The sequence below is a fragment of the Stenotrophomonas sp. STEN008 genome (assembly GCF_056760435.1).
This window is the reverse complement of record NZ_JBRRET010000004.1, coordinates 1-56,256: the sequence shown is the minus strand read 5'-3', so window position 1 is coordinate 56,256 and position 56,256 is coordinate 1. Positions and strand designations below refer to the sequence as shown.

Here is a 56,256-nt window from a genome sequence, read left to right as displayed (position 1 = left end):
GCTGTATGGCGGCCTGAAGGCGGTCGCGCTGACCGACATCGTGCAGGTCTCGCTGCTGGTTCTGGGTGGCCTGCTGGTCACCTTCATCACGCTGGGCCAGATCGGCAACGGCAGCGTCACCGAGGGCTTCATGCAGCTGTGGCAGCAGCATCCCGAACGCTTTGAAATGATCCTCAGCAAGGACAACCCGTTCTACAAGGATCTGCCCGGGCTGTCGGTGCTGCTGGGCGGCATGTGGATCGCCAATCTCAGCTACTGGGGTTTCAACCAGTACATCATCCAGCGCGCACTGGCCGCCAAGGATCTGCGTGAGGCCCAGAAGGGCGTGGTATTCGCTGCGTTCCTGAAGCTGCTCATTCCGGCCATCGTGGTGCTGCCCGGCATCGCCGCGGTCATGCTCGCTCCTGGCCTGGAACGGCCGGACGCCGCCTACCCGACGATGCTGGCGCTGCTTCCCAGCGGCATCCTGGGTCTGGTGTTCGCCGCGCTGGTGGCCGCCATCGTTGCGTCGCTGGCATCGAAGATCAATTCCGTCGCCACCATCTTCACGCTCGACTTCTATGCCAAGCGCGCGCCTGATGCCTCGGAAGCCAGACTGGTGCGTGTCGGCCGGTTCGCGGCGTCCGTCTCGATCATCGTGGCGGTGCTGACCGCCCGCCCGCTGCTGGGCGGGTTTGACCAGGGCTTCCAGTACATCCAGGAGTTCACCGGGTTCTTCACCCCCGGCATCGTGGTGATCTTCCTGCTGGGCCTGTTCTGGAAGCGTGCGAACGAAGCCGGTGCGCTGGCTGCGGCGGTCGGCTCCTTCGTACTGTCGCTGGCCCTGAAGCTGCTGTGGCCCTCGCTGCCCTTCATGGACCGCATGGGCGTGGTGTTCCTGGTCACGCTGTTGCTGGGCGTAGGCGTCGCGCTGGGCACCCGCGCCAGTGGCGATCGTGATCGTATCCGCACCGACGATGTGAGCTATGCCACCGCCCCATCGTTCAACGTCGCTTCGCTGGCGGTGCTGGCGATCCTGGTGGCCCTCTACGCAACCTACTGGTGACCTCGATGCGCCTGACTGTCCGACACGCATTCGTTCTGCGCAGTGGTATGCGCTGCCTGGCCCTGCTGGCCCTGACCGGGTTCGCCTCTGTGCTGCACGCAGCGGAGATCACATGGACTGGCACCGCCACCGTGGCCGCCCGCAACGCGGGCTGGGGGCGATTGGCGCAGCTGCCGGATGGCCGCTGGCTGGCAGTGACCACGCGCTTCAATGAAGGGCAGCCGACCACCCTGCAGCTCTCGATCAGCAGTGACCGGGCCCGCAGCTGGGCGCCCTGGTCCGACGTGGCCGAGCCCGGCCGGATGATCGACAACGGCGAACTGCTGGTGCTGCCGGAGGGGCGTGTGCTGCTGGCGATGCGTTCGCTGGTCGAAGGCGTCTCCTACCGGCTGCATCTCTATGCCAGCGACGACCTTGGAGCACACTGGACCTTCCTGAGCACCCTCGCCGGCAACGAGGCACCGAACGGGCGCAAGGACCGCGGCGTGTGGGAGCCGGTGTTGACGCGCCTGGACGACGGCACGCTGTCGGTGGTGTATGCCGATGAAACCCGTGCCGACGAGCATCCGTCCTACAACCAGGTCGTTTCACAGCGCCTGTCCAACGATGGCGGGCGCACCTGGGGACCTGTGATGACGATTGCCGAACAGCCCGGCGGTGGGCAGCTCCGGCCCGGCATGCCCGTCATGGCACGCCGCCCCGCCGGTGGCTACCTGATGGTGTTCGAGACCTGCGGCGATGACCCGCAATGCCCGGTGTCGTACAAGGTCTCGACGGACGGGCGGACCTGGCCGGCCGGCCTCGGTACGCCGCTCGCCGACCAGCGCTGCGGCCCCCACGTCATGACCAGTACGCGCGGGGTGATGTTCGTGACCTCGTGCCTGAACGAAGTCAGCTGGAGCGAGGACAGCGGATCGAGCTGGCGCACGGTGACGCCTCCCGCATGGCCGCTGGGTTTCCGCCATTCCTGGCCCGCCGTGGTCGAGCTCGGCCCTGCGGAGATCGGCGTCGTGAACGTGGTGGACGGCGCAGTGCAGATCCGTTTCGGGAGCTACTAGGGGGCGCCATCACTTCTGCTTGAACACACTCCTGCGCCCGATGACCACATCCTTGCCCGTCGTCGGCCTGGCCAGGCCCGGAATCAGGAAATCGGTCGCGCTGCGACCGTGCCGGGTCTTGTCCGCTAGCCAGCGCGGCATGCGCCCGCGACCGGTCCAGGTATTCCGCCGGTTCTCGGGGTCGCGATACTTGGGTGCGACCTTGCCTGTCTTCCGGCGCCTGCGGGAAGCGCCGCCCGCAGGCACGGACACCGCGCTGGCGCCGGCGAACAGTTCCTCGATTGAATAACCGCATTCTGCGGCGGCGGCGACCAGCTCACGCCTGACGACGGCCGCGGAACGTCGCTGTGCGAGCAGCTGCAGCCGCCGCTCGGCGGCCGCGATGAGTGCCTTCAGCTGCCGCTCGTCCAGCGCCTTGATATCGATATGCATGGCACGCAGCGTGGTGGTGGCGCCGTGGCCTGTCAAGGGATGCTCCGCAGATGCCGCACCCGGATCGCCGACCGGGCTCAGAACGAGACCTGCGCCCGTACGCCGACAGTATTGCCGGAATCCGGCCCCTGGGCATTGCCCACCTTGTTGTCGGTCTTCCAGTGAACGTAGTTCAGCATCAGGCGTGACCAGTTGTTGAGGTACCAGTTGAGCCCGAGCGTCCATGCCGTGCCCTCGCCGCCGCGGGCAGCATCAAGGAAGTCGTAGCGGTCATAGCGGGCCGCCAGCTCGAAGGCGCCGATGCCGCCTTCCTGCACGGGGCGAAGTACGCGCGTGGTACCCCATACCCCGGAGCGGCTGCTGAATCCAGGGCGCTCACCGGTGATCAGCCAGCCTGCGTAGATCGATGTGGCCTGCTGGTCGACCGGGTCGACCGTGCGCGACTCGATGGTGCGCGTGGTGTGTTCGGCAAAGGCCCACACCGGGCCGTACACCCCGCCCAGTTCCAGGCCCCAGGCGCGGTTGTCGGTGACGTTGGCGATGGAACTGGCCGATACGCGCACGTTGCCGTTCCAGCCCAGTGCGATCGGCGAGGTCTTGTTGATGCTGCCGACGTCCTGGCCGAGATCCTCGTACCAGTACCAGCCGCCCAGGTGCAGGAAGCCGGCCTGGCCTCGCAGCGGGTTCCAGTGCGCGCGCAGCAGATACGCAATCGTGTCGCTGGCCGTGCTGTCATTGCCGATATCGTCGCCGGTCACCGCGACGCTGGCATGCCAGCCATCGCCGATCACCTTGGTGGTGACGCCCAGTCCGTAGTACCCGCTCTGCTGGGCGCCCACCGAGGCCACGGCATTGCGCTGCATGAAAGGCGTGTTCACTCCACTGGTGCCACCGTCGAGGCCACGGTCCTTGAGCTTGTTGCCCACGTAGATCTCTGTCGGCAGCCCTCCCATCCGCGTGTCCCAGGACAGGTAGGTGTCCTTCAGTGATACCTCGTTGCCAGCAAAGTCCGCATCGATCTTGTAGCCCAGCGGTCCCATCTGTCCCTCTGCACCCAGGCGGCCGCTGGCCAGATCGGTGCCGGTGACGTTGCGCGCGTCGAATCCGGATCCGTGGGTGGTGCTGAAATCCACCAGCACGCGGCCACGGGGATGGAAAGTGAACTGGCCATCACTGCTGCGCAGCTCGGGCCCACCCTTGCGCCAGCGCACATTGCCATCGCCTCCCCCACCAGTCGCGGCAAGCTGGGCCACCTGTGCCTGCAGAATGGCCAGGTCGTCCTGCCGGGTGTCGGCGATTGCGGCGGCTACCTGCGCGTCAACGTTGGCGTCGCTGCCGGGCACTGCGGCAGCGCCCTGCGTTCCCCCTTCCAGCGCAGCCAGGCGTGCGCTCAGCTGCTGCAGCAGGGTTGCCTGTTCGCGCAGCTGTCTGGCCTGCTCCTGCACCTGTGCACGCAACCCGGCTTCGGTATCGCTGGCCGCGGCCAGCACGGAGGGTGACGCCAGCAACAGGCCGCCGCCGGCAGCCGCGGCGAGCGCGGCACGCTTCAGTGAATTCATGGAGTTCTCCCGAATGAAGTACGGTGCGCGGCTCAGTCGCCCGCGCCATCGTCGTCCAGCGCAGGCTGGGGCTGTGGTGCAGCGGCCGGCATCGCCTGGCCACCGTTCGGGGGCAGCCGCGCAGGCGCTGGCCCGAGGTAGCCGTGGCTGCGTGCCCAGTTGGCGAAGAGCCGCGGCCACTGCGCCACCAATGTGCCGGGCCGGCCCAGCCCCCAGCTGTGGCCTCCGGCCTCGAACAGATGCAGCTCCACCGGAATACCCGCTGCATGCGCGGCCTGGTACATCGCCACGCTGTGGCCGACATCCACGATGCGGTCATCCACGGCCTGGGCCAGGAACACCGGCGGCATGTCCTTGCGGATGTGTTCTTCGACCGAATACGCCTGCTGGGCGTCGTCCTGGCTCGCCAGCTCCCGCTTCGACCGGGTCTGGTCCAGCGGCGCACGCATTGAAACGACCGGATAGATCATGCCGAGGAAATCCGGCCGCGCCGACAGCTGGTCGACCGCATCCACCGGCGCATACAACGGGGCATCGAAGCGCGTGGCGACGATCCCGGCCAGGTTGCCTCCAGCGGAAAAGCCCAACGCGCCGATGCGCTCCGGATCGACCCCCAGGCTGGGCGCCTGTGCGCGCATCAGCCGCATGGCGCGCTGGCCATCCTGGAAGGGCGAGACAGGTGCCCATCCATCGGCAGGCAGCCGGTAGTAGACGACCGCAGCCGTGACCCCCAGCGACTGCAGCCACTGCGCCGTCGGCTTGGCGGCGCTGCCGATCTGGATCCGGAAGTAGCCGCCACCGCCGAAGATCACCACCGCGGAGCCGTTCGGCTTCAGCGGGCGATAGATTTCCATGCGCGCATCGCTGATGCCCGAGACCGCGCCCTTCGCGCTGCCTTCGATCCCGATCCGTTCCGGGCCACGCGCGCGTTGCTGCCAGTGGTCCTGCGGCCACAGCGGAACCACCTCGGGTGCAGGCACAGGCGATGCCGCCGGCGCCGCACCCGCAAGCAAGGGATTCAGCAGCAACACAAGCATTGCCAGCCTGCGCAGTCTCCCCATGTACAGACTCATCTCACGCCCCTCCCTTCGGCCTCAACGGGACGAAGTGTGCGTCGAGCCGCGCTGGGCTCCTATAGCCGGATGGGACTAGCTGCGCTGCGTATTTCTGTGTGCACTGCAACATCGTCATGCGCCCCGCCGATGTCCGTGGCGCCGACCGCCGGCACTGCCTGAAGTCATGGCTCCAGCACGACCTGCCTACCGCGCCCCGGTACTGTCGGGAACGCACGCCGGCGTCCAACCACTGGCGCTGAACAGCGCCTCTGCGGTTTCGGGCCTTACATCCAGCAGCTCGGCGATGGCCTTCTGCCTGTCGTCGGCGCGGTTGACGTACGCCCGCGCGATGCGCTGCCCGATCCAGTAACCCAGATCGCCGCGGCGGGTGTCGTCGCCAGGGCCGTTGTACAGCCACCGCGACAGGTCGGTGCTGTCGCGCTGCGCGGCGAATTCCCGTTCCAGGGCGCATTCGCGCCCTGCGGTCCAGCGCTGCAGATGGCTGTTGGCGGCCTGTCCGGAGATCAGTTCACCCACATACTCTGCACCGCCCTCCAGCAGCGTCTGGTACAGCAGCGTAGGCGCCGGCACTTCAACCGCGGCACCGTGCTGTTGCACGTGTACATACTCGTGCGCGATCAGGTGCACGAAGCGTTCCGTCACATCGGCCTGCATCCAGTCCGCGTTGCAGAGTGTCTCCAGGCCGATCACCACGCCGTCCGGCGTGGTCACGCCACCGGTGGTGCCCCGTCCGACGAGGAGGGTGACCGGAGGAAAACGGGCCGACGGCACGATATCGCCGAGATTCCGCAGCGCACGGGTCACTCCGCTGCGGATGCCCGGCAGTGCCGCAGCACACGTGCGCGCCTTCACATACAGCGCCGGCTTCTGCTGGATTGCATCGGCAAGCCGCTGCATCGAGCCGATACGCAGTTCGCTGAACTGATGCAGCGCATCGCTGCCCGGCTCCAGATAGCGGCGCTGCAGCAACAATGCATCCGGCCTGCCACCACTGGCGTCCATCACCGCGAAGAAGCGTGTCACATCATCGGTTCGCACGATGGGCGCGCGCGCCCGAGTCTCCGCCTGTGCGGCCGTGGCCAACAAGGCTATTGCCAGCCCACCGGCGATCCATCTGCAGATGACCGATGCCATCGACCGCCGCGTCCGGCGTCTACTGCGCACCGGCTTCCGGGGCCAGCGTATGCACCACCCTGCCCTGTGCATCGAGGAACTCGATGGCACCATGGCCTTCGGCAGTGACGGTCAGGCGCAGGCGCGTCCGGTCCTGCTTGTCATTCAAGGCGATGGCCGGCGTGCCGTCGGCGCCCACCACCATCTGGATACGCGTCGGAACCTGCACCCCCGGTACCAGCTTGTTGCCCAGTGCGGCATCGCGGATCGGCGGCGGTGCCTGGTTGATCGAGAAGCGGACCTCGCCATCGGGCGATACCCGCCAGCCGATCGCATCCATGGCCGGGTGATCCAGCGCCAGCACGGCCATCCCGCCCTCGATGTCAGCGGTGCCGAACCCGCCGCGCTCACTGCCCTTGTCGTCGTACAGCACCATGCCCGCGACGTTGAACGCGCGCTTGTACTGGATGCCATCGATGATCGGTGCCGGCGTCTGCCCCGACAGCGTCATGCGGATCACGCCCTTGTCATCCACGATGTCGATGCGGCGGGCTGTGATCCGCTCGCTGTCAGGACGTTCGACGCGAGTCTGCGGCGAGCGGTCGACAATCAGCCGCTGCAACTGCTCGGCCGACGGGCGCTTGGTGCTCTCGTCTGACTCGGCCCAGGCATTGCCGGTCAGCATCGCGGCCAGTGCAAGGGCAAGGCATCCAATCGGTTTCATGCGAGTGTGGTTCATGGCGTGCGCTCCCCGCGCAACTGGTGAATCCAGCTCTGGAACCCCTCCAGGAAGCGGTGCAACCGCTTGCGGGTGGCGTCATCGAAGTCATTCGTTGCGGTGTCGAGTGCCGATGCCGCCTCGGCAATGTACAGCTGCGGCGAGGTCATGACGAGTGCCCCCATCGCGGCCAGCGCGTGGCGCAGCTGCGATTGCGCCAGCCGTGTGCCCCACCGCCCCGGGGTGGCGCCCATGATGGCGACCGGCTTGCCGGACAGCACCTCACCCAGCGCGGCATCGTTGCGCGACAGCCAGTCCAGGGTGTTCTTCAACACGCCCGGCAGGGACTGGTTGTATTCGGGCGTGGCGATCAGCACGCCGTCGGCCGCAGCAACCGCAGCACGCAGGCGCATCACGCCGTCCGGACCACCCGCAGCGTCTGCTTCCAGGTCCTCGTTGAACAGCGGAATGTCAGCGATGCTGTCATGGACGGTCAGCGACAGGCCGGCCGGCGCCGAGCCTGTTGCAGCGTCGATCAGGTGCCGGTTGTAACTGTTCCGGCGCAGGCTGCCGGCGAAAGCGAGTACGCGCAGGGGGGCGAAATTGTCAGGCATCAGAGGTTCCCAGGAAGGACCGGATGGAGAGCACTCGTCCGAATGCTCTGCCGATCATGCCAGACACCACACGTCGCAGCGCTATGGATCTGCGTCGAACACCACGGTGACGCTGCCCTGATACGTGGTGCCCGGGTGATCCAGCATCTTCCGTACCGGGTCGCCGTTCACGGCGAACCGAAGCGTCGACGAACGCCCGATGATGACGGCATCGGCGGTGAATACAGGCGGAGGCTGGTTCACCCGCAGCGGCAGATCCACCACCTGGCGGCCGCTCGCGCGATCACGAAAACCTGGCAATGTCAGGCTGACATCCAACGGAACGTCATCGGCATCAACGCTCGTATTCCGGATCCCGCAGCGCCCGTCTGCCTGCAGGTGCTCGCACTGCATCGAGACACTGAACTGGCCGGAACTGCTGATGTGGAACGGAACTTCCTGCTGCAGCCGCGCCGGTGCGATGCCATGGTCGGTCCACTGGCTCCACCCGCCTCTGGGCGCCAGCACCGCGTGATCCATGCCGGGGGCCACATCCAACCGGAACGCATGGCGCACCTCCAGGCGGAAATGCACGTTCACCAGGCTGTCGGACAGGGATACCCGGTGCCCGAGGTCGAAGTCACTGCCCTGCCCGGTTCCCCCGAACGAGAAGCGGGTCGAACCGGTGTAGATGCCACTGCGCATCTCCAGCGGCGCCGGGGTTTCCAGCGCATAGACGAAATCCAGTGCTGGAATGGCATAGTTGTTGGTGTTCACCCAGTGCAGGCCGCAGGCGACGGCGCCCTGTCCATCGTCGCGGCGCAGGAGCATGCGCATGACAGTATAGGCACTTGATCCTGTCACCCCATACGAGCAGTTGTTCGGTCCGCCGCTGGAGTAGAACCCGCTCGACGCCCCGTCCCTGTCCTCGTCGGTGAACCGCATCGCCGCCCCGATCACACGCAGGGTAAGGTCGAAGCTGCTGGCGCCATCCTCGGACGTGACGGTCACGGTGCGCGGTGCCGGCATCGCGATGTAAAAGCCATCCGGGCCGTAGTCCGCATTGCGGATCACCTCCTTGCTGCCACGGACGGTCGTATCGATGCTCCACCAGTTGTTGGCGATGCAGGTCGCCATATGCGCATTGGCACAGACCCCGCTCCACGGCGTGGTATTGACGAATCCCCGTTGGTTGGGGTTTGCCAGGTCCGGCTTGAACTCGGCCGTGATGTACACGTCGGCCGCCTGCGCGGCCAGCGCGGGCAGCAGCATCAGCATGCCAAGGGCAAGCCGGCGAAGAAGGCGGTAGTGCGCAAGGAACATCATGGCGCTTCTCCAGCATGGCCGGCCGCAGCCTGTGCGGCCAAGGCCGAAGGTGGACATCTGAGGATGCCGGCCATCCACATCTCCCCACGCGGGCGGGTTGTGCGGCCATCCACCTCGAAACTGCACGTGCTGATGTCCGGATGACGCACCACCAGCGTCGGCATCCGGCTGTTCATCTCCAGGGCGAAGAAGCCATCGGCCTCGGCGACACTGCGCCCGGCATGATTGATCACGTGCGCACCGGCCAACGGCCGCCCCTGCGAGTCCTGCAGATGGCCCAGCACGGTGATCGTTCTGACGACATCGACCTGGTTGTAGGCGATGCCACCCTTGTTGAGGTGGTAGGGCAGCACCGACGGCTGGATCGCGGCGGCAGGCGCATGGTGATCATCGAAGTCGAGCTGGATCGACCCGGGCCTGTAGGCGGACACCGGCAGCAGATTGCGGCCGGGGCGCAGGATGTGGGAGCCGCCACGGCTGTCGTGCGCGCGGATCGTGGCGCCGGCCAGGTCCGAACGCACATCGATGATCATGCCGGTGTCAACCATGCTGGCCTGGCCGTCGCCTGCAATCGCCAGGGAGCCTCCGCCCACGGCAAGCGTGCTCTCCAGATTGACGCCCCCGCTCACACCACCGTCCAGCGAAGAGCGCTGCAGATGGAGATCCCCGCGCAGTGCAGCCGACTCGAAGTGGGCGTTGCCGCCCAGGCCGATGCCCGTGCTGTCCACGGTCGCCTGCCCGGCGATACTGTGCACGATGCTGTCTGCGAAGCTCTGTTGCACGCCTGCACTGGCGTAGACGTCACGGCCGCCCCGGGCCGCGGTACGTGAGCCAAGGCTGCCACTGTAGCGCCGCCCATCCTGGCCGAGCGCGATGTTCAAGGTGAACTCCACGCCACGATTGCGTCGCAGGCCCGAGCTGATGCTGCCGGGGCGATCGAAGACCGAAGCCCGCCAGTTGGCGTCACTGCCAAACAGCGTCTGCCGACGGCTGAATGAAAGGTCGAAGCCGGTGCCGCGGCTGATGCCCTGGCTGTGTGAGATCCGGGCCGAAAGCTGGCCATGCCGGCCGAACCCGTGATTGACCCCGACTGCCGAGGTGCGCAACCAGCCCTCGCGCACGGGCGCGCTGGTGTACCCGGGAAACGGCGGAGGCTCGATGAGGTCGCCCTGCACCTGCCAGCTCCGCGTATGCGAGGCGACCACGCTGCCATTGCGGTAGCGCAGCAGGCCCTGCAGGTCCACGCCCTTTCCGGTCCGGTTGGAGGTATAGGCATTCGTGTAGACATTGGCCCAGTCGTTGACCTGCCAGTCGACTGAACCGGCAAGCGAGCGCTCGTCCCCGATGGATTGCACAGCAACGCCAAGCACCGCACGTGGATGCGCAAGATAGTTGACCACGCCGCCCACGGCAGGCCGGCCCGCGCCGGGATCATCGAAGCTGTCCAGCAGGCTGTCCTGCACGCCGGCAAAGGCACTGTAGCGCCAACGCCGGCTGGGATCGCGCCACTGGGTGGGTTTGTGGATGATGGACGTTGTCCGTGACGTCTCGCGTCCGTCCTCGATCACACGCAGTTCCACTTCATAGATGCCGCCAGGCAGACGTCGCGTCTCCACCTGCTGAAGCCCCGGACGGACCGCCTGGGTCAGGATCAGGCTACCGTCACGGTAGACCTCGACGCTGCCCTCGCGGTTGGCAGTCACGTATACCGGGTACAGGCTGGGCGAACGACTGTCCACCAGCAGCGTATCGGACGAACCGGCCATCACCCCGAAGGTGGTGAAACGGGTGCGTCCGGCGCCACGGGGCTGCCGTGTAACGCCGTCGAAATTCGGGAGGAACCATCCTGCACGCAGGAAATGGTCCTTGAACTCACGCTGCGCGTGCAGTGACTGCAGGACATGGCGGACGCGACGATCATCCTCGCCGCTGCGGTCCGCCTGGTAGCTGGCGTCCAGTGTCCAGTTGCCGACGCTGCCCTGTGCGGCGAGCGCGTAGCGACCGGCAGCCCGCTGGCCCTCTCCGCCGTAGGCATTCAACTGGTGGCGCAGGATCAGGCCGCTGCTGCCGGAATCGGGCAGCGACAGGTGGCGCTGCACCGCCAACGCCTGGCCGGCCGCCTCGGAGGCGATTGAAAGCAGGGAGCTCTCGAGGCTGTAGTGCAGGCCGGCGAGCCCATCGCGGCACGGCCTCGTGCACGGGCCGAGGGCATGAGGGGAGCCCAGCACGGCCAGCCAACGCTCGCGCTCGCTCTCGGGCTGGGTGCTGCCGTGCGCGTCGGTGAACTCCAGCAACGACACCGCGTTGTCGCGGGTAAGCACGGCGCGCGCGTCACCCAGGTACTCGCCGTCCCGCTCTACCCGGACCACCAGCGGCACATCGAAGAAGTGATCGCGGAAGTCGTCCGGCAGGGCATCGGACTGTTCCAGCAGGTTCAGTGTGTCCAGCGCACCCTCTGCGGCCAGCACGGCACGCGCGCTGCAGAACAGCGCGAGGGTAATGGCGAGAGGGAGGGTGCGCGGAGACATGATGTTCTCTTGTTGAGTAAGACTGAGGGGCGCGCCCGCTCTCCCGGGGGGAGCGGGTGCGCCCGGTCTGCACAGGACTGTGCTTACGGCGAGCGGCTTTCGAACATCATCGAAACGGTGCCGCTGTAGTTGCCCTGCAGGTAGTCGCCGCCGGCCGGCGCCGCTGCGATGGACACGAGGGCACGCTTGCCAGCCGCAGCCTCGACTTCAGTCGCGACTTCAACGGCGGCGGCCGGGCCCACGTCCAGGGTCTTGCCGGCCACGGAAACCGTCATCGGCATTTCACCGGCGTCTGCCGCCAGCTTGGCGTCGTAGGCAAGGTGCGCAGTGATCGCGCCCAGGCCGCTCTTCATGTCGATCTGCTTCTGCACCGGCTCCAGACGCTGCGTGGTCATGTTCCACGGCAGGTCCTGGGTTTCGCCGGCCCAGTCACCCACGGGGGAAATCTGCAGGCCGGTCGGCGACGGCACGGTGGCCGTGACGTTGATCTGCAGCGGGAACTGCTCCGGATCGGCGAAGGCGACGGCCGGCGACAGGGTCAGGGTGGCCAGGGCGGCCACGGTGATGGACTTCAGGTTCATTGCAATTGCTCCAGGGTTGGAAAATGCCGACGTGTGCGGCGGTGGACGCAGCTTCAGAGGAAGCTGCTAGTCGAGCAGGACGGATTTGCGGGATTTCCCCTCGACGATTTCAAAGCGATGGTCTTGGCCAAGCAGATGTGCGAATGCCTCGCTGCGTCCGGGCAACAGATGCACCCTGCGCGACGCGCCGCATTGCCCGGGCTGCCTGCCGGTGCTGCACTGGCGCACGTTGTCGAGCACCACGGTGCTGTTGCCCGCGTTGTGCACCACGGTGCGGTCGGCCTGGCGATCAGTGCGCAGATCGGACGACGGCGCTTCCGGATGCACGATGACGAAGACGCCGTAACCGGTGAGCACGTTGACGCCGGCCGCGATGGAACGGCGATAGTCCTCGGACTGCGCCTCGGTCAGTGCGAACTCGTCCTCCTTCTTCGGCAGCACAGGCACGAAGCGGACACGGTAATAGCGCTCCTTGTCACGATTGCCGTGGAAGAGCAGCCGCGTGGCCTGCTGCCCTTGACGCGGAACGATGAGGCGCGAAGGGCTGGCAATCAGGGCATTGCCACCACCGCCATACACACCCGGCTCCACATCGACCTCGTAAGGCGTGTTGTCCTCCGTGTAGCGCACCTCGGTGACCTGCACACGCACGAATGCCGTGGCGTCACCGCTGTTGCGGACACGCTTCAGCAATGCGCCCTGGTCGGGCAACAGGTACTCGTACATGGCGCCGACGTGGATCGACGGCATTTCGGCGCTGGCGAACGTGGGCAACAGCAAGGCTGCGCCCAGCAGAATGAGGCGTTTCATCGGAGCTTCCTTGAGGTCGGGGTGCGGCGTTGCCGACACCCTCTTCATCGAAGGGCGCTACGATAGGGACGGATACTCTGCCTGGGTATGCAACTATTCCGAATAATTCGAAATCCCGGGCCGCGCGGATGAACGGCTCAGCTTCGTGTACTGCGCACGCTGTAACAGGGAATCAGCGGGTCGCGCCGCAGCTGGAACAGTGGTTCGACAGGCCCATCAGAGCGATCACATGCTGGCGGACCGCATCGTCGGCGCACAGGATCATCACGCCTTCGCCATCGGGCACCGAACGGAACATGCCGTGCAGGGTGATCGGAGCGGCGGTGCGTGTGGATATGGCAACGGTATGGATGCGACCGCGGCCGCACGCGCTGCGCAGCGCACGCTGCTCTGCCCCGGTGGCCTGCCTTCTTGCGTGACCGACGCCACGGGGCTCCAGCCCGATGCTCACCGTCAGTGACCGGCCCATGAACCGGCTGGTGATCACCGGCACATCGCGATCGGGGAATCGGCACAGGAAGGCAATGTGGCTGCGCACGCCTGCCTCTTCCGATGCAGATGACGGCCCCAGGATGGCACCTTCATCATGGGGCATCGTTGCGGAGTCCCGGCACAGGCAGTGACGCAGATCCGACAGTACTCCGGCTCCCGCTGCGAACATCGTCTTGACCCCCTCGACATGGTCCATGTAGGTAACAGCCCCCTCGCCGCTTCCTGCGCCGGCGCGCCGTCCATGCTATGTCCGCCGGCTGGAGCACTCAATCGAACAACTCCGAAGTTCAGCGCGGATCGCCCTGTCCGGCCAGCTCGGCAACGAATGATTGATAAAAGTTCTATGGAAAGAACGCGGACTTGATTGCACTGTTGCCATATTGCACTGCAGCGAAACCCGCTGGAGCTGCACTGTCGGCGCGATGGCGCGCCGTTTGACCCGGCCGGAGATGCGGTGTTCGGATGCGTGTGTGCTTTCTGATGAAGTTCGACCTGCGGCGTGATCGCCATGGCCTCGCGCCCCCGCTCTACGCCTACGTCTGTGCCCATGCGACATCGCGGGAGATCGCACTGCGAAAAGCCTCGCGCGTGCTGTCGAGAATCGTGATGGACGACAGTCAGACGAAGTGGATGATGATGGAGTGCAAGGACGTGGTGCAGGCATGTCGCTCCGGGCTTCTGCCCGTGGAAGAGACACTACTGGAGCAGGCAAGCGCGGCGAGGTCCGGCGTTGCTGCACTGTATCGGGAATCGGTGCAGATCGTGGGCGTCACGGAACAGCGATGATGTGTGCGGGCACCCCACTCCACACGCGTGGCCGCCTAGGCCTGCCGGGGCACGGCGCTGCGACCGCCCACCTCGTCGTGACGATGGTTCTCCCACGTGCTGCGCAGCTGCCTCCGCTGCGGCGCGGACGCATACATGTAGCCGTTCAATGAATCAAGGAACCACCGCTGCTGCTCGACATCCAGTGCAGCGAACCGTGCAAGCACTCCGGCTACGCAGGCATCCAGTTCAATGGTCATTCCGCTCCCCCGGACTACGAGTTAAGTTGCAGTCACTGTATGGATGGCAGTTCACTTCCACAATCGAACTAGTTTGCAAATGCCGCAGGCCTATCCGCCATCGGTACAGGTCACCCACCCATTGGCAGCAGCATAGCGATGGACATCGATGGTGCTGTTGAGGCCGAGCTTCTTCATCGCCGAGCGCTTCTGTGCACTGATGGTCTGTACGCTGCGGCACAACTGGCGGGCCACCTCGCGCTGGCTGTAACCTTCGACCAGAAGGCGCAGGACCTCCAGCTCGCGCCCGGACAGCACCACGCCCGGTCGCTGCTCATGCAGCGAAGCGAGTTCGAGCATCCGCGGCGACAGGTGGTTCCTGCCGACCGCCGCGGCGAGAATGGCCGGTGGCAGGTACTCCAGCGGATCGGACTTGGCAACGATGCATTTCACGCCGGCCCGCTGCGCATGCTCGATGATGTGGCTGCTGTCGTTCCCGGTGAGCAGGACGAGCGCCGTGCGAGGAAAGCGTCGCAGGAGGAAGCGGATCAATGACAGACCGTCTCCGTACTCGCCACCCGGCATCGAGTAGTCGATCACCGCGACCTGCACGCTGGTGGTGGCCAGCAGGTTGACGAGCTCGCTCGAATTCCTGGCACACCCCCGCAGGGACAGGTCCGGGTGTGCGGCGATGAGCCGGGCAACGCCGATGGTGACCACGGGGTGATCATCGGCGATGATGAATTCGACAGGCATGTTTCGCGCCTCCTTCTGTTGACGCTTGTCAGGTTGGCCGTGAAGTTTCCTGTTCGCGAAAACGCAATGCGAAGGAAAACACTATGAAAGACCGAGTCGAGGATGTTGTCATTGCCGACGATCATCCGATTACACGCTTTGCGGTTGAGGCGATCGTCGATGAGCAGGCAGGATTCCAATGCCTGGCCAGCGTTGCAAACGGCGTCGAACTGCTGGACCTCCTCGCTGTCCAGCCTGCCGATGTTGCCGTCGTCGACTACTCCCTGCCCGCTGGCGACGGCTGCGATGGCCTGGCGTTGGTGGATACGTTGTGCAGCAGGTACCCGGCACTGCGCATCGTGGTTCTCACCGCGCTGGACCAGTGGCCGATCATCCAGGTTCTGCTCACGCGCGGGGTGGCCGCGGTGGTCAGCAAGTCGGATGACCTGCGGCATGTCGCCAGAGCGTTGCTGGCCGCATCCCAGGGACGCCGGTATTTCTCACCCGCCATCCTGGCCTGCCGCGATGTGAACGGATTCGATTCCGCCGGCGAACTGCTCTCGCCTCGCGAAGCACAGGTGGTACATCTGCTTCTGGCGGGCAAGGGTGTGAATGAGATTGCGCTTGAGCTGGCGGTCACCAAGCAGACGGTCAGCACCCAGAAGCGTGCGGCAATGCGCAAGCTCGGCGTGAGCAGCAATGCCGAACTTTTCAGGTTCGCATCGGAGTTGGGACTGGAATGAGCGCGTCTGTCGACGGGCGCGCCCAGGGTCGCGTTGGCACCTCGTGTAGTGGGAAGGCGGCAGCGGGCCGGGGCACGAATGATGTACGGCTCGTTCAGGTTCTCCAATACAATTAGTTGCAAAGACGCATCGGGCACTCTTTGCTAGCCTTCCAGCACCGAAATGGAGGAGCACCGCGGGGTGACAGCACCGCGTCGCCACGGCTTCTTCAGCACAACGTCCCGTGAGATCCGCTCACGTGCTTTGCCCGCCTCTGGAAGGCCGATGAAACGATCAACAGGAATGGCCGGGCTGCTGGCTGCAGCCGCGCTTTTGCTCTGCGCGCTTGCCACGGGAGTCCATCACTCCTCCCGCAACGACGACGTCACGCAGGCGCGCATCATCCGTGTGGCCGCCGATCCGCAGTTGGATGGAGGGCGTGCGGTTGGCTTCGCCACCGGGAAAGGTGCTTCCGCCTATCGCTACATGATGCACATCGCCGGGCTCGCGGGCGTCCGCTTCCAGTTCGTACCCACCCGATCACCTGCGGACGCCTATCGGCACCTTCAGGCAGGCACGGTTGATCTGGTGCCTTCGGTCATGGACCTGGATCTTCCGCAGGATGACCGCTTCCTGGTGTCGCCGCCCTACTACGAGGGCAGGACACTGCTGTTCTCGCGCGCGGCGGGGCCCGGTTTCGCTACGCTGGGCGCGCTGTCCGGCCACGTGGTCGCCGTACGCGAGGGCAGCCAGTACGTCGACTGGATCCGGCGCCATCATCCGGATATCAAGGTGCTGGAGTTCACGGGAGTGCCGCAGATCCTCGGTGCGGTCGAGTCGGGAGCGGCGGATGCGGCGCTGGGAACCGATGCGCTGTACAACCCGGTGATCCGCCGATACTTCCAGCATACCCTGGTCGCGTCCGGTGCGGTCGCGGAGCTGCCGATCGTGGTGCGTGCGGTGGTCAGGCGCGAGGACAAGGCGCTGCTGGACACCATCGACAGCGGACTCCGCGCGCTTTCGGTCGCCCATCACCGGGATGTGATCGATGGCTGGCTGGAGACGGTGTACCGCACGCCGCCCTCGGTCGGCGCAATCCTGCTGTACTACCGGACGGAAGCGATTTCCGCCGCGCTCATCCTGCTGGCGCTGGCGTTCGCGGCCTACCAGATGAAGCGATCACGGGATCTGGCCAAATGCGCCGCGCAGGAGAAGGCAAGGATGCTGGCCGTGGTCAGCCATGAAATCCGCAATTCGGCCAATGCGCTGCTTTCGGCAACCGACCTGCTCGGCAAGGGACCCGTGCTTCTGGAGCAGGAAGAGGCCCTCGATGCAGCCCTGGCCAGTGCCTCCAGCCTCAGTCTTCTGCTGAACAACGCTTTGGAGTACTCGCGATTTGAAGGAGGCAGCCGCGCAGCGGAGCCAACGCGGGTCGCGCTGCGCCCCCTGATCGAGGAGTCGGTGCGCGCGTTCCGCCCGCAGGCGCGCGAACGCAACGTAACCTGCCATGTGGAACTGCCCGGTGGCGAGCCGGGCGATCTGTGGATCGATCCCATCGTGGTGCGGCAGGTGGTTGTCAACCTGTTGTCCAACGCGATCAAGTTCACACGCAACGGTGACGTACGTGTGCGCCTGTGGGTGGAGGCCGGCACGTCCGGGCACTGCACGCTGAACATCGAGGTCATCGACAGCGGCATCGGCATGAGTACCGAGGAGCGCGACGCCTTGTTCTCCGACTACTGGCAGAGCCAGCAGGGACGCGCCCTGGGCGGTGCTGGCCTGGGCCTGTCCATCTGCTCGCGCATCACGCAGCGGCTGGGGGGTTCCATCCAGGTGGAGAGCAGCCCCGGAAAAGGCAGTCGCTTCCACGTCGTGCTTCCCGCACGTCACGCGCGAGCCTGCGAAGCTTCCGCTCCCACGCTCGCACTGCAACCGCAGGCGACCGCCACGCACGGGAATCCATCGGTACTGATCGTGGAGGACCATATCTACAGTGCACGGATGTTCAAGGCGCAGATCGAGGCGATGGGGCTGTCGGTGACCTTGGCGACGGATGCTGCGCATGCCCTGCGCGTAATCCGGACGGCTCCTCAGTTCGGCTCGATCCTGCTGGACTGCAACCTGCCCGACATGGATGGCTACGCACTGTGCCGGCGGATCCGCGCGATTGAGCACTCGCGGCGGCAAGGACGTGCCAGCATCCTGGCGATCTCAGCGATGGAGGGCGTTGAACATGCGAAGGAGTGCGCCGAGGCGGGGTTCGATCACGTCGTGACCAAACCTCTCTCCACCTTCCAGCTCAGGGCCTGGCTGGGCCGCGGACCGGGGGACGAGATCGCACGCGGAATGCTGGAGATCTTCTGGGAATCGTATGACAGCGACCTGCAGGATCTCCAGGTCGCGGTCGAGGCGGGCGTCTGGGGCAAGGCCAGCGACATGGCCCACCGCATCTGCGGCAGCGCGGCCATCGCTGGCGAGCGTGGCATCGAAGCCATCGCGCGGGCCCTGATGCCGGCACTGCGCCAACGCACGGCAGACCCGGCGTCGGCCAGTGACATCGCCCGCCTCATCGAAGACCTGCGATGGTATGCGGCGCATGGCACGCGGATGCAGCAGGCGCCGCTGGCAGCGGCGCCGTGCGCTTCCTCCGCCGCACGCGGCCGCGTCCCCGTCGAGGAACGCGGCATCGCCTCAGTGCAAGGGCACCCGCAGGACTGAAGGTGCGTTGGCCGGGGAACTGAAGGTGACCGTTCCGCCGAGCTGGCTGACGCCGGCATAGCGCAGGTCCACGGTGTCGATCACCAGGGTCAGCCGGCTTCCGGCCGGGATGTTCCAGCTGCTCGCTTCAAGACGCAGATCGAGCGTGCTGGCCTGCCCTGGGGTCGCGCTGCGCAGGGTGTACGGCTTGTGGCTGATCAGCTGCCCGTTGCCGAGGACGTCCTCGACGAACAGATACGCATAGAGCGTGGTATCGGCCCGGCTTGGGGTGACGGTGACGCGCACTTCCGGCATGCCGTCCAGGCGACGGGCGCTCCAGTAGACCGGGCTCTGCCAGACGCCGGCGGCATTGCGGCCGATGAAGGGCACGTAGGCGCCAGGCGCAACGTTGATCATCTGCAGGGAGCCGGACACCATCGCGACACCGGAGTTGGCAGCGGTCGGCAGGCCACTGCCGATGCGGTAGCTCCAGCCGCTGCTGCGCCCGTTCTCGACCAGGCCGCCCGTGGGAAGCAGCAGTCCGCCCGGCGCGGTCAGCGCGTACTGGGTCGCCCCGGTACGGGTCGCCTGCCAGTCTGCATAGGTGTTCCAGCTGCCCTTCTGCGACTTCAGCTGCACGGCCGGGGCACGGTCGATGCCGTTCGCCACGCCCTTGAGGTAGTGATCGAACCAGTCCCCCACCGAGGCGTAGACCTCATTCGGCACCCCCAGCGCACCCAGCGCCTCGTTGAGGGCATGATCGCCATGACGCAGCTGCAGCTGCTTGGGGCCAGTCAACGCATTGAAGAAGTCCACCAGCTGGCCGGGCGGGAACAGGCTGTCGTTGAAGGCATTGGCCAGGAAGATGGCGGGGCGGTTGGCGTTGATCTCCGCCACGCTGGCCGATGGGCTGCGCAGTGCCGCAACCGGCAGCAGCGATTCGACCGCGCCCTGGAAGTTGCCGGTCACCACCCTGCGGTTGATCGTGGCCAGCTCCTCACCGGGACGGCCGGTGGCCAGGCCGGCGGCCACCAGCAGGGCAATGCCCTGCGCGCTGGGCGTGTTGTTGCTGTACAGCGCCGCCTGCAGGTCGGCCCAGCCGCTCAGTGCGGCCACCGCCTTGATGCGCGGATCACGCGCCGCCGCCAGCAGACTGGTGCCGGCGCCGTAGGAGATGCCGGACACACCGATGCGGGCGGGATCGGCCCGGGTGTTGTCCAGCGCCCAGTCGATCAGCGCGCTGACATCCTCCACGGTGGCGGGTCCGGCGATGTCGATCGCCCCACCCGACTCCCAGAATCCGCGCGAACTGTAGCTGAGCACGATATAGCCACGCTGGGCCAGCGCCTGCGCGACGCCGACATATTCCACACTGGGAACGGCCCAACTGCTGGGCATGACCAGCAGCGGAAGGCGTCCCTCGCCCTGCCCCTGCGGCTGGATGACGAATACCCCGAGCGGTGTTCCGTCCCAGCTGGGTATCGTCTGATGGGTGGTGGTGACGGTCACCGCCCAGGCGGCAGGTGACAGGCCGGTCAACAGGATCAACAGCAGCAGCATCTTGCGCATCGTCGTTTCTCCCCGTCGCTGCAGTGCGACGAGCCGGACCGTACCAGTGCGAATGGTGGGAGACACCTTGCGACGCAACATGGCGGGAACGCCCCGTCTCGCCGGGCTTGAACATGAATGCGGCGTGCTAGGCTCGAGCGTGCCGATGCAGGCATACAGACAGCTCCCTGCCCGTGCCGGAGGATCCGGTTGCCAAGAAGAGGTCGATGGTGAAGTTCCCGTTCCGGCTGGCCGCGTGCGTGGCCGCCCTGCTGGTCCTCCTGGCGATGACGCTTGTCGTCGCCTCGCGGCGGTCTGCGGACAGCACGCAATCACCCACGGCCACTACCGGAGCCGAGGCTGCGCTGCACGGTGCGCCGGCGTCGGCAGCCGCCGCAGGTACCGGACAGGCCAAGCCCGTGCTTTCACCCATGGCGCGCTACCGCGAGGCGGCCCGCCTGGATCTGCTCATCGCCGACCTGGAGCAGCGCTCGCGCACCGGCGACGCCGACGCCAGCCTGGCCCTGAGCCGGATCTACGACGAGTGCACGATGTTCCTCGACCCTGCGGCAATCGCGACGATCGACATCCCGCCCGAGCGCCGTGCGGCTCTGATACGCAGCCATGCCTGGTTGCAGAGGCGCTGTGCCGGGTTCTCGCCTGGCACTGTCGAGAGCATCAGGAACGTCCGGCACTACCGAAGCCTGGCCGCCCGGCAGGGCAGTCTGGTGGCCCAGATAGAAGAGCAGATCAGGCATGCAGGTTTTGACCTGCCCGTGGCCGATCACAGGACGCTGATTGAAGCCGTCCTCCTGCAGGACGATGGCGAGGCGTACGTGGCTCTTTCCAACCTGATGGGTTCAACGGCGGCCGACCGACGCCAGCAGCTGCAGGCCGTTCCCGCCGGCAGCGAAGTGGCCGCAGCGGCGTGGATCCTCGCCGGATGCCGGCTCGGCGTCCCCTGCGGAATCGACTCTCCGCTGCTCAACCGCCTGTGCAGTCAGGCAGGCATGTGCGGGCCGGAGTCGGTCGAGGACCTGTTCACCAGCGACCTGCAGCCGGAAGACAGGGACGCTGCCCAGGCCGGGGCCGATGCGATCTTCGCGTTGGCGCATCGCATCGGACGGGAACCGGGCCTGTAGCCGGCGCGCCCTCGACATCCCATCCGCAGCCCGGCAACCCGGCGCTGCGCCAACCGGCGATAATGATGGGCTTTTCACTGGCAGGAGTTGTCGATGTCCCCCTACCCCTTCGATGCGGTGCTGTTCGACTGCGACGGCGTACTGGTGGATTCCGAGCCGCTGGTGGCCCGCGTGCTCTCCGAGATGCTGAGTGCGCGCGGCTGGCTGCTGACCCCCGCCCAGGCAGGCGAGGTCTTTCTCGGCAAGTCCGTCGCCGGATTGGCCGGCCTGATCGAGGAGCGCACGGGAAAACCCTTCACCGCCGAATGGCTGGAGGAATTCCGCCAGGAGCGCAATCGTGCCCTGGAGCGGGACCTGACCGCCATCGCAGGTGCCCCTGAAGCCGTGCGCGCCATCCACGCGGCCACCGGCGGCCGCATCGCCTGCGCGTCCGGTGCGGACCTGCACAAGGTCGAGCTGCAACTGCGCAAGGTCGGTCTGTTCGACGCCTTCGAGGGCCATGTCTTCAGCGGCCAGGACATGCCGCGCAGCAAGCCACATCCGGATGTCTACCTGGCCGCTGCCGCTTCGCTGGGCGCTGAGCCGCGAAGCTGTGCGGTGATCGAGGACACCGTGACCGGCGCTGCGGCCGGCGTGGCCGCGGGTGCCACCGTGTTCGGCTTCAGCGAGGGCGGGCCGCACCACAGCACCCCGGAGGCACTGCGCGCCGCAGGTGTCCATCGGGTGTTCCAGCGCATGGACGAGCTGCCGGCCCTGCTGGCCGCCCACGCGGCCGGCGCCGTGGCGTGATCCGGTCAACCGGATGCAGCGTGGGGCCGGCCCCGCGCCCGCGGCTCATGGCCGCCGCCTCGCATCGGACCGGGCCTCGATCATCTTCCAGCCATTGCCGGAAGGATCACGGAATCCGGCATCGACCGCGCCGTAGCGCTCGACCGGTTCCTGGGTGAACTCGACCCCGCGCTGTCGCCAAGCTTCGTAGGTGGCCCGGCAATCGTCCACCGCGAGCACCAGGGGCGGCATCGCCCCCTTGGCCAGCAGCTGCTGCAGGCTCGCCGTGGTGGCGGCGTCGTGGACCGGTGGGCCGGGCCGGAACAGGCCAAGCTGGACGCCGTCCTGCCCGGGGCTGCGGACCGTCAGCCAGCGGTAGTCACCGTTGCGCACATCGGTGTGCACCTCGAAGCCGAGCTTGCCGACGTAGAAGTCGAGTGCTTCATCCTGGTCGCGCACGTACAGGCCGACCACATTCACGCTGTTCGTCATGGGACCTCCCTCAGTCGGGGGCGACGTTAGCAGCGCTGTCGCGTCGCCGCTTCTCCAGAACTGCGGTCTTCAGGTCAGGGCGTCGCGCCGCGCGGGCGTGGCACTCCGGTACCCGACCCTGCGCTGCCACCCCTGCGCGCTCGCGTTCGCGGATGGCACCCGGGCTGGCGCCGGTGATGTCACGGAAGATGCGGCCAAAGGTGCCCAGGCTGACCCAGCCGGTCGCCAGCGCGATCTCGGTGATGGGCAGTTCGGTCTCGCGCAGCAGGGCAACCGCCCGCTCGATGCGCCGGCTGAGCAGGTAGCGATGGGGCGGTATGCCAAACGCCTGCTTGAAAGAGCGTGCGAAGTGCGCCACGGACACTGCGCTGACGTCGGCCAGACGGGCGACCGGCCACGGTTCGTGGCTGGCGCGGTCCATGCAGTCGCGGGCACGCAGCAACCGGCGCAGCAGTTCCGGGCTCTGGTTCATGGCCTCCCCGCATGCACGAGGCAGGGCCACGCATCCCCCGCGCACGCCACCCCTTCAATGGCGTGCGAGGATGCGGACAGGGGCGATGGGTGTCGGGCGGCCATGAGCCGGCCCAGCCTGCGTCCCCGACTGCGCGCGGTCAATCCCTGCCGGTCGCCGGCGCCCTGCGGCATGATGGGCGCCTTGTCCCCAGCGGAAGCAGTCATGCCTGTCGGATTCATCGGGCTCGGAGTGATGGGAACGCCGATGGCGTCGCACCTGGCGCGGACGGGAAGCCAGGTACTGGGATGGTCGCGCTCGGGCCGCAACGACGCCGAGGCGGTCGCCGCCGGTGTCGAAGTGGCCGATGGCGTTGAAGACGTGTTCGCTGCCTGCGGCACGATCATCCTCATGCTCGCCAACGACGCGGCGATCGACAGCGTGCTGGCACGCGACAGCCCCGAATTCGCCGCGCGTGCTGCCGGTCGCCTGCTGATCAACATGGGGACCAGCTCCGCGTCCTATTCGCAGGCATTGGCACAACAGATGCGCGCAGCCGGCGGGCGCTATGTGGAAGCCCCGGTGTCCGGCTCGCGGGTGCAGGCCGAAGCCGCGCAGCTGGTCATCCTGCTGGCAGGTGAAGACGAGGACGTCGCACAGGCCTCCGCGCTGGTGGCGCCGCTGGGCAGGCAATGCGTTCCCTGCGGCAATGTTCCCGCGGCATTGCGCATGAAGCTCGCCGTGAACCTGTACCTGATCACGCTGGTGACCGGCCTGGCCGAGGCCGTGCATTTCGCGGAGGCGCACGGCATTCCGCTGGGGCGCTTCGCGCAGGTGCTCGATGCCGGCCCGATGGCCAGTGACGTTTCGCGGATCAAGCTCGACAAGATGGTGCGCGGCGACTATGCGGTGCAGGCGTCGATCACCGACGTGCTGAAGAACAGCCAGCTGGTGGCTGCGGCGGCGCGCGACGCCGGCATCACGGCACCGCTGATCGAGGCCAGCGATGCTCTCTTCGCTCGCGCCCAACGGCTCGGCCTGGGCGGGCTGGACATGGCGGCCGTGCTGCAGGCGCTGCGAGGGCCGCCCGCCGCCTGATTCAGCAAGGGATGCCACGCCCGCCCCCGCCCGCTGCTATATTCAGGCGGGCTCGACAGGCATGGTGCCTGTCCACGCAACAACAGGGAGTTGGCCATGGGTCTGGTACAGGCGGTGAAGGGTGCGGTCGGTGGTGTGCTGGCCGACCAGTGGAAGGACTTCTACACCGTGCCCACCGGCCTACCGGCCACCGCAGCCCTGTTCGCTGCGGTCCCGCAGGGCACCAATGCCGGGCGCGGCTCCAATACCCACGGGTCGTCCAACATCATCAGCAACGGCTCGAAGATCGTCGTGCCCGAGGGCTACGGCCTGCTGCTGTTCCAGGACGGTGCGATCACCGCCTTCGTCGCCGAACCGGGCGGATACGAATGGCGCTCTGACGACCTGAACTCGCAGTCCCTCTTCGCCGGCGATGGCCTGGTCAGCACCTTCATCAAGCAGAGCTGGGAGCGCTTCAAGTTCGGTGGCCAGCCGGGAAGCCAGCAGGCCGCCTTCTTCGTCTCGCTGAAGGAACTGCCGGACAACCGTTTCGGCACCCAGTCGGAGATCTACTGGGATGACGGTTTCCTCAACACCCAGGTCGGCGCGGTCACCCGCGGTTCGTACACGCTGAAGATCGTTGATCCGATCCTGTTCGTGAAGAACTTCGTACCCGCAGCCTACCTGCAGCCGGGCAAGGTGTTCGACTTCACCGACCTGGACAACGCTGCCGCCACCCAGCTGTTCAATGAGGTGGTGGGCTCGCTGGCGCCGGCCTTCAGCCTGTACACCAACGATCCGGGCAAGGGCAACCGCATCACCCGGCTGCAGCAGGATTCGATCGGCTTCGCGCAGAGCCTGTCGGCCGCCGTCGAGCAGGCCTACCAGTGGCAGAGCGATCGCGGCCTGGCCATCGTCAAGACGGCGATCGTCTCCATCGAATACGACGCCACTACCCGCGAACTGCTCAAGACCGTGCAGCGCGCCGACGCGCTGGCCGGATCGCGCGGCAACTCCAACCTGCAGGCCAGTGTCGCCCAGGGCATCCAGTCCGCCGGCGAGAACGGTGGCGCGGCAGGCCTGGTGGGGGTCGGCATGGCATCGGGCATGTTCGGTGTCGGCGGCATGCAGCAGCCGGCCACCCCGGCCGCGGATGACCCGGTGGCCAAGCTGAAAAAGGCCAAGGAGATGCTGGACCTGGGCCTGATCACCCAGGATGACTATGATGCGTTGAAGGCCAAGGCGCTGGGCCTGTAACCCGCAGGACGCGAACCGCACATGTCAGATCCACGCAACGGACCGCCTCCGCTGCCCGCTTCCGGCCCTGTGACACCGCCGCCGTTGCCGGGGGCGGCGTTGGACGGTCCGGGCTCTCCGCGGGACGTCCCTCCCCCACCCGGCAGCTTCCCGCTGGACACCTCGCAGCTGCCGCAGGCGATCCGCGACGAAGTGGACGCCCCGGACCCGCTGGCCATCGACACCTCCGCCACCGAGTTGAAGGACGGCCTGAACCGGTGCCCGAAATGCGGCGCCACCGATATCCGGCCCAAGCTCGGCACAGACATCCTGGTCTGCCTGTACTGCCGTCACGAATGGCATGGCGTCCGGGTGGAAGAGGCATTCGGTCTGGGCGAGAACATCGACCAGCTGCGTGGCACCATCATTGCCAGCGGTGCGCGCGACATCGATGCCGATGCCTCGGCGCTGATGAGCTTCAAATGCACCGGCTGCGGTGCCGAAGTCACGGTCAACACCGAGAGCACGATGACGGCGCGCTGCCACTGGTGCCGGCATGTGTTCGGCGTCAACGAGCAGATCGCCAATGGCGCGGTGCCGGATGCGGTACTGCCGTTCCACATCAGCAAGGACGATGCGGTTGCCCGCATCCGCCAGTTCGTCGACAAGCGCCGTCTGTTCGCCCTGAAAGCCTTCAAGGATCAGTTCACGCCCGAGAACGTGGTCGGCGTGTACCTGCCATACATGATCGTGGACAGCAATGTCAGCGCCGCCGTGGCGGGCAAGGGCGAGATCCAGACCCGCCGATACACCGTGGGCAGCGAGAAGAACAAGCGCACCGTATACGATGCCGATGTCTACCAGATCGAGCGCCAAGTGAACTTCACCGTCGACGATCTGCCGCTGGAATCCTCTGCCGAGCGCGGCAATCTGGACATCAGTGCCAACACCAACAACATCATCAACACCATTCTGCCGTTCGACACCAAGAACGCGGTGAAATGGAACGCGTCCTACCTGGCCGGCTTCACGTCCGAGAAGCGCAATCTCGATGTCGAAACGCTGCGCCCGCGGCTGGAGGACCAGCTGCTGTCGATCGCGCGCGCACAGGTGGAAGCGTCGGTGCGCGGCTACAACCGGGGCGTCCGCTGGGAGCAGGAACAGCTGGACGTGCATGGCACCCGCTGGGTATCCATGTACCTGCCGGTCTGGCTGTACTCCTATCATCAGCCCGGCCGCAGCGGCGGCATGCTGCACTACATCGCGGTGAACGGGCGTACCGGCGAAACCATGGGAAGCGTGCCCGTGCAGCAGTGGAAGATGCTGCTGGCAGCCCTTACGGCCGGCACGATCATCGAAGCAGTGGCAATCCTCATTCTGATGGCGACCGCATGAGCGACGACAGTGGCCTCTGGCTGTTGGCGGCAGGTCCGGCCGGCGCGACCGCGCTGTACTGGGCGCTGTACCGCTACTACCGCAATACCGACAAATCACACGCCTTCGAGCATGAAACCGAAGTGCAGGCCGCGCCCGTCAGCGGCTCGGACCAGAAGGTGGGCCAGGTGCGCGGCACCGAGGCCACCCGCATCGAGGGCGACAACGTCTACCAGTACCGACGACGCGTGGCGCGGCTGAAACCCAGGCCCTGAGGGCCGGGACCGGGGCGACGGGCACCGCCACGGTGCCCGCCATCGAGTGCCGTTGCGCAGCCGGCATGGCACCATCACGCGGTCTCCCACCCTGCCGGTCTCATGCTTTCCGGGTCGCCCTTCCGAGGTTCCCGCCATGCCCGCCCTGCTCCCGCGCACCTGCCTGGCTGCGCTGTGCTGCCTGACCCTTCCCGTCATGGCCCAGGATGCATCCTTCGGCTTTGGCCAGCAGAGCACCGAGACCTCGCAGACCACCCAGACCTCGACCACCCAGAGCCAAAGCCAGCGCAGCGATGACACGGCCTTCGGCAGCAGCGGCTCGATGACCTCGCAGTCCAGCACCCATTCCCGGACGCATTCCGAATCGAACAGCGAGAGCACCGGCGTGGATCTGGAGATCGGCGTCCCCGATGACACCGATCGCTGGGGCCAGGAACGCCGCCATCCCCGCGATCTGCGCGACAGCGACCTGTTCGGCACGTGGACGCTGGGCGAGGAGAACGGGAACACCTGCACGATCGAACTGAAGAGCATGGAGTGGTTCGGCGGCTACAGCGCCTATGTGCCGGCGGGCTGTCCAGAGGGATTCTTCCCGGCCAACCGCTGGGTGCTTTCCGGTAACCAGTTGCTGCTGACCGACACCAGCAACACGGTGTACGGCCGTTTCCGTGCATCGGGTGGCGGACGGTGGTCTGGCTTTCGCGAGTCCGACGGCGCGCGGCTCTACCTGAATCCGAAGGGTCGCTGACGGACGCCCTGCACGCCCCGGGGACGGCAGCATCAGGAAGATCAGGCAACCTTCCTTGAACCGCCCTGCGATGTCCGCCCCCACCGGTCCCCGCCTCGTCATCTATGCCGCCCTGGCCGGCAACCTCGCCATTGCCGTGGCCAAATTCATCGCCGCTGGCATCTCCGGCAGTTCAGCGATGCTCAGTGAAGGCGTGCACTCGCTGGTCGACACCCTGAACGAAGTGCTGTTGCTGTACGGGCTGCGCAGGGCCGGCAAGGCGCCGGACACCGTGCATCCATTGGGCTACGGGCGCGAGCTGTATTTCTGGAGCTTCATCGTGGCCTTGCTGGTGTTTGCGGCGGGCGCGGGCGTGTCGGCATACGAGGGCATCCAGCACATCCGCCAGCCGGAACCGGCGACCCACCATGTGCTGAGCTACAGCGTGCTGGGCATTTCCATCCTCTTCGAAGGCGCGTCGTGGTGGGTGGCGCTGCGCGAGTTCCGCCGCACCAAGGGCAGGCTCGGCTACTTCGAGGCGTTCCGACGCAGCAAGGACCCGTCCACGTTCACCGTGCTTCTGGAGGACAGTGCAGCCCTGCTCGGTCTCGGATTCGCGCTGGCCGGGCTGGTCGCGGCGCAACTGCTGGACATGCCGGTCCTGGACGGCGTGGCCTCGCTGTGCATCGCCGCAGTTCTGGCGGTGACTGCGTTTCTGCTGGCACGCGAGACCAAGGGTCTGCTGGTGGGCGAGCCTGCCCATCCAGCGGTGGCCGAGCGCATCCTGGCCGTCGCCGAAACCGATGCCGATCTGCGCCGCGCCAATGGCGTGACCACCATGCAGATGGGCCCAGAGCAGGTGGTGGCCATGCTCAGCGCGGAGTTCGAGGATGATCGGCATACGCCGCAGATCGAGGCCTGCATCACCCGCATCGAAAACGCCGTCAAGCGTGAGTACCCGGAACTGGTGGCGCTGTTCGTCAAACCGCAGACGCCGGAAGTCTACGCCGCCCGGCGTGCGGCGCTTCGCGCGCCGCGTTCACCGGATTGACGCCGCGTCCGCATCCGCTTCACCCTGCCAGCGCCAGACTGATCCCCCGTTCGCCGACCCGCTACCGCCGTGCCTGACTGGCTGCCCGATCACTGGACGCTCCTGCCGCGCCGTTTCTACCAGCGTCCGCCGCAGGAGGTCGCCCCCGAACTCCTGAATGCGCTGCTGATACGCAGCGATGGACGGGCGGCCCGTATCGTCGAGGTCGAGGCCTACGGCGGCAGCCAGGACCCGGCCGCGCACTCCTACCGAGGACCGACGCCGCGGACAGCCAGCATGTTCGGGGAGGCCGGGCATCTGTACGTGTACTTCAGCTACGGCATCCACTGGGGAAGCAACGTGGTGTGCGGGCAGGAACACGAGGGCGTGGCAGTCCTGCTGCGCGCAGCGGAGCCCGTGCAGGGCATCGACAGGATGCGGGAACTCAGGCCAGCCGCACGGCACGACCGCGATCTTGCCAGCGGCCCAGGCAAGCTGTCCCAGGCATTCGGCCTGGACAAGAGCTTCGACGGCGCCGATCTGGTGACGGGCAGCCACGGTGTGGTCATTGCCCGCGACGGCACACCTCCGCCGACGGACCCGGTCATCGGCCCGCGGATCGGCATCAGCCGCGCCGTCGACTTTCCGTGGCGCTGGCATGTCCGCGGCCATCGGCACGTCTCGGCACGCGCCCCCCGGCCTGCATCGGCAGCACGCAGATGACGCCGCTGGACCGGCCACTGCGGCGTGAACTGGAGATCGACGGCCAGCACTACACCCTGACGCTTGATCCGCAGGGCCTGAAGCTGGTGGAAAAAGGCCGGCGCAAGGGTGTGGTCCTGCGCTGGCGTGACCTGGTGTCAGGTGATGCTGCCCTGGCCGCCGCCCTGCAGGCATCGTTGCAGACGCGCTGAGCGGACGCCCCACCACAGTGCTGACGGACAACGCCGGATCCGGATCAGGTGCGCACCGTCACCCACGTTGGCGCGTGATCGCTGGCCTTGTCCTGCAGGCGCACCCAACGATCCACGCCTGCATCCACCATCCGTGCCGCCAGGATCGGGTTCAGCAGCAGGTGATCGATGCGCAGTCCCCGGTCGCGCTCGGCATGCTGGCGGAAGTAGTCCCAGAATGTGTAGATCGTGCTGTCACCGTGCACGCTGCGCAGGGCGTCGGTCCAGCCCTGCGCGAGCAGATGCTCGAACTGCTCGCGCACCTCCGGCTGGAACAGCGCGTCGCGGCGCCATGCCTTCGGGTCGTACACATCGGCCTCGGTGGGGATGACGTTGAAATCGCCCAGCAGCACTGCAGGGTGCGGGAGATCGACGAGGCTGCGCGCGTGACGGATAAGGCGCTTCATCCAGCGCAGCTTGTAGTCGAACCTGGGGCCCGGCTGGGGATTGCCGTTGGGCAGGTAGAGACCACCCACGACGATGCCGTGCACCGCCGCTTCCAGATAGCGGCTCTGCACATCCGCCGGTTCGCCCGGCAACCGCCGCCGGCTTTCCACCGGCACCGCATCCCTTGCCAGCAGGGCCACGCCATTCCATCGCGCTTCGCCCAGCCACAGTGCACCGTAGCCGGCCTGTTCCAGCGCATCGGCCGGGAATGCAGCATCCGTGGCCTTCAGCTCCTGCAATGCGACCACGTCCGGCGATGTCCTGTCGAGCCAGGCAAGCAGATGGGGCAAGCGCGTGCCGATACCGTTGACGTTGAACGTGGCGATGCGCAGCGTCTTGCGGCGGGCCATGCAGAACTCCTGAAGCCGGCGGGCAGAGCTACCACTGTGCCTGCGCCGTCATGCAGGCGCCGTCGAGGTCGCGTCATGCTCCGGATGCATGTGGTTCACAGTCACATGCCCCCTGTGGCGCCACGCTGGGCAACCGTCAGCCGCGCCGGAGGAACCTGTCCATGGCGGTACGCCCACTGCATTCGATCTATCAGGTCGACCCCTACCTGTTCCGCGACAGCACAGGGCGCGGCTGGGGCACGCTCGACGGCGTGACCGAGAAGCTCGATTATCTTCAGTGGCTCGGCGTCAGCCATGTCTGGCTGCTGCCCTTCTATCGCAACGCCGGCCGTGACGGCGGCTATGACGTCACCGACCACTACCGCATCGACCCTCGACTGGGCGACGATGCTGCCTTCCAGCGGCTGATCGATGCCGCGCACGCGCGCGGCATCGGCATCATTGCCGAGCTGATCATGCAGCACACGGCCAGCGCGCACCCCTGGTTCGCCGCGGCGCAGCAGGGCGATCCGCACTGGCGACCGTGGTATCTGTGGAGTGACGAGGTGCCGGACGACGGGCTGCAGCCGATGTTCCCGCCGATCGAAGCATCGACCTGGAGCTGGGATGCCCAGGCCGGTGCGTTCAACCGCCATATGTTCTACCGGCATGAACCCGATCTGGAACTGGCGCACGCGCCGGTCCGCGACGAACTGCACCGGGTGATGACGCACTGGCTGCGGCGCGGCGTCGCAGGCTTCCGGGTCGACGCCGTGCCCTACATGGTCGAACGCGCACGCCAGGCCGATCCCCGCGACGATGGCCTGTGGCTGCTGGAAGACATGCGCGCCACCGCTGACGCGCAGCAACCCGGCCTGCCGCTTATCGGCGAGGCCGATGTCAGCGCCGGTCAGTACGGTGACTTCATCTGCCAGGGACGCCGTCTGTCGCACCTGCTCGACTTCCACCTGAACAATCACTTCTTCCTTGCCCTGGCACGCGGTGATGCCAGCGAGGTGGCCCGGGTCATGGCCGAGTACGGTCCACACGCGCCGCCCGGTACGCGCATCGCGTGGCTGCGCAACAACGATGAGCTGGATCTTGAGCAGTTGGAACCGGAGGAGCGCGAGGAAGTGATGCAGCGCTTCGCCCCTGACCCGGGCATGCGCATCTACCGGCGGGGCATCCGGCGCCGCCTGGCACCGATGCTGGACGGCGATGTCGATTGGCAGGCCATGGCGTGGGCTACACTGCTGTCGTTGGGCCAGGTGCCGGTCATCCGCTATGGCGAGGAGATCGGGCTGGGGGACTGCCTGGAACTGCCGGAGCGCAATGCGGTCAGGATGCCGATGCACTGGCACGATGGTCCCGGCGCAGGGTTCTGTGACGATCCTCGCCACGCGTGGCGAGCTCCGCCTGCTGACGGACCATTCGGCTACCGCTCGGTCAGCGTGGCGGCGCAGCGCGACACGCCGGGGTCACTGCTGCTGCGCGTGCGTGAACTGTTGCAGCAGCGGGCTGCCCATCCAGTGCTGCAGCGGGGGCCGCATGTGCAGCCCTCACCCTCGCCTGCGCTGCTGGTGCTCGCCTACGACGACGGTTCCGCGCAGGCGCTGGCGCTGATCAACTTCGCATTGGAGGAGATCGAGATCGACCTGGCGGACACGGCATCATTGCCACCCGTGGTCAATCATGGCGCGCGCATCGATGGCACCCGTTGCCGGGTGCGCGGGCACGGCTACGCCTGGCTGGCGGGCGACGCGTCCTGAGTGCGCAGCCCCGGCAGCACGTGCGCCGCGAAATCGTCGATGAAGCGGTCCTGCTCCCGGTTCACGTTGTGCAGGTAGATGCGGTCAAACCCCAGCCCCTGCAGGTCCTGCAACCAGCCCAGATGCCGGCGCGGATCCGCGGAGACGTGCACGTGACGGCGCAGCGTGCCGGCATCCACCGATCGCGCACGTGCCTCGAACTGCGCGGGCTGGTCCAGGTTTTCGGCCAGCTCCGGCGCCAGGACGTTGGCGCTCCACTGTTCCATTGCACCCTCCAGCGCCGCTTGTTCCGCGCGCGCATAGGACAGCTTCGCCTGCAGGTACATCGGCTTGCCAGCGCCTCCGCCTTCCTCGAAGGCCGCCACCACGCGGCGCAGCTGCGGCAACGGCTGGCTGATGGTGATGAGGCCGTCGGCCCAGCCGCCCAGCCAGCGCGCGGTCTGCTCGCTGACGGCCGCGCCCAGCAGCGGCAACGGTAACGCCGGCCGGCTATAGAGACGCGCCTGCCTCACATCGAAGGCGCCACGGTGATCCACCTGTTCGCCGGCCCAGAGACGCCGCATCACCTCTGCCGCTTCGTACAGTGCCTGCTGTCGTTCGCCCTTGGGATTCCAGGGCCGGCCGGTGACGCGCTCGTTCAGCGCCTCACCGGTTCCGAGCGCCAGCCAGATCCGGCCGGGCGCCAGCTGTTCCAGGGTGGATGCCGCCTGGGCCACCAGTGCGGGATGCTGCCGCAGCATCGGGCACGTCACCATGCCCAGCGTCAACCCGCTCTGCACGGCCAGAGCACCCGCCCAGACCCAGCTGTGGCCCGACTGCCCCTGCGCGGTGGTCCAGGGATGGAAGTGGTCCGAGCACATCAGCGCTTCGAAGCCGGCCTGTTCCGCGCGCAGGGCCAGCCCCAGCAACGTGGCCGGAGCAAACTGCTCATGGGAAGCGTGGTAGCCGATGGTCATCACGTGTTCCGCGCGGGTAGTGGACAGCATGGCAACACCTTCACGGCTAAAACCACGTCATGAAAATGCCTTCCTCCTGCATCGGGCGTCGACGCTGGGCCATCGCCGAGGGCTACATCCCGGCCTGGAGCACCGGCCCCTCACCGGAACTGCAGAGTCACGAAACGTGCTGCATGCTCAACGCCGGCGACACCGATGCGCATGTCACGCTGGTCCTGTACTTCGAGGACCGCGAGCCGGCAGGCCCCTATCAGCTGCTGATTCCGGCACGACGCACCCGCCACCTGCGCTTCAATGACCTGGATGATCCCGAACCGGTGCCGCGCGGTACCGGCTTCGCCACGCTCATCACCTCGGACCAACCCCTGGTGGTGCAGCACACGCGGCTGGATTCGCGGCAATCCGCCAACAGCATCATGACCACCATCGCCCACCCGCTGTGAATCTGTCGCCGGCGGCGTCCACATCCTCACCACAGCGCGCCGCCTGATCGTTTACCGGCCGCGGCACAGACTGGGGCCGTTTCCCGATGAGGAGCTCCCGAGATGACCCTGCCCGACTATCCGCGCCCCCCCTTCCCGCCCCAGCAGCAATCCTTCCCCGGCAAGACCGCGAAGATGACGCCGCGGCCGGACCATGGTGAGGACAGCTATCGCGGCTACGGCCTGCTGCAGGGTCGAAAGGCGCTCATCACCGGCGGCGACAGCGGAATCGGTGCGGCAGTGGCCATCGCTTTCGCGCGCGAAGGTGCCGACGTGGCCATCGCCTTCCTGGACGGCGAACAGGACGATGCCCGTCACGTGCAGCAACAGATCGAGCAGGCCGGTCGCAAGGCCGTGCTGGTACCCTGCGACATCAGCGACCCCGCACAGGCACGCTCGCTGGTGGACCGTGTCGCCAGCGAACTCGATGGCCTGGACATCCTGGTCAACAATGCTGCCTACCAACGCTATTACGAGAACTTCGAAGACATCACGCTCGACGACTGGAAACGCACGTTCGATACCAACGTGCACGCCGTGTTCAACCTTACGCGCCTGTGCGTGCCACACCTGCGTGGCGGTGGGGCGATCATCAACACCGCCTCGGTGAACTCCAAGCGGCCGACGCCCAACATCCTGCCGTACTCCGCCACCAAGGGTGCCGTAGCCAACCTCACCCTGGGCCTGGCCGGCCTGCTGGCCGAGCACAGGATCCGCGTCAACGCCGTACTGCCGGGCCCGATCTGGACACCGTTCATCCCCGCAGGGATGTCCGCCGATGAGGTGGAGCAGTTCGGTTCGCAGACGCCTTTCGGACGTCCTGGCCAACCCGCTGAACTGGCGTCAGCCTACGTGATGCTGGCATCGGACAGCGCGAGCTACACCTCTGGCGCGCTGCTCACCATCTCCGGCGGCGCCGCCACGCTGTGACACAGATGAACAGGTGGCCGCCCTGGGTCGATGATTGGCTTGCCACCGTGGTACCGATGGCGGAAGTGCTGGCGATCCTGGGCGTGGCGTGGCTGTTGGTTCGGGCGCTGGCATGGCTTCTGCTTGCAGCGCGCAGACGCGGCAGACTGGCGCCGGAACTGCATGTCGGCCTGCGCCGGGGTGGAGCGCTGCTGCTCTATCTGGCGGCGGCGCTGCTGGTGCTGGAGCGGCTGGGGGTCTCGCGCTCGGTACTGTGGACGGCGCTCACCGGCTTCATGGCGGTGGGTGCGGTGGCGTTCTTCGCCGCGTGGAGCGTTCTCTCCAACCTGTTCTGCTCTTTCCTCATCGTGGCGACCCGTCCATTCCGGATCAACGACACCATCGAAGTGCTGGACAGCGTGGACAAGCCAGGGTTGTGCGGCCAGGTGGTGGACATCAACCTGATCTACACGACGCTCAGCGATCACGGCGAAGGCGCACGCGGCTGCCTGGTGCGCGTCCCCAACTCATTGTTCTTCCAGCGGATCACCCGTCATCGCGGCGATGGCAGGGCGCCGATCGGGTAGCGCCGGGCATCCGGCTGGATGGTCCTTCCGGCGACGGCTACCCGCGCCCGCCTGCCAGAAACAGCGCCATGCGCTGCAGCTCGTCCTCCAGCGCACTGCGGAACAGCCGGTCGCGCGCCAGTGAGCGCCCCGCATAGCCGAGCGATGGCTCAAGCTGGCCGTCGCGGACAGTCACATTGGCCCACCCCACCACCTGCTCGCGCCACAACATCGGCAGCGCGTAGTAGCCATACTGGCGCTTGGGCGCCGGCGTGTAGGCCTCGAACCTGTAGACCCAGCCCCACAGCAGCTCGAACCGCCGACGGTCCCAGACCACCGGATCGAACGGCGCCAGCAGGCGTACCTGCTCGTTCGGCGCATGCCGTCGTGAGCGCGGATTCTCGTCCGCCGGCCAGTACCACGTGGTGCCCTCCACGGTAGCGCTCGCCAGCTGTTCTTTCGCCAGCTTCAGCGCCTGCCGGGTCTGCTCGGCCAGATGCGGTGCGCCGTAGCCCAGCAGCCGGGCCAGGTAGGTCAGGCTGGCCGATGGAAGCGGCGCGTACTTGCGCACGATCAGCGCGACCAGTGCCGCCGCGCGCCGCACGCGCCCGTCCTCGCTGTCCTCCGCCGGCGCATGCTCGGCCACGCTGTAGATGCGCGTTCCGCTGTCGCGCCGCTGCACCCGCAGCAGGCCGCGATAGTGCATGCCCTCCAGCAGATGCGTGCTGGCGTTGCTGGTGCCGCCCCAGTAGTTGGTCACCCGGCCGTGCGCGAACGCCTGGTCGACCTCGCGCGGATGCACGCTGCCACGTTCGCGCACGAACGCCAGCACATCCGCCGCACGGCGTTCGGTGTCCGCGTCCCATGCGCGCCGGGCGACGCGGGGATGCATCAACGCCAGGTACTCGCGCGGCAGGAAGCCGTAGTTGACCAGGCAGTCCTCCTCTACCGGCAGGCGAGGGTAACGCCGCTCGAGGTCACCGGCCCGATAGTCCTTCACCCGATGCCGCAGTGTCAGATCCTGTGCCCGGGCCGGCGCGCGGATCGGATCGGCCTGTACGAAGCCCAGCCGCCGGATCGCGGCCATCAACGTTGTTGGCGGGAACAGGGTGCGCGCCACCGCGTAGCGGCGCAGGTCGTCGAGAGTGGGCTGCCTGGACATGACGCCATTGTAGGCGCGCGCCGGGGGTATGCTGTCAGGCCCCGGTCCACTGACGTCCATCATGCGCACGCTGTATCCCCCGATCACGCCCTATCGCGAGCACACTCTGCCCGTGAGCACGCTGCACACCCTGCATGTCGAAGAGTGCGGGACGCCCGACGGCATTCCGGTGGTGTATCTGCATGGCGGTCCCGGTGCCGGCATCTCACCCACGCATCGTCGCTTCTTCGACCCGGCGCGGTACCGCATCGTGCTGATCGACCAGCGCGGCAGCGGCCGTTCCACCCCGTTCGGCGAACTGCGCGACAACACCACGCAGGAACTGGTGGCCGATATCGAGAAGGTACGTGAGCACCTCGGTATCGAGCGCTGGCTGGTGTATGGCGGCTCCTGGGGCTCGACGTTGTCGCTGGCGTACGCGCAGGCCTATCCCGCCCGCGCCACCGGCCTCATTGTGCGCGGCGTGTATCTGGGGCGGGACATCGAGAACCAATGGTTTTCCGAGCCGCAGGGCGGTGCGCGCTGGATATTTCCGGAGCGCTGGGACCGCTATGAAGCGCACATTCCCGAAGACGAGCGCGGCAACCTGCTGCAGGCGTACTGGACACGCCTGGACAGCCCGGACCCCGCCATCCGCATTGCTGCCGCAATGGCGTGGCTGGGCTGGGAGGACAATGCTGCGACCCTGCAGCACGAGGTGACCGCCGAATCCAGCAGCGACCCGATGGATACCCTGGCCAAGGCCCGGATAGAAGCGCACTACTTCCGCAACGGGGCCTTCCTTGAGCCCGGCCAGCTGCTGCGCGATGTGGAGCGGATCCGCCACCTCCCGGCGGTGATCGTACAGGGCCGCTACGACATCATCTGTCCGCCACGCAGCGCGTGGGAACTGGCCAAGGCGTGGCCGGAAGCCAGGCTGGAGATGGTGATTGCCGGCCACAGTGCGAACGAAGCGGCCACGACCGACGCGCTGGTGCGCGCGACCGACGACTTCGCCGACCGTTTCGGCCAGCCCGGCTGAATCGTTCCTTCACCGTGCCACGGTGAAGCCGACCGTCGTCAGACCGTCCGAACTGGCCACGAACACTTCGCCGCCATGCAGTGCGGCGATGGCCTTGACGATGGACAACCCCAGCCCGTGATGGCGCTCGCCCCGATACTCACGGGCCTGGTCGACCCGGTAGAAGCGCTCGAACAGCAGGGGCAGATGCTCGGCGGCGATGCCGTTGCCTTCATTCAGCACGGCCACCCGCACGCCGTCGCCTTCGGACTGCAGCTGCACACGCACGTCGCTGCCTGGACGCGCATGCTGCACGGCGTTGTGCAACAGGTTGGTCAGCGCGCGGCGGAACAACGACGGATCGATGCGGGCGGTGGCGTCGCCTTCGACATGCAACGTCAGCTGGGCCTCTTCGAACAGGAATTCCATGAATTCACCGGCGGTGGCGACCTCGTCTGCCAGCTGGACCTGACGCGTTTCCACCGCGATATCGCCCTGGCCGGCCCGCGACAGGAACAACATATCGTTGACGATCGCACGCAGGCGCTCCAGTTCCTCCAGGTTGGACTGCATGACCTCCTGCAGCGCCGCCACATCACGCGGACGGGACAGGGCCACCTGGGTCTGTCCCATCAGATTGGCCAGGGGGGTGCGCAGCTCGTGCGCGACGTCCGCGTTGAACCCGTCCAGCCGCGTGTACGCTGCTTCCAACCGATCCAGCGCGCCGTTGAAGGCCTGCGTGAGGTGGCCCAGTTCGGCCGGCAGTCCCTGCGCGGCCAGGCGCTGCGACAGCCGCTGCGGGCTGAGCGAGCGTGCCTCGTTGGACAGCGCCCGCAGCGGGGCCAGCCCCAGCCGGGCGATCCAGTAGCCAAGCCCGGCCACCAGCAGCACGCCCAGCCCGCCGGCCACCCACAACGCAACGCCGAAGCGCTGCAGCGCCTGCGTATAGGGCTCCGAGTCGATGCCGATCCACAGGTCCACATCCGGTCGCGCACCCTTGCCCGGCACCCGTTCATACAGCGTGCGCAGCGGGTGCCCACCCTCACGCGCCAGCGTGCCCATGCCGTTGTCACCCTTGCCGGGGGCCTGCACCTGCGGCTCTGCCTGGCCGATGCGGAATGTGGGGTTCTCGCTCCATGCCCAGACCAGAGTGTCGCGGTCCCCGGAGATCAGGTTGCCGACCTTCTCGCGCACCTTGTTCCAGCGCTCGGTGCTGTCGCACATCGCGACGCTGCCACTGACCGCGTGCAGCTTGGTCTGCAGTTCCGCATGCTGGTAGCGCACCACCTGCCGCTCGAGCACGCCATAGACGCCCACGCCCAGCAGAGCAAACACCAGCAATGCGGCCAGCGCGAACATCGCCGACAGGCGCTGGGCGATCGACATCCTCATCCCCGCACACCCTCGTCCTCGCGCACTTCCAGCACGTAGCCCATGCCGCGCACGGTATGCAGCAGCTTGCTCGGGTAAGGGCCGTCGATCTTGCCGCGCAGGCGCTTGATCGCCACTTCGACCACATTGGTATTGCTGTCGAAATTGATGTCCCAGACCTGGGCGGCGATCACCGTCTTGGACAGGATCTGGCCCCGCCGCTGTGCCAGCAGCGCCAGCAGCGCGAACTCCTTGCCGGTCAGGTCCAGCCGCGAGCCATCGCGGTAGGCCCGCCGGGCCAGCAGGTTCACCTGCAGATCGCCCACCTGCAGTTCGGTCGGCTCCTGCTGGCGCCCACGCCGCACCAGGGCCTGCAGCCGCGCCAGCAGTTCGATGAACGAGAACGGCTTGACCAGGTAGTCGTCGGCGCCCTGCCCCAGGCCGTGCACGCGATCATCCACGCGGTCCCGCGCGGTCAGCATGATCACCGGTGTCTGCTTGCTGCGGCGCAGCTCGCGCAGCACGCTGAAGCCATCCATGCCCGGCAGCATCACATCCAGCACGATCACGTCGTAGTCGAACTCGCGCGCCAGATGCAGGCCGGTGACACCGTCTGCAGCCAGATCCACCGCCCAGCCCTGCTCGCCCAGGCCGGTGCGCAGGTAATGGGCGGTCTTGCCTTCATCTTCCACGATCAGGAGTTTCATCCAGGGTCCGCCAGGGCAGCGCCCGCCGCCTCCCTGCGCTCGCGGCGACGCTGCAGGAACAGGCGGTCCAGGGCCAGGTAGATCACCGGGGTACTGTACAGGGTCAACAGCTGGCTGATCAGCAGGCCACCGACCACCGCCACGCCCAGCGGCTGGCGCAGTTCCGAACCCGTACCGAAACCGATCATCAGCGGAATGGCACCGAGCAACGCGGCCAGCGTGGTCATCATGATCGGGCGGAACCGGGTCAGGCAGGCCTCGTGGATCGCCTCCAGCGGCGCCAGCCCGCGGTTGCGCTGTGCGTCGAGGGCGAAATCGACCATCAGGATGCCGTTCTTCTTAACGATGCCGATCAGCAGCACGATGCCGATCAGCGCCATGATCGAGAAGTCCAGCCCCCACAGCCAGAGCATCAGCACCGCGCCGATACCGGCCGACGGCAGAGTGGACAGGATGGTCAGCGGGTGCACGAAACTCTCGTACAGCACGCCGAGGATGATGTAGACCGCCAGCAGGGCCGCGAGGATCAGCAGCGGCTGGCTGGCCAGCGACTCCTGGAAGGCCTGTGCCGTGCCCTGGAAGCGGCCGCTGATGCTGGCAGGCATGCCGATCTGCGCCTGCGCCTGCTCCACCAGGCCGACCGCTTCGCCCAGTGAAACGCCGGGGGCCAGATTGAAGGACAGGTTCACCGCCGGCAGCATGCCGTTATGGCTGATCGACAGCGGACCATTGCCCGGGGGCTGCACCTGAGCCACGGCCGACAGCGGCACCATCTGCCCGGTCAATGGCGAACGCAGGTGGAAGTAGGACAGCGCATCGACCTGCCCCAGCATGCCCGGCGCGATTTCCAGGATGACCCGGTACTGGTTGGTTTCGGTCTGGAACTCGTTGATCTGGCGCTGGCCGAAGGCATCGTAGAGCACCTGGTCGATGTCGTTGGCGGTCAGGCCGAAGCGCGCCGCTGCCGTGCGGTCGATCTCCAGCCGGGTCACGCTGGCGCCGACCTGTTGGTCATTGGACACGTCACGCAGCTGCGGCAGGCCCCGCAGCCGCTCGGTCAGCTGCTCGGCCCACTGCGACAGCTCGCGGCTGTCCTGTCCGCGCAGGGCGTACTGGTACTGCGTCCGCGCCGGCCCGGCGCCGAGATTGATGTCCTGCGCCGCGCGCATGTACACGGTGATGCCGGGCACGCTGGCCATCTTCGCCCGCACCCGGTCAATGAAGCCGTGCACGTCCACATCGCGGTCGCCGCGGTCCTTCAGCACGAACCAGAAGCGGCCGTTGGACAGCGTCTGGCTGCCGGCAGTGGCGCCGACCGCGTGGTTGTAGGCCTGCAGGGCCGGATCATCCGCAACGATGCGCGCGAGCTGCTGGTGCTTGGCCACCATGTCCTCGTAGCCGATGTCCTGCGCCGCCTCGGTGGTGGCGAACACGAAGGCGGTGTCCTGCAGGGGAAAGAAGCCTTTGGGAATCACTATGTAAGAGGCCACCGCCACCGCCACGGTCAGGCCGAAGCCTGCCAGCACCAGCCGCTGGCGGCGCAGGGCCCATTGCAGGCTGCGGTCGTAGCCGGCCAGCAGGCGCCCGGCCAGGGTCCGCTCGCTGTCCCGGTGCGCCGGCATGCGCTTCATCAGGTGCGCGGCCATCATCGGTGCCAGAGTCAGCGAGGCGACGATGGAAATCAGGATCGCCACGGTGATGGTCAGCGCGAACTCGGCGAACAGGCGCCCGACCACCCCGCCCATGAACAGCAGCGGGATGAAGGCGGCAATCAACGACAGGCTGATCGAGACCACGGTGAAGCCGATTTCGCCGGCGCCCTTCAGGGCGGCGTCCACCGGACCGAGCCCGGCCTCGCGGTGACGGTGGATGTTCTCAACCACGACGATCGCGTCGTCGACCACGAAGCCGACCGCAACCACCAGTGCCACCAAGGTCAGGTTGTTGAGGCTGAAGCCGGCCACGTACATCGCGGCGAAGGTCGCCACCAGCGCGACCACCAGTACCGCGCCGACGATCAGCGTGGCGGAAAGCTGGCGCAGGAACAGGCCCATCACCAGCACCACCAGCACGATGGTCAGTACCAGGGTGAGCTCCACCTCGTGCAGCGACGCGCGGATGGTGCGCGTACGGTCGTTGAGCACCTCCACATCGACGCTGGCCGGCAGGTTCGCGCTCAGTTCCGGCAAGGCGGCCAGCACCGCATCGGTGGTGCGCACGATGTTCGCGCCGGGCTGCCGGCTGATGATCAGGCCGACCCCAGGCTGGCCGTTCGGCCACGCCTGCACGTAGGCATTCTCGGCGCCGTCGATCACCTGCGCGACATCACCCAGCACCACCGGTGCGCCGTCACGATAGGCAACGACCAGGCGCCGGTAGTCCTGGGCACTGAACAGCTGGTCGTTGGCTTCGAAGGTGGACGTGCGCTGCTCGCCCATCAGTGCACCCTTGGCCTGGTTGAGGCTGGCGTTCTGCGCCACGCCACGCAGGTCGGACAGGGTCAGGCCCATCGCCGCCAGCCGCTCCGGCTGGGCCTGGATGCGGATCGCCGGACGCTGCTGGCCGACGATGCCGACCTCCGAAACGCCGCTGATCTGGCTGATCGAGCGTGCAAGTCGGCTCTCGGCCAGATCGCTCAATTCGGTCATCGACATCTGGGTCGACACCACGCTGAGCACCAGGATGGGACTGTCGGCCGGATTCACCTTGCGCCAGGTCGGCATGTTCGGCAGTTCACTGGGCAGGCGGCCGGCGGCGGCGTTGATCGCCGCCTGCACTTCCTGCGCGGCCGTGTCGATGTTCTTTTCCAGATCGAACTGCAGGGTGATCGAAGTGCTGCCCAGTGCACTGGTCGAGGTCATCTCGATGATGCCGGGCACGCCCGTCAGCTGGGTTTCCAGTGGCGTGGCCACCGCCGAGGCCATGGTCTCGGCGCTGGCACCGGGCAGATTGGCATTGACCCGGATGGTCGGGAACTCGGCCTCCGGCAACGGCGCCACCGGCAGGCGCGGCAATGCTGCCACGCCCAGCAGCACCACCGCCAGGGTCAACAGGGTCGTGGCGACCGGGTGATGAACGAACCAGCTGGACAGCGAGGTGCGCGCGCTCACGGTGCCGCCCCGCGCCGGACCGCTGCAGGCGCCGCGGCGGGTTTGGCCTCGGCCACCACCGTGCCCGGCCGCAGCCGCGACTGTCCATCGCGTACCACCACATCGCCGACCCGCAGCTCACCCTGCACGACCACCTGCCCGCCGTCCTGTTCACCGACCGTGACCGGCAGCGATTCCACGCTGCCATCAGCGACCACGCGGTAGACGAAGCTGCCCTGCACCCCACGCTGGATCGCCGCGGCATCCAGCACCAGCGCGCCCGTGCTCTGACCGGTGCGCACCCGCACGCTGACCAGCTGTCCGGGCCACAGCTGGTCGGACGCATTGCTGAAGCGCGCGCGCAGCCGCACCGTACCGGAGGCCTCGTCCACCTGGTTGTCGATCACCTGCAACGTGCCCTCAGCCAGCAGCTGGCCACCCTCGCGGTCCAGTGCCTGCACCTGTGCGCCGCCTGCGGCGAGCGCCTGTCGCAGCTGCGGCAGCGCGTCCTGCGGCAGCGCGAACACCACCGAGATCGGATCGGTCTGCTGCACGGTCACCAACCCCTGCGTGTCACTGGCGCGCACCAGATTGCCCGGATCCACCTGGCGCAGACCGATGCGGCCGTCCATCGGCGCCACGATGCGCGTATACGAGAGCTGCACCTGCGCTGCGTCCACCGCAGCCTGGTTGCCGCGGCCGGTGGCCTGCAACTGCTGCACGGTGGCGGCCTGCTGCTCCAGCATCTGCCGCGACACCAGCTGGTCGCTGGACAGATGCTGCAGCCGTGACAGATCCGAGCGCGCCGCGTCCAGCGTGGCGCGGTCGCGCACCAGCGCCGCCTGTGCACCGCCCAGACCGGCACGGATGGCGCGATCATCGATACGCGCGAGCAGTTGCCCCTTGCGCACCTTCTGCCCTTCCTCGAACAGCACTTCGGTCAGCACGCCATCCACCTGCGGGCGCAGCACGGTGCTCTGCAGCGACTGCACCGTGCCGACGCCGCTTCGCCAGTGCGGGACATCACGCTGCTCGACGCGTGTGGTGACCACCGGTACCGGTGGTGGTGCCGCGCTGGGCTGTGCGTCGCCGCGGGAAACGCCGTGGAACAACATCGCCAGCAACAGGGCAACCAGCAGTGCCGCTCCCAGCGCGAGGTGGCGGCGGCGCAGCAGCGCAGTGACATCAGGCAATCGCATGGCAGGGGGTCCAATCCGGTGCCCGCGCCGGTCTGCGCAGGCCTGCCGTCATCCTGGGTGGCAACCTCCGGCACCATGCTGTCGCCTGCCTGACAATTCCGTCAGCTTCGACTGCGGCCGCTATACCAAGGTATAGCGACGCTAACCCACGGGCCTCTAGGCCGTGCCCGGCCAGCGGCCGACAATGGCACCACCGCCGGGAAACGCGCCCGGCAGCCCCTTCCCACCTGCACGGAGACGCCGATGGATCCCGACCCTGCCGGGCGCAACGCGCCCCTGCCTGCCTGTTTCCGCCCGTACCGGGCGCCTGGCGGCCGGTCCCTGCCTGCGTGAGTGCGGGGGGCCGCCAGGCGCACCTGCCTGGAGAGTGCCCCCATGTCCTGCAAGACCCTCTACATCACCCTGCGCCGCCTGATGGGTACGCGCGATGTCACCGCCCTGCGCAGCCAGCTGTGGGTGCATGGCCCAGTGCTGTTTGCGCGTTCGCTGGCGCTGGGCTCGCCACGCGTGGTGGCCGACGTCCTTTCGTTGCTGCCGATCAGCGAGCGCATCAGCGTCCTGCGCCATCTGCCCTACCCCCTCCGCGACGCGATGAAGCCGCTGTGCATCGGCGGCAGCCAGCGCCTTCGCATGCAGCCCTGGTCGCCTGACGTACTGGCCCTGCGCTCCGCCTGAACGGCGACGCGACGCCCTGCCCCCTGCGTGCCGGTCCTGCGCCGGCCCCATCAAGGAGTTCCCCATGAGCCTGCTCAATGCCTGGTTCAACGCTTTCCTGCGCAGCCGGCGCGCCGGCAACCTGTTCCGGCGCCGGGCGATGCCCGAAGCCGGCTTCGGTCCCGGCAACAGCGGGAGCGTACCGTTCAACCTCACCGCCGGACTGGTCACCTTGGCGCAGCTCGATGAAGCGCACCTGCTGAGCAGGCTGGACTCGCACGCCGATGGCCTGGGCCAGCACCAGGCGGACGAACGGCTGGCCGCCCTCGGCCCGAACGAAGTCGATCACGAAAAGCCACTGCCGTGGTGGCGCCACCTGTGGCAGTGCTACCGCAATCCGTTCAACCTGCTGTTGACCGTGCTGGCAGCGGTCTCCTGGCTGACGGAGGATGCGAAGGCCACGGTGGTGATCGGCGCGATGGTGCTGTTGTCCACCCTGATCCGCTTCGTCCAGGAAGGGCGTTCCAACCGCGCCGCTGAACGGCTGAAGGCACTGGTGGGGAACACGGCGCGTGTACTGCGGCGCACCCCTGGAACGGAAGCGGCAGACCTGGCCGATCAGTACTTCGGTGCGCACCTGCACAGCCGGCGGCCCTCACGGCTGCTGGACCTGCCGATCCGCGAGCTGGTACCCGGCGATCACCTCGTGCTCTCGGCCGGCGACATGATTCCGGCCGACTGCCGGGTGCTGTCGGCCAAGGATCTGTTCGTGGCCCAGGCGGCCATGACCGGGGAATCACTGCCGGTGGAGAAGTTCGCCCATCCGGGCGATGCGCAGGCCGGCCTGCTCGATCAGCACAACCTGCTGTTCATGGGTACCAACGTGGTCTCCGGCACGGCCACCGCAGTGGTACTGGCTACCGGCAACCGCACCTATTTCGGCACTCTGGCCGAGCGCAGCATCGCCAGCGACCGTGCGCCCACGGCCTTCCAGGCCGGGGTCAACAGTGTCAGCTGGCTGCTGATCCGCTTCGCCCTGGTGATGGTGCCGTTCGTGCTGCTGGTCAATGGCTGGACCAAGGGTGACTGGACCGAAGCCTTCCTGTTTGCCCTGTCGGTGGCGGTCGGCCTGACCCCGGAAATGCTGCCGATGATCGTCACCTCCACCCTGGCCAAGGGGGCGGTGCTGCTGTCGCGCCGCAAGGTGATCGTCAAGCGCCTGGACGCCATCCAGAACTTCGGTGCGATGGACGTGCTGTGCACGGACAAGACCGGCACGCTTACCCAGGACCGGATCGCCCTGGAACGGCATACCGACGTGTTCGGCCGTGACTCGGAAGACGTGCTGAAGTTCGCCTATCTCAACAGCCACTTCCAGACCGGCCTGATCAATCTGCTGGACCGCGCCGTGCTGGAGCACGTGGAACTGCAGAGCTCGCTGCGCCTGAGCCAGGACTACCGGAAGGTGGACGAGATACCGTTCGACTTCGAGCGCCGCCGCATGTCGGTCGTGGTATCCGAATGCGGGAATCACCATGAGCTGATCTGCAAGGGCGCGGTCGAGGAGATGCTCGCGGTGTGCTCCACCGTGCGCGAGAACGGCCACGACATGCCACTGGACGAACGGCGGCTGGCGCGGGTCCGGCAGACCACCGAGGAACTGAACGAACAGGGCCTGCGGGTGGTGGCGGTGGCGATGAAGGAAACCAGCGCGCAGCAGGCGACCTACACCCAGTCCGACGAATGTGGACTGACCCTGATCGGCTACGTGGCCTTTCTTGATCCGCCCAAGGAATCGGCTGCACAGGCACTGCAGGCACTGGCGATGCATGGCGTCGAGGTCAAGGTGTTCACCGGCGACAACGAACTGGTCACCGCCCGTGTCTGTGCCCAGGTCGGACTCGACGCGGACACGATCCTGACCGGCCCGCAGATCGAACGCATGGGCGATGAAGCGCTGGCACACGCCCTGCAGCACCACCGCGTGTTTGCCCGCCTGACGCCGCTGCACAAGGAACGACTGGTACGCCAGCTGCGCGCGCAGAGCAAGGTGGTCGGCTTTCTCGGCGACGGCATCAATGATGCGCCCGCGCTGCGCGCCGCCGACATCGGCATCAGCGTCGACAGCGCCGTGGACATCGCCAAGGAAGCGGCCGACATCATCCTGCTGGAAAAGAACCTGATGGTGCTGGAGGAAGGCGTGATCCAGGGCCGGCGCACCTTCTGCAACATGCTCAAGTACATCCGCATGACCGCCAGCTCCAACTTCGGCAACGTGTTCTCGGTGCTGGTAGCGTCCGCCTTCCTGCCGTTCCTGCCGATGCTGCCGCTGCAGCTGCTGGTGCAGAACCTGCTGTACGACGTTTCGCAGATCGCCATTCCGTTCGACAACGTGGACGAGGAACTGGTGCGGCAGCCGCTGAAATGGAACCCGACGGACATCGGCCGCTTCATGGTGTTCTTCGGACCGATCAGCTCGGTCTTCGACCTCAGCTGCTTCGCCCTGATGTGGTATGTGTTCGACGCTCGCACACCCGCCGACCAGGGCCTGTTCCAGTCAGGCTGGTTCGTCGTCGGCCTGCTGACCCAGACCCTGATCGTGCACATGATCCGCACGCCGAAGCTGCCGTTCCTGCAGAGCATCGCCGCGCCACCGCTGCTGCTGATGACGGGACTGATCATGGCCCTGGGCGTGATCCTGCCGATGAGCCCGCTGGCCGCCTACTTCAGGCTGCAGGCCCTGCCGGCAGGGTACTGGCCGTTCCTGGTGGCGATCCTGTTCGGCTATGCCGCACTGACCACTGCACTGAAGAAGCTCTACATCCGTCGCTACGGCTGGCAGTAGGCGTTGCCGGCCGTGCCTGGGGAGATCCCGATGTCCGCCATCAACCTGAACCTGCCCGCGTTCAACGCCGGCGCCACGCTCGGCTCGCTGCTGAGCCTGTCCACCGCCTTCGTCCTCGGTGCCGCCATCGGCCTGGAGCGCCAGCTGCGCCAACGTACCGCAGGGCTGCGCACCAACACGCTGGTGGCCGTCGGCGCAGCGGTGTTCGTCGACCTGGCTGTCCGTTTCCACGACCTGTACGGCGGGCCGCCGTCGCCGCTGCACGTGGTCGCCTACGTGATCTCCGGTGTCGGCTTCCTGGGCGCGGGCGCGATCATGAAGGAGGGCGCGCAGGTCTCGGGCCTGAACACCGCCGCCACCCTGTGGGGCTCGGCGGCAGTGGGGGCCTGTGCCGGCATCAAGCTGTTGCCGGAGGCGGTGATGGCCACGCTGTTCGTGCTCGCCGCCAACACGCTGCTGCGGCCGGTGGTCAACCGCATCCAGCGGCAGCCCTTGCCGGAGACGTTCAGCGAAGCCGTCTATGCCATCAATGTCGTCTGCCAGCGCGAACAGCAGGCCGAGGTACTGGATCGCCTGCTGCTGTTGCTGGAACAGGCCCAGTACCCCGTGCGCGCGGTGGACCACCATCCCTTCGGCGAGCGCGATGTGGAGATCGAAGCGGTGCTGTATGCCACCACCGCCGACGGCGACGAGCTGGATGCGGTCCTGGCGGCGTTATCCACCACGCCCGGCGTCCTGCAGGGGTTCTGGAATGCCAGCCTGGAGGAGTGACGCGAGATCATCGCGCGCACGTGCAGCGCGGCAGCCGCTGCCGTCCAGGTGCACACGCCCAGCCACGGGAGGCAGAACCAGCTTTGCTATCCTTTCCATCCCGCCAGGGAGCTGTCCCGATGCCTTCGCTGTCGTCCCGCCGTCCACTGGTGCTGCTGGCCTTGATCGTCTCCGTAGTGGCGATCTTCCTGCTCGACACGTTGACCGACTACGCGGTGGCAGCCGCCTGCTTCTATGCGGCGGTGATCCTGGCAGCCTCGCGGGTGCTTTCGCCGCGCGGATTGCTGGCCCTGGCCGTGGCCTGTGTCGCCCTGACCGGCCTGAGCTTCGTGCTGACGCGTTTCGGCACCTACCGCATCGGTCTGGTCAATTCGGTGATCGGCATGCTGGTGATCGCCATCACCACCTGGCTGGCGCTGAAAATGGAAGCCGCCAAGGCCGCCGTGCAGGAGGCGCAGGCACGCCTGCTGCGGGTCGCCCGCGCGTCCACCGTTGGTGAGCTGACCACGTCCATCGCGCACGAGGTGAACCAGCCGCTGGCGGCCATTGCCAGCAGCGCCGACGCCTGCCAGCGCTGGCTGGCGCAGGAACCGCCGAATGTTGACAAGGCACGGCAGGCGCTGTCACGCATCCTCGCCGACGCGCATCGTGCCGGCGATGTGATCGCCCGAATCCGCGGACTGACCCGGGGTGCGGCACCCCAGCGCGACACCTTCGACCTGAATCAGGCCGTGGAGGAAATGCTTGCGCTCTCGCGCAGCGAACTCGACCAGCATGGGGTGACCGTGGCCCTGCTGCTGGAGCCGGATCTGCCGCCGGTGCAGGCCGACCGCGTGCAGGTGCAGCAGGTGATCGGCAACCTGATTCTCAATGCCGTCGATGCGATGGAAGGCGTGGCGGTGGCCGAACGCCGGCTGTCGCTGCTGAGCCGGCGCGACGGGCAACGGATCACCCTGAGCGTGCGCGACCGTGGCATCGGCCTGCCGGCGGAACAGCCGGAGCGCGTGTTCGAGGCATTCTGGACCACGAAGTCGAGCGGCCTCGGCCTGGGCCTGAGCTTGAGCCGCTCCATGATCGAGGCCAATGACGGCCACATCCGCGCGGAACGGGTTGCCGGCGGTGGCGCCTGCTTCGTGTTCGACCTGCCTGTTGCCAACGGGGACCGCCATGCGTAGACCCGCTGCACCGGCCGTCGAGCCGGCGCCCATCGTGTACGTGATCGACGATGATCCCTCGGTGCGCGCGGCGCTGGAGGATCTGCTGGCCTCGATGGGCCTGCAGGTACGGGGCTTCGCGTCCACCCAGGCGTTCCTCGAACAACCTCTGCTGGATGCGCCCGCCTGCCTGGTGCTGGATGTGCGCATGCCGGGCCAGAGCGGCCTGGAATTCCACCGCGGCATGCGCCAGCGTGGCCTGCACCTGCCGGTGGTGTTCATCACCGGCCACGGTGACATCGCGATGGGTGTCAACGCGATCAAGGACGGTGCGATCGAGTTCCTGACCAAGCCCTTCCGCGACCAGGAACTGCTGGATGCGATCCACAAGGGCATCGGCATCGATCGCCACCGCCGCCGCGAAGGCGACGAACTGGGCGCCCTCCAGCAGCGCTGGGAGTCGCTGTCGGCCGGCGAGCGCGACGTGGTGGATGGCGTGGTCCGGGGCCGGCTCAACAAGCAGATCGCTGCGGACCTGGGCGTCAGCGAGATCACGGTGAAGGTGCGCCGCGCCCAGGTGATGCGCAAGATGGGCGCGCGCACGCTGGTCGACCTGGTCCGCCTGTACGACCGGCTGCGGGCCGGGCTGGACTAGCCTTATGGGAGCCATGAAATCTATGCGGAACGCGGCCGACGAGGCCCATGCTAGTTTCTGCGCCTCCTCCCAGCGAACCTTCACGATGCGCTCTTTCCTGCCTGCCCTCGTCCTTGCCGTGGCGGTCCCGCCGCTACATGCAGCAGAGCCGCCCCTGCCCCAGCTGCGGGCCTACACGGTGGATGCTTCATGGCTGCAGCCGATGAGGCCGCTGCAGATCGCCGACCATACCTGGCAGATCGGCACCGAAAACCTGACCGCACTGCTGGTACAGACCGACGACGGCGCGGTGCTGATCGATGGCGGCATGCCGCAGATGGCCGATCACCTGCTGGCCAACCTGCAGCAGCGCGGCGTCGCACCGCAGCAGCTGCGCTGGATCCTGCTCAGCCATGCCCATGCCGACCACGCCGGTGCGGTAGCCGAACTCAAGCGCCGCACCGGCGCGCAGATCGCCAGCAACGCCGAAACGGCCGTCCTGCTGGCGCGCGGGGGCAGCAACGATCTGCACTTCGGCGATGACATCACTTTCCCTCCGGCCAATGCCGACCGCATCCTGATGGACGGCGAGGTCGTGTCGCTGGGCGGAATGCACTTCACCGCGCATTTCATGCCGGGTCACACACCGGGCAGCACCGCCTGGACCTGGAACGACACCCGCGATGGCAGGCCGGTACGCATCGCCTATGCGGACAGCCTCAGTGCGCCGGGCTATCGGTTGCAGGGCAATCCCCGCTATCCGCACCTGGTCGAGGACTATCGCCGCAGCTTCGCGACCGTGCGCCGCCTGCCCTGCGACGTGCTGTTGACCCCGCATCCTGGCGCCAGCGGCTGGGACTATGCCGCAGGCGCCAAGGCCAGTGCTGCAGCGATGCGCTGCAGCGCCTACGCGGATTCAGCCGAGCGCAGTTTCGAGGCACAGCTGGCCAGGGAACGCGACAACGCGCACTGAAGCCGTGGCGGCCTGTGAGCCGCCACAGCAGCAGCGACCCTCAGCCGCCCTGGCCGTGGTGGGCGAACGGCTCGGCGCTGCCGTCACCGCGCACCAGTTCCACCGTGTACGGCTGCACATAACCGTCGGGCATCTCCATGCCGGGCGAACCGGCCGGCATGCCCGGCAGCACCAGTCCACGCGCCGCAGGACGCTCCTTCAGCAGCCGCTTGATGTCCTCGGCCGGAACGTGCCCCTCCACCACATAGCCGTCGATCTCGGCGGTATGGCAGGACCCCTTGCCGACCGGCACACCCAGGCGCTGCTTGATCGGGTTCATGTCATCGGTATCCCGTACGTCCACCGCGAAGCCCGCGGCCTGCAGGTGTTCGATCCAGACGCCACAGCAACCGCAGCTGGCGGTCTTGTGGACGATGGCGGTCGGCAGCTGCGCATCGGGGACGGAGGCGGCATCGGCCGCTGCGTGGGCATGGCCCGGCGCCGCGGCCACCTCTTCGGCTGCACGGGCGCAGCCGGCGCCGGACAGAATGCTGGCCAGCAGCAGGCCGAGAGAGAGAGAACGGTTCATCGTGTTGGTTCCTTTGTGCATGCGGGCGGAACGCCCGCGACCCACGCATCGAAGGCGCGGGAAAATCGGGAATGGGACAGGCAGGACAACAGGCGGCTGGCGCCTGCAGGCCATCACACGATGGGAGGTCGCAACGCGTCGGTCAGGGGCGGCGGCACAGGCCGTCGTGCAAGGGCAGCGCGGGCGCCTCACGCCAGGGTGTGACCGCCACGGCGGAAGAGGTCGCAGGCACGCCGGTACACGCGGGAGGGCACGGACACTCACTGGCTGCGCAGTCGCCCGATGATCGATCGCCGCAGCATCCGGCCCGATCCACGGCCGTCTCATGCGACGCGGCGCAGTACTCCGTGTCGCCCTGTCCACCGTCGCCCGATGCAGCCCGCGCCAGCCCCGGTGCGGTCAGCACCAGGGCAACGAGCAACAGCCAGCGCAGCAGGAGAGCAGCAGCATTCATCGCAGGCATCATAGCCGATGGGCGTGGCAGGCTGGGCCGCCGCCCGACCCTATGCGGTGTCCGCGCTGCCTGTGTCTGCCCGCATGCGTACCGGAATCGACTTCGCCGCAGGCGTGCCGCTGAGGCGATCGTAGTAGTCCAGCGGCAGCAGCGCATTCAACTCAGGGTAGTAGCCCGCCAGCGCGCCCCGTGGCATGGGGTAGTCGAGCACGGTCAGCCCGTCGATGCGACGCCGCACGCCATCTGCGCTGAGCGTCTCCAGGCTGACCCGCGCCTCCTTCTCCAGACCGCGTGCCAGCCGGTCTTCGATGTTCATGAACACCACCCTGCGATCGTTGTATACGCCGCGATAGCGGTCGTTGTAGCTGTAGATGGTGGTGTTGAACTGGTCATGCGAACGCACCGTGGCCAGTCGCAGCATGTCCGGATCGTGCACCGGGTCGTCCACATCCAGGCCCGGCATCACCAGGATGTTGGCCTTGCCGTTGGCGGTGGGCCACACCCGGCGGCGCGGTGCAATGTCCAGATGGAAGCCGTGCGGCTGCCGGATGCGCTCATTGAAGCCTGCATAGATCTGCGGGTACACGGCAGCGATCAGGTCACGGATCCGCGCATAGTCATGCCTGCAACCTGCCCAGTCGACCCTGCTGTCCGGCAGCGTCGCCATCGCCATGCGACAGACGATCTCGACCTCCGGCAGCAGCTGGTCGCTGGCCGGCTCAAGAACACCGCGCGAAGCGGTCACGTTCGACATCGCATCCTCGATCGTCACGAACTGCTCGCCTGCGGGCGTGACGATACGTTCCGAGCGCGCCACTACCGGCAGGATCAGCGCATCGCGGCCATGCACCAGGTGCCCGCGGTTGAGCTTGGTGGCGATACCCACCGTCAGCTGCAGGCTGCGCATGGCTTCGTAGGCCCGGGGCGTGTCCGGCACGGCATGGATGAAATTGCCGCCCAGCCCGATGAACACTCTGGCGCTGCCGTCGAGCATCGCCTCGATCGACTCGACCACATGGTGCCCGTGCTCCCGCGGCGGATTGAAACCGAACACCTCCTGCAGGCGATCCAGATACGCTGCCGCCGGCTTCTCGTCGATGCCGACGGTACGATCGCCCTGCACGTTGGAATGACCCCGGATCGGGCCGATCCCCGCCCCCGGCTTGCCGAAGTTGCCGCGCAGCATCAGCAGATTGGCGACCTGCTGCAGCAGCCGCGAGCCATACTGGTGCTGGGTCAGGCCCATGCCATAGCAGATCACCGTGGCATTGGAGCGGATGTAGATCTCGGCGCAGCGCCGGATCTGCGCCTCCGAGATGCCGGAGACCCTGACGATGTCGTCCCAGTCCTGCGCCATCACGTCCGCGCGCAAGGCGTCCAGGCCGACCGTATGTTCATCCAGGAACCGATGGTCGAGCACGCGCTGGCCCTGTGCCTCTCGCTCGAACATCACCTTCATCATGCCTTTGATCAGCGCCAGATCACCGCCGATGCGGATATGCACGAATTCGCTGCTGATCTCGGTGGAGCCGAAGGTCGCCATCTGCACCACATCCTGCGGCTCGGCAAACCGGATCAGGGCGCGCTCGGGCATCGGGTTGACCGCCACGATCGGCACGCCGCGCCTGCGCGCCTCGACCAGGTTGCCCATCATCCGCGGCGAATTGGTGCCGGTGTTCTGGCCGATCACGAAGATCGCCTCGGCGTGCTCGAAATCCTCCAGGACGATGGTGCCCTTGCCCACACCGATGGAAGGTGGCAGGCCACGGCTGGTCGGCTCGTGGCACATGTTCGAACAATCGGGGAAGTTGTTGGTGCCGAACTCGCGTACGAAGATCGAATACAGGAACGCCGCCTCGTTCGGCGTGCGGCCCGACGTGTAGAACTCGGCCTGATGCGGGCTGTCCAGTGACCGCAGGTGACGGCCGATGAGTGCGAACGCCTCGTCCCAGCTGCATGGCACATAGTGGTCGGTGGCTGCGTCGTAACGCATCGGCTCGGTCAGCCGCCCCTGCATTTCCAGCCAGTAGTCGGTCCGCTCCATCAGCTCGCTGACGGTATAACGCGCGAACAGCTCGCGATCCGCCCGGAACCGGGTCGCCTCCCAGGCCAGTGCCTTGGCCCCGTTCTCGCAGAACTCCAGTTTCCTGCGCTCGTCGGCATCGGGGAAGGCGCAGCTGGGACATTTGAAGCCAGCGGGCTGGTTCATCGCCAGCAGTGCCCTGGAGCCGTCGCCGATCACGCTCTGCTGCAGCAGAACCCGGGCGGTGGCGCCGGCCGCACCCCAGCCGCCTGCGGGCTGGTTGTAGGGCTTGTAACGGGGTGGCTTCTGCTCGGACATGTTCGAAGACCTGGCGCCAGGAGACGAGACTGCGAAGGGCACGACAGACAGAGTCAAGCACGCCCGGGACCACTTCGCCAGAGCCGCCCCGCATCTCCCAGCGCGCCCTCTTCGGCGCGCCGGTGGCTGCTGCATCGCCACGGACGCACTGCGCTATCCTCCGGGGGGTGGGCGAACGGCCCATGACACGCTCACTCTGTCCGGACACTCTGCATGGCTGACTCGCCCCCGCCGCCCTCTCCGCCTGCCGGCACCGCGCAGCGCACGTTGCAGCGCTGGCGTGAGGGCGGGCTGCAGGTGCAGGCGCAGGCCGACGTGGTCGCCGAAGAGGTGCCGGTAGCGCTGCACTACAACGGCACCGTGTTCGCGGTGATGATGGCCACGCCCTGTGACCTGGAGGACTTTGCGCTCGGTTTCTCGCTCAGCGAGGGCTTGATCACCACGCCGACGCAGCTGCTCTCGATCGATGTGGCGCCGCAGCTGGAAGGCATCGAACTGCGGATGACGGTTGCCGCCGAGGCACCGGGCGCCGGTCTGGATCCGGCCGATGGCCGCCTGCTGCCCGGCCGTGGCGGCTGCGGCCTGTGCGGAACACGGCAGCTCGAGGATGTGCTGCGGCCCCTGCCCCCGGTACGCGAACGACGGACCTACGCGCCGGCGGCCCTGCAGCGGGCACTGGCCACGCTGTCGCAGCACCAGCCGATGAATGCGGCCAGCGGCTCCACCCACGCGGCCGCCTGGGCCGACGCCAACGGGCGCATCGGCTGGGTGCGCGAGGACGTGGGCCGCCACAATGCACTGGACAAGCTAATCGGCGCCCTGCATCACAACGAGCACGCCATCGACGGTGGACTGCTGCTGATTTCCAGCCGGGCCAGCTACGAGATGGTCAGCAAAGCAGTGCGCGCCGGTGCCAGCGTACTGGCCGCCGTGTCCGCGCCAACGGCGTTGGCGATCGATCTGGCGCGCAGCGCAGGGCTGTGCCTGGTCGGCTTCGCCCGCGGCAGTGGATTCAATGTGTACACCCATCCAGAGCGGTTGCGGCCGGAAGACATGCCAACGGCATGAACGCGGCCATGGCGGGACCCGCCATCGTCAGTGGGCAACCCCCATCATCGGCCGGGTGACAACAGGCCCGCAATGCGCTCGGCCACCTGGGCGCGCACCGCGTCGTCCAGCTGTCCTTCGTACATGGCCTCGTAGATCCACAGCCCATCGGCCGCCAACCGTGCCACGAAATTGTCCAGCGCCGCAGGATCAACCACGCCGGCCGGCGGCGGCGATGGCGCCCAGCGCTGCACGGCCGGGCTCCATGGCCGCTCACCGGCCTCCGGGTCCACCGATTCGAGCATGAACATCAGCTCGGCGCGCGTCGCGCTCTGCGCCGACACGCGGACGAAGGTCTGATAGCGCTCGAGCGCCGTGGCCTCGCTGGCACGCTTGCCGAGCAGCGCTTCCATCGACGCCTCCCAGTTGTGCACCAGGTGCTCGTCGATGCCGCGCAGCAGTGCCTCGCGCGACGGGAAGTGATACAGCAGGCCGCCGCGCGTGAGGCCGGCTTCTGCCGCCACCGACTCGAAGGTCACCGCGCGCACGCCGTCTCGATTGATCACGTTGACGGCGGCATCGAGGATGCGCTGGCGCTTGCTGGTTCTCATCCCACTACTTTACGCGATCGGCCGCTCCCTCGCGGCTCCCCGCCCGCCCCCGCAGCAGGCGCGCGATCAGCGCTGCACCCACGGCCAACACCGCGGTGATGACCAGCAGTACGATCTGGTAGCTGCGGTCATAGGCGGCGGTGGCGCCGGCGAACCACTCGCCCGGGCCGGCTTCGCGGGCGACCTGCTGCGCCTGGGCGAATCCTTCCCGCGCCAGTGCCGGAACATCCGCCGATACCGGCAGGAAGGCGCCGTACATCGCTGCGCCCAGGCTGCCCAGCATCGCCACCGCCAGCAGGCCGCCGAATTCGTAGGAGACCTCCTCCACGGAGGACGCCATGCCCGCACGGTGCGCAGGCACGTTGTTGAGGATGGCGGTGGATGCGACCGAGATTGCCGAGCCCATGCCGAACCCGGTGATCGCCATGCCGGCGACGACCCAGCCCAGTCCGTGCGGAAAACCGAACGCGACCACGCCCACTCCCAGTGCCCCCGCGGCCAGTCCGCCGCAGATCAGCGGACGCAGGCCGACGCGGTGCAGGATGCTGCCGCCGAGCAGCGCGCTGGGCCGGCTGCCCCGCCCCCCCCCCCCAACCACCCGGCCCCCCAGCAAAGGCGTGAAAACCGCGCCCAACGGGAAACCCAGGGTGGTGCGC

General features: G+C 67.3%; 54 protein-coding genes (1 of these 54 only partly in view). 27 read left to right on the top strand and 27 right to left on the bottom strand.

Annotated elements, in window-relative coordinates; translation table 11 throughout:
- Both ACVOME_RS03275 and ACVOME_RS03270 read left to right on the top strand, forming a co-directional pair.
- On the top strand, positions 1–1,045 hold the 3' portion of the coding sequence (locus tag ACVOME_RS03275) for a sodium/sugar symporter (protein WP_481504721.1). It extends 515 nt beyond the left edge of the window; the window shows 1,045 of its 1,560 coding nt (coding positions 516–1,560); the start codon falls outside the window, past its left edge; it ends in the stop codon at positions 1,043–1,045.
- A 5-nt stretch (positions 1,046–1,050) separates the two neighbouring features.
- The gene (locus ACVOME_RS03270) at positions 1,051–2,103 is read left to right on the top strand and encodes a sialidase family protein (RefSeq protein ID WP_154582307.1); all 1,053 of its coding nucleotides are present in this window, start codon (positions 1,051–1,053) and stop codon (positions 2,101–2,103) included.
- Positions 2,104–2,112: 9 nt separating this feature from the next.
- Here ACVOME_RS03270 and ACVOME_RS03265 read toward each other — a convergent pair whose 3' ends face one another.
- From ACVOME_RS03265 to ACVOME_RS03215, 11 genes are all read right to left on the bottom strand, one after another.
- A complete protein-coding gene (locus ACVOME_RS03265) occupies positions 2,113–2,535 on the bottom strand; it encodes an H-NS histone family protein (protein WP_053515935.1) in 423 nt (140 codons plus the stop codon).
- A 77-nt stretch (positions 2,536–2,612) separates the two neighbouring features.
- Entirely contained in the window at positions 2,613–4,094 is a 1,482-nt protein-coding gene (locus ACVOME_RS03260; RefSeq protein WP_065176068.1) for an OprO/OprP family phosphate-selective porin, read from the bottom strand.
- A gap of 32 nt (positions 4,095–4,126) precedes the next feature.
- Positions 4,127–5,167 (bottom strand): alpha/beta hydrolase, encoded by a 1,041-nt coding sequence (locus ACVOME_RS03255; protein WP_481504720.1) that lies wholly within the window; start codon positions 5,165–5,167, stop codon positions 4,127–4,129.
- 186 nt (positions 5,168–5,353) lie between these two features.
- Complete coding sequence (locus tag ACVOME_RS03250; protein WP_481504719.1) at positions 5,354–6,304, bottom strand: DUF2268 domain-containing putative Zn-dependent protease; 951 nt, start codon at positions 6,302–6,304, stop codon at positions 5,354–5,356.
- A 19-nt stretch (positions 6,305–6,323) separates the two neighbouring features.
- Positions 6,324–7,007, bottom strand: a complete 684-nt coding sequence (locus ACVOME_RS03245; protein ID WP_053515858.1) for a hypothetical protein — start codon at positions 7,005–7,007, stop codon at positions 6,324–6,326.
- A gap of 11 nt (positions 7,008–7,018) precedes the next feature.
- Positions 7,019–7,615, bottom strand: a complete 597-nt coding sequence (locus ACVOME_RS03240; RefSeq protein WP_053515860.1) for an NADPH-dependent FMN reductase — start codon at positions 7,613–7,615, stop codon at positions 7,019–7,021.
- Between the two features lie 81 nt (positions 7,616–7,696).
- On the bottom strand, positions 7,697–8,920 hold the full coding sequence (locus ACVOME_RS03235; RefSeq protein ID WP_065176073.1) for a hypothetical protein: 1,224 nt from the start codon (positions 8,918–8,920) through the stop codon (positions 7,697–7,699).
- Positions 8,917–11,448 carry a TcfC E-set like domain-containing protein gene (locus ACVOME_RS03230; protein WP_065176074.1) on the bottom strand — a complete coding sequence of 844 codons (2,532 nt, stop codon included), beginning with the start codon at positions 11,446–11,448 and terminating at the stop codon, positions 8,917–8,919. Before ACVOME_RS03230 ends, ACVOME_RS03235 begins: the two co-directional genes overlap by 4 nt.
- Positions 11,449–11,531: 83 nt before the next feature.
- Positions 11,532–12,029 (bottom strand): CS1 type fimbrial major subunit, encoded by a 498-nt coding sequence (locus ACVOME_RS03225; protein ID WP_053515864.1) that lies wholly within the window; start codon positions 12,027–12,029, stop codon positions 11,532–11,534.
- A gap of 66 nt (positions 12,030–12,095) precedes the next feature.
- Entirely contained in the window at positions 12,096–12,839 is a 744-nt protein-coding gene (locus ACVOME_RS03220; RefSeq protein WP_065176075.1) for a hypothetical protein, read from the bottom strand.
- Between the two features lie 172 nt (positions 12,840–13,011).
- Positions 13,012–13,434 (bottom strand): hypothetical protein, encoded by a 423-nt coding sequence (locus ACVOME_RS03215; protein WP_155760210.1) that lies wholly within the window; start codon positions 13,432–13,434, stop codon positions 13,012–13,014.
- Positions 13,435–13,811: 377 nt separating this feature from the next.
- Here ACVOME_RS03215 and ACVOME_RS03210 point away from each other — a divergent pair, with 377 nt between their 5' ends.
- On the top strand, positions 13,812–14,117 hold the full coding sequence (locus tag ACVOME_RS03210; protein ID WP_154582308.1) for a hypothetical protein: 306 nt from the start codon (positions 13,812–13,814) through the stop codon (positions 14,115–14,117).
- Positions 14,118–14,152: 35 nt separating this feature from the next.
- Here the strand turns inward: ACVOME_RS03210 and ACVOME_RS03205 are convergent, their stop codons facing one another.
- A complete protein-coding gene (locus tag ACVOME_RS03205; protein ID WP_065176077.1) occupies positions 14,153–14,356 on the bottom strand; it encodes a hypothetical protein in 204 nt (67 codons plus the stop codon).
- A gap of 90 nt (positions 14,357–14,446) precedes the next feature.
- Positions 14,447–15,091 (bottom strand): response regulator, encoded by a 645-nt coding sequence (locus tag ACVOME_RS03200; protein WP_065176078.1) that lies wholly within the window; start codon positions 15,089–15,091, stop codon positions 14,447–14,449.
- 83 nt (positions 15,092–15,174) lie between these two features.
- Between ACVOME_RS03200 and ACVOME_RS03195 the strand changes: the two genes are divergently transcribed.
- Positions 15,175–15,813: a response regulator gene (locus ACVOME_RS03195; RefSeq protein ID WP_481504718.1), complete on the top strand. Its 639-nt coding sequence runs from the start codon at positions 15,175–15,177 to the stop codon at positions 15,811–15,813.
- 264 nt (positions 15,814–16,077) lie between these two features.
- Complete coding sequence (locus ACVOME_RS03190) at positions 16,078–18,510, top strand: ATP-binding protein (RefSeq protein ID WP_481504717.1); 2,433 nt, start codon at positions 16,078–16,080, stop codon at positions 18,508–18,510.
- Here the strand turns inward: ACVOME_RS03190 and ACVOME_RS03185 are convergent.
- A complete protein-coding gene (locus tag ACVOME_RS03185) occupies positions 18,484–20,058 on the bottom strand; it encodes a S15 peptidase family protein (RefSeq protein WP_481504716.1) in 1,575 nt (524 codons plus the stop codon). The genes ACVOME_RS03190 and ACVOME_RS03185 overlap by 27 nt on opposite strands.
- 206 nt (positions 20,059–20,264) lie before the next feature.
- Here ACVOME_RS03185 and ACVOME_RS03180 point away from each other — a divergent pair, with 206 nt between their 5' ends.
- Positions 20,265–21,179, top strand: coding sequence for a hypothetical protein (locus tag ACVOME_RS03180; protein WP_197600019.1), 915 nt, complete (start codon positions 20,265–20,267; stop codon positions 21,177–21,179).
- Positions 21,180–21,272: 93 nt separating this feature from the next.
- Positions 21,273–21,968: an HAD family hydrolase gene (locus tag ACVOME_RS03175; RefSeq protein WP_197600020.1), complete on the top strand. Its 696-nt coding sequence runs from the start codon at positions 21,273–21,275 to the stop codon at positions 21,966–21,968.
- A 45-nt stretch (positions 21,969–22,013) separates the two neighbouring features.
- Here the strand turns inward: ACVOME_RS03175 and ACVOME_RS03170 are convergent, their stop codons facing one another.
- Both ACVOME_RS03170 and ACVOME_RS03165 read right to left on the bottom strand, forming a co-directional pair.
- The gene (locus ACVOME_RS03170) at positions 22,014–22,439 is read right to left on the bottom strand and encodes a VOC family protein (RefSeq protein WP_053515885.1); all 426 of its coding nucleotides are present in this window, start codon (positions 22,437–22,439) and stop codon (positions 22,014–22,016) included.
- A gap of 10 nt (positions 22,440–22,449) precedes the next feature.
- Positions 22,450–22,911, bottom strand: a complete 462-nt coding sequence (locus ACVOME_RS03165; protein WP_197600021.1) for a helix-turn-helix transcriptional regulator — start codon at positions 22,909–22,911, stop codon at positions 22,450–22,452.
- A gap of 204 nt (positions 22,912–23,115) precedes the next feature.
- Between ACVOME_RS03165 and ACVOME_RS03160 the strand changes: the two genes are divergently transcribed.
- The 8 genes from ACVOME_RS03160 (at position 23,116) to ACVOME_RS03125 (ending at position 29,523) form a co-directional block, all read left to right on the top strand.
- Positions 23,116–23,988, top strand: coding sequence for an NAD(P)-binding domain-containing protein (locus ACVOME_RS03160; RefSeq protein WP_197600022.1), 873 nt, complete (start codon positions 23,116–23,118; stop codon positions 23,986–23,988).
- Positions 23,989–24,084: 96 nt separating this feature from the next.
- Entirely contained in the window at positions 24,085–25,224 is a 1,140-nt protein-coding gene (locus ACVOME_RS03155; protein ID WP_065182307.1) for an SPFH domain-containing protein, read from the top strand.
- 21 nt (positions 25,225–25,245) lie between these two features.
- The gene (locus ACVOME_RS03150; RefSeq protein WP_197600023.1) at positions 25,246–26,598 is read left to right on the top strand and encodes a TFIIB-type zinc ribbon-containing protein; all 1,353 of its coding nucleotides are present in this window, start codon (positions 25,246–25,248) and stop codon (positions 26,596–26,598) included.
- Positions 26,595–26,852, top strand: coding sequence for a hypothetical protein (locus ACVOME_RS03145; RefSeq protein ID WP_053515893.1), 258 nt, complete (start codon positions 26,595–26,597; stop codon positions 26,850–26,852). Before ACVOME_RS03150 ends, ACVOME_RS03145 begins: the two co-directional genes overlap by 4 nt.
- A gap of 136 nt (positions 26,853–26,988) precedes the next feature.
- Positions 26,989–27,600, top strand: coding sequence for an AprI/Inh family metalloprotease inhibitor (locus ACVOME_RS03140; protein WP_197600024.1), 612 nt, complete (start codon positions 26,989–26,991; stop codon positions 27,598–27,600).
- 70 nt (positions 27,601–27,670) lie between these two features.
- A complete protein-coding gene (locus tag ACVOME_RS03135) occupies positions 27,671–28,630 on the top strand; it encodes a cation diffusion facilitator family transporter (protein WP_481504715.1) in 960 nt (319 codons plus the stop codon).
- Between the two features lie 69 nt (positions 28,631–28,699).
- The gene (locus ACVOME_RS03130) at positions 28,700–29,332 is read left to right on the top strand and encodes a DNA-3-methyladenine glycosylase (RefSeq protein WP_065176091.1); all 633 of its coding nucleotides are present in this window, start codon (positions 28,700–28,702) and stop codon (positions 29,330–29,332) included.
- Positions 29,329–29,523 carry a hypothetical protein gene (locus ACVOME_RS03125; RefSeq protein WP_111186911.1) on the top strand — a complete coding sequence of 65 codons (195 nt, stop codon included), beginning with the start codon at positions 29,329–29,331 and terminating at the stop codon, positions 29,521–29,523. The genes ACVOME_RS03130 and ACVOME_RS03125 overlap by 4 nt, the downstream gene beginning before the upstream one ends.
- Positions 29,524–29,567: 44 nt before the next feature.
- On the opposite strand, the gene ACVOME_RS03120 is transcribed toward ACVOME_RS03125, so the two are convergent.
- On the bottom strand, positions 29,568–30,359 hold the full coding sequence (locus tag ACVOME_RS03120) for an exodeoxyribonuclease III (protein WP_128989695.1): 792 nt from the start codon (positions 30,357–30,359) through the stop codon (positions 29,568–29,570).
- A gap of 161 nt (positions 30,360–30,520) precedes the next feature.
- On the opposite strand from ACVOME_RS03120, the gene ACVOME_RS03115 reads away from it, so the two are divergent.
- A complete protein-coding gene (locus ACVOME_RS03115; RefSeq protein ID WP_065182314.1) occupies positions 30,521–32,107 on the top strand; it encodes an alpha-amylase family glycosyl hydrolase in 1,587 nt (528 codons plus the stop codon).
- On the opposite strand, the gene ACVOME_RS03110 is transcribed toward ACVOME_RS03115, so the two are convergent.
- Positions 32,077–33,093 (bottom strand): TIGR03885 family FMN-dependent LLM class oxidoreductase, encoded by a 1,017-nt coding sequence (locus ACVOME_RS03110; RefSeq protein ID WP_229765776.1) that lies wholly within the window; start codon positions 33,091–33,093, stop codon positions 32,077–32,079. The genes ACVOME_RS03115 and ACVOME_RS03110 overlap by 31 nt on opposite strands.
- Positions 33,094–33,122: 29 nt before the next feature.
- Between ACVOME_RS03110 and ACVOME_RS03105 the strand changes: the two genes are divergently transcribed.
- From ACVOME_RS03105 to ACVOME_RS03095, 3 genes are all read left to right on the top strand, one after another.
- Positions 33,123–33,506, top strand: a complete 384-nt coding sequence (locus ACVOME_RS03105) for a sensory rhodopsin transducer (RefSeq protein WP_065176094.1) — start codon at positions 33,123–33,125, stop codon at positions 33,504–33,506.
- A gap of 102 nt (positions 33,507–33,608) precedes the next feature.
- Complete coding sequence (locus ACVOME_RS03100) at positions 33,609–34,475, top strand: glucose 1-dehydrogenase (RefSeq protein WP_065182316.1); 867 nt, start codon at positions 33,609–33,611, stop codon at positions 34,473–34,475.
- Between the two features lie 5 nt (positions 34,476–34,480).
- A complete protein-coding gene (locus tag ACVOME_RS03095; RefSeq protein WP_065176095.1) occupies positions 34,481–35,041 on the top strand; it encodes a mechanosensitive ion channel domain-containing protein in 561 nt (186 codons plus the stop codon).
- 37 nt (positions 35,042–35,078) lie between these two features.
- Here ACVOME_RS03095 and ACVOME_RS03090 read toward each other — a convergent pair whose 3' ends face one another.
- Positions 35,079–36,182 (bottom strand): DNA glycosylase AlkZ-like family protein, encoded by a 1,104-nt coding sequence (locus ACVOME_RS03090; protein ID WP_065182317.1) that lies wholly within the window; start codon positions 36,180–36,182, stop codon positions 35,079–35,081.
- A 61-nt stretch (positions 36,183–36,243) separates the two neighbouring features.
- Between ACVOME_RS03090 and pip the strand changes: the two genes are divergently transcribed.
- Complete coding sequence (gene pip, locus ACVOME_RS03085) at positions 36,244–37,203, top strand: prolyl aminopeptidase (RefSeq protein WP_065182358.1); 960 nt, start codon at positions 36,244–36,246, stop codon at positions 37,201–37,203.
- Between the two features lie 9 nt (positions 37,204–37,212).
- On the opposite strand, the gene ACVOME_RS03080 is transcribed toward pip, so the two are convergent.
- Genes ACVOME_RS03080 through ACVOME_RS03065 form a run of 4 tightly spaced genes read right to left on the bottom strand, consistent with a single transcriptional unit; the run spans position 37,213 to position 43,548 of the window.
- Complete coding sequence (locus tag ACVOME_RS03080; protein WP_065182318.1) at positions 37,213–38,574, bottom strand: heavy metal sensor histidine kinase; 1,362 nt, start codon at positions 38,572–38,574, stop codon at positions 37,213–37,215.
- On the bottom strand, positions 38,571–39,260 hold the full coding sequence (locus tag ACVOME_RS03075) for a heavy metal response regulator transcription factor (RefSeq protein WP_481504714.1): 690 nt from the start codon (positions 39,258–39,260) through the stop codon (positions 38,571–38,573). Before ACVOME_RS03075 ends, ACVOME_RS03080 begins: the two co-directional genes overlap by 4 nt.
- The gene (locus ACVOME_RS03070) at positions 39,257–42,370 is read right to left on the bottom strand and encodes a multidrug efflux RND transporter permease subunit (protein ID WP_111186906.1); all 3,114 of its coding nucleotides are present in this window, start codon (positions 42,368–42,370) and stop codon (positions 39,257–39,259) included. The genes ACVOME_RS03075 and ACVOME_RS03070 overlap by 4 nt, the downstream gene beginning before the upstream one ends.
- On the bottom strand, positions 42,367–43,548 hold the full coding sequence (locus ACVOME_RS03065) for an efflux RND transporter periplasmic adaptor subunit (RefSeq protein ID WP_053515919.1): 1,182 nt from the start codon (positions 43,546–43,548) through the stop codon (positions 42,367–42,369). Before ACVOME_RS03065 ends, ACVOME_RS03070 begins: the two co-directional genes overlap by 4 nt.
- 375 nt (positions 43,549–43,923) lie before the next feature.
- Between ACVOME_RS03065 and ACVOME_RS03060 the strand changes: the two genes are divergently transcribed.
- The 6 genes from ACVOME_RS03060 to blaL1 all read left to right on the top strand — a co-directional run bounded on the left by ACVOME_RS03060 (position 43,924) and on the right by blaL1 (position 50,579).
- Positions 43,924–44,223 (top strand): hypothetical protein, encoded by a 300-nt coding sequence (locus ACVOME_RS03060; RefSeq protein ID WP_065182320.1) that lies wholly within the window; start codon positions 43,924–43,926, stop codon positions 44,221–44,223.
- 64 nt (positions 44,224–44,287) lie between these two features.
- Positions 44,288–47,047, top strand: coding sequence for a magnesium-translocating P-type ATPase (gene mgtA / locus ACVOME_RS03055; protein WP_481504713.1), 2,760 nt, complete (start codon positions 44,288–44,290; stop codon positions 47,045–47,047).
- 30 nt (positions 47,048–47,077) lie between these two features.
- Positions 47,078–47,818: an MgtC/SapB family protein gene (locus tag ACVOME_RS03050; protein ID WP_065176105.1), complete on the top strand. Its 741-nt coding sequence runs from the start codon at positions 47,078–47,080 to the stop codon at positions 47,816–47,818.
- Between the two features lie 119 nt (positions 47,819–47,937).
- Entirely contained in the window at positions 47,938–48,993 is a 1,056-nt protein-coding gene (locus tag ACVOME_RS03045; protein WP_481504712.1) for a sensor histidine kinase, read from the top strand.
- Positions 48,986–49,627, top strand: a complete 642-nt coding sequence (locus ACVOME_RS03040) for a response regulator transcription factor (protein WP_481504711.1) — start codon at positions 48,986–48,988, stop codon at positions 49,625–49,627. Before ACVOME_RS03045 ends, ACVOME_RS03040 begins: the two co-directional genes overlap by 8 nt.
- A gap of 85 nt (positions 49,628–49,712) precedes the next feature.
- Positions 49,713–50,579: a L1 family subclass B3 metallo-beta-lactamase gene (gene blaL1, locus ACVOME_RS03035; protein WP_481504710.1), complete on the top strand. Its 867-nt coding sequence runs from the start codon at positions 49,713–49,715 to the stop codon at positions 50,577–50,579.
- A 40-nt stretch (positions 50,580–50,619) separates the two neighbouring features.
- Here the strand turns inward: blaL1 and ACVOME_RS03030 are convergent, their stop codons facing one another.
- Positions 50,620–51,147: a DUF411 domain-containing protein gene (locus tag ACVOME_RS03030; protein WP_481504709.1), complete on the bottom strand. Its 528-nt coding sequence runs from the start codon at positions 51,145–51,147 to the stop codon at positions 50,620–50,622.
- Positions 51,148–51,650: 503 nt separating this feature from the next.
- Positions 51,651–53,942 carry an FdhF/YdeP family oxidoreductase gene (locus ACVOME_RS03025; protein WP_481504708.1) on the bottom strand — a complete coding sequence of 764 codons (2,292 nt, stop codon included), beginning with the start codon at positions 53,940–53,942 and terminating at the stop codon, positions 51,651–51,653.
- Positions 53,943–54,155: 213 nt separating this feature from the next.
- Here ACVOME_RS03025 and fdhD point away from each other — a divergent pair, with 213 nt between their 5' ends.
- A complete protein-coding gene (fdhD, locus tag ACVOME_RS03020) occupies positions 54,156–55,010 on the top strand; it encodes a formate dehydrogenase accessory sulfurtransferase FdhD (protein ID WP_065182327.1) in 855 nt (284 codons plus the stop codon).
- A 44-nt stretch (positions 55,011–55,054) separates the two neighbouring features.
- Here the strand turns inward: fdhD and ACVOME_RS03015 are convergent, their stop codons facing one another.
- The gene (locus ACVOME_RS03015) at positions 55,055–55,600 is read right to left on the bottom strand and encodes a TetR/AcrR family transcriptional regulator (protein ID WP_065182328.1); all 546 of its coding nucleotides are present in this window, start codon (positions 55,598–55,600) and stop codon (positions 55,055–55,057) included.
- 4 nt (positions 55,601–55,604) lie between these two features.
- Positions 55,605–56,256 (bottom strand): MFS transporter (locus ACVOME_RS03010; RefSeq protein ID WP_481504707.1); only part of this gene is annotated, 652 nt, incomplete at its 5' end.

Bases quoted from the DNA above. Each gene is read 5' to 3' on its own strand.
- ACVOME_RS03225 (WP_053515864.1), bottom strand. From the start codon at position 12,029: ATGAACCTGAAGTCCATCACCGTGGCCGCCCTGGCCACCCTGACCCTG.
- ACVOME_RS03105 (WP_065176094.1), top strand. From the start codon at position 33,123: ATGAAAATGCCTTCCTCCTGCATCGGGCGTCGACGCTGGGCCATCGCC.
- ACVOME_RS03245 (WP_053515858.1), bottom strand. From the start codon at position 7,007: ATGAAACCGATTGGATGCCTTGCCCTTGCACTGGCCGCGATGCTGACC.
- ACVOME_RS03040 (WP_481504711.1), top strand. From the start codon at position 48,986: ATGCGTAGACCCGCTGCACCGGCCGTCGAGCCGGCGCCCATCGTGTAC.
- ACVOME_RS03215 (WP_155760210.1), bottom strand. From the start codon at position 13,434: ATGCCCCATGATGAAGGTGCCATCCTGGGGCCGTCATCTGCATCGGAA.
- ACVOME_RS03185 (WP_481504716.1), bottom strand. From the start codon at position 20,058: ATGCGCAAGATGCTGCTGCTGTTGATCCTGTTGACCGGCCTGTCACCT.
- ACVOME_RS03145 (WP_053515893.1), top strand. From the start codon at position 26,595: ATGAGCGACGACAGTGGCCTCTGGCTGTTGGCGGCAGGTCCGGCCGGC.
- ACVOME_RS03115 (WP_065182314.1), top strand. From the start codon at position 30,521: ATGGCGGTACGCCCACTGCATTCGATCTATCAGGTCGACCCCTACCTG.
- ACVOME_RS03255 (WP_481504720.1), bottom strand. From the start codon at position 5,167: ATGAGTCTGTACATGGGGAGACTGCGCAGGCTGGCAATGCTTGTGTTG.
- ACVOME_RS03125 (WP_111186911.1), top strand. From the start codon at position 29,329: ATGACGCCGCTGGACCGGCCACTGCGGCGTGAACTGGAGATCGACGGC.
- ACVOME_RS03160 (WP_197600022.1), top strand. From the start codon at position 23,116: ATGCCTGTCGGATTCATCGGGCTCGGAGTGATGGGAACGCCGATGGCG.
- ACVOME_RS03150 (WP_197600023.1), top strand. From the start codon at position 25,246: ATGTCAGATCCACGCAACGGACCGCCTCCGCTGCCCGCTTCCGGCCCT.
- ACVOME_RS03170 (WP_053515885.1), bottom strand. From the start codon at position 22,439: ATGACGAACAGCGTGAATGTGGTCGGCCTGTACGTGCGCGACCAGGAT.
- ACVOME_RS03080 (WP_065182318.1), bottom strand. From the start codon at position 38,574: ATGAGGATGTCGATCGCCCAGCGCCTGTCGGCGATGTTCGCGCTGGCC.
- ACVOME_RS03110 (WP_229765776.1), bottom strand. From the start codon at position 33,093: ATGCTGTCCACTACCCGCGCGGAACACGTGATGACCATCGGCTACCAC.
- ACVOME_RS03030 (WP_481504709.1), bottom strand. From the start codon at position 51,147: ATGAACCGTTCTCTCTCTCTCGGCCTGCTGCTGGCCAGCATTCTGTCC.
- ACVOME_RS03025 (WP_481504708.1), bottom strand. From the start codon at position 53,942: ATGTCCGAGCAGAAGCCACCCCGTTACAAGCCCTACAACCAGCCCGCA.
- ACVOME_RS03205 (WP_065176077.1), bottom strand. From the start codon at position 14,356: ATGACCATTGAACTGGATGCCTGCGTAGCCGGAGTGCTTGCACGGTTC.
- ACVOME_RS03265 (WP_053515935.1), bottom strand. From the start codon at position 2,535: ATGCATATCGATATCAAGGCGCTGGACGAGCGGCAGCTGAAGGCACTC.
- blaL1 (WP_481504710.1), top strand. From the start codon at position 49,713: ATGCGCTCTTTCCTGCCTGCCCTCGTCCTTGCCGTGGCGGTCCCGCCG.
- ACVOME_RS03250 (WP_481504719.1), bottom strand. From the start codon at position 6,304: ATGGCATCGGTCATCTGCAGATGGATCGCCGGTGGGCTGGCAATAGCC.
- ACVOME_RS03190 (WP_481504717.1), top strand. From the start codon at position 16,078: ATGAAACGATCAACAGGAATGGCCGGGCTGCTGGCTGCAGCCGCGCTT.
- pip (WP_065182358.1), top strand. From the start codon at position 36,244: ATGCGCACGCTGTATCCCCCGATCACGCCCTATCGCGAGCACACTCTG.
- ACVOME_RS03075 (WP_481504714.1), bottom strand. From the start codon at position 39,260: ATGAAACTCCTGATCGTGGAAGATGAAGGCAAGACCGCCCATTACCTG.
- ACVOME_RS03175 (WP_197600020.1), top strand. From the start codon at position 21,273: ATGTCCCCCTACCCCTTCGATGCGGTGCTGTTCGACTGCGACGGCGTA.
- ACVOME_RS03195 (WP_481504718.1), top strand. From the start codon at position 15,175: ATGAAAGACCGAGTCGAGGATGTTGTCATTGCCGACGATCATCCGATT.
- ACVOME_RS03135 (WP_481504715.1), top strand. From the start codon at position 27,671: ATGTCCGCCCCCACCGGTCCCCGCCTCGTCATCTATGCCGCCCTGGCC.
- ACVOME_RS03120 (WP_128989695.1), bottom strand. From the start codon at position 30,359: ATGGCCCGCCGCAAGACGCTGCGCATCGCCACGTTCAACGTCAACGGT.
- ACVOME_RS03180 (WP_197600019.1), top strand. From the start codon at position 20,265: ATGGTGAAGTTCCCGTTCCGGCTGGCCGCGTGCGTGGCCGCCCTGCTG.
- ACVOME_RS03210 (WP_154582308.1), top strand. From the start codon at position 13,812: ATGAAGTTCGACCTGCGGCGTGATCGCCATGGCCTCGCGCCCCCGCTC.
- mgtA (WP_481504713.1), top strand. From the start codon at position 44,288: ATGAGCCTGCTCAATGCCTGGTTCAACGCTTTCCTGCGCAGCCGGCGC.
- ACVOME_RS03060 (WP_065182320.1), top strand. From the start codon at position 43,924: ATGTCCTGCAAGACCCTCTACATCACCCTGCGCCGCCTGATGGGTACG.
- ACVOME_RS03140 (WP_197600024.1), top strand. From the start codon at position 26,989: ATGCCCGCCCTGCTCCCGCGCACCTGCCTGGCTGCGCTGTGCTGCCTG.
- ACVOME_RS03230 (WP_065176074.1), bottom strand. From the start codon at position 11,448: ATGTCTCCGCGCACCCTCCCTCTCGCCATTACCCTCGCGCTGTTCTGC.
- ACVOME_RS03270 (WP_154582307.1), top strand. From the start codon at position 1,051: ATGCGCCTGACTGTCCGACACGCATTCGTTCTGCGCAGTGGTATGCGC.
- ACVOME_RS03165 (WP_197600021.1), bottom strand. From the start codon at position 22,911: ATGAACCAGAGCCCGGAACTGCTGCGCCGGTTGCTGCGTGCCCGCGAC.
- ACVOME_RS03090 (WP_065182317.1), bottom strand. From the start codon at position 36,182: ATGTCCAGGCAGCCCACTCTCGACGACCTGCGCCGCTACGCGGTGGCG.
- ACVOME_RS03260 (WP_065176068.1), bottom strand. From the start codon at position 4,094: ATGAATTCACTGAAGCGTGCCGCGCTCGCCGCGGCTGCCGGCGGCGGC.
- fdhD (WP_065182327.1), top strand. From the start codon at position 54,156: ATGGCTGACTCGCCCCCGCCGCCCTCTCCGCCTGCCGGCACCGCGCAG.
- ACVOME_RS03065 (WP_053515919.1), bottom strand. From the start codon at position 43,548: ATGCGATTGCCTGATGTCACTGCGCTGCTGCGCCGCCGCCACCTCGCG.
- ACVOME_RS03015 (WP_065182328.1), bottom strand. From the start codon at position 55,600: ATGAGAACCAGCAAGCGCCAGCGCATCCTCGATGCCGCCGTCAACGTG.
- ACVOME_RS03045 (WP_481504712.1), top strand. From the start codon at position 47,938: ATGCCTTCGCTGTCGTCCCGCCGTCCACTGGTGCTGCTGGCCTTGATC.
- ACVOME_RS03095 (WP_065176095.1), top strand. From the start codon at position 34,481: ATGAACAGGTGGCCGCCCTGGGTCGATGATTGGCTTGCCACCGTGGTA.
- ACVOME_RS03050 (WP_065176105.1), top strand. From the start codon at position 47,078: ATGTCCGCCATCAACCTGAACCTGCCCGCGTTCAACGCCGGCGCCACG.
- ACVOME_RS03155 (WP_065182307.1), top strand. From the start codon at position 24,085: ATGGGTCTGGTACAGGCGGTGAAGGGTGCGGTCGGTGGTGTGCTGGCC.
- ACVOME_RS03100 (WP_065182316.1), top strand. From the start codon at position 33,609: ATGACCCTGCCCGACTATCCGCGCCCCCCCTTCCCGCCCCAGCAGCAA.
- ACVOME_RS03240 (WP_053515860.1), bottom strand. From the start codon at position 7,615: ATGCCTGACAATTTCGCCCCCCTGCGCGTACTCGCTTTCGCCGGCAGC.
- ACVOME_RS03220 (WP_065176075.1), bottom strand. From the start codon at position 12,839: ATGAAACGCCTCATTCTGCTGGGCGCAGCCTTGCTGTTGCCCACGTTC.
- ACVOME_RS03200 (WP_065176078.1), bottom strand. From the start codon at position 15,091: ATGCCTGTCGAATTCATCATCGCCGATGATCACCCCGTGGTCACCATC.
- ACVOME_RS03235 (WP_065176073.1), bottom strand. From the start codon at position 8,920: ATGATGTTCCTTGCGCACTACCGCCTTCTTCGCCGGCTTGCCCTTGGC.